We start from the raw sequence: 55,444 nt of genomic DNA, 5'->3' as shown, positions 1-55,444 counted from the left end.
CGCCGCCATCGCGGCCCTCGTCGCCAGCACCCTGCTCCTCGCCGGCTGCGGCACGGTGACCCCCGAGGGCGGAGCCGACGCCGAGACCATCACCGTCGTCGACGATCAGGACCGCGAGGTCACGATCAACGGACCCGTCGAACGGGCCGTGGTGCTCAACAGCTACGGCAACGAGTTCGTGCGGGCGATCGGCGCCGGCGACACGGTCGTGGGCGTCGACCGCGCATCCATCAACCGCCTCCCGTACCTGCCGGTCGACGAGAGCGACGTCATCGCCGAGGGCCTCGACCAGATCAACTACGAGGCGGTCGCGGAGCTCGACCCCGACGTCGTCATCATGCCCCGCAACGCCGTCTGGCAGGAGGCCGCCGAGCAGCTCGAGTCGTTCGGCATCCCCGTCGTCGTCGCGACCGCCTGGGACTACGCGGTGTTCGACGAGACCGTCACCCTCCTCGGCCAGGTCTTCCAGAAGGAAGAGGGCGCAAGCGCCGTCACCGACTTCTCGAACGAGATCCTCGACGTCGTCGCCGAGCGCACCGAGGGCGTCGAGCCCGTGCCCGTCTACTGGGAGACGGTCGACCCGTACCTGACGGTGCTGCCCGGATCCGGCTTCCACGCCATCATCGAGGCGGCAGGCGGCACGAACGTCTTCGAGAACGCCGCAGGCGGCGGCGACGAGCAGGAGGAGATCACGGTCGACCCCGCCGAGGTCGTCACCCGCAACCCGGCCGTCATCGTCCACGAGTTCGAGCCGAGCGCGACGCCGACCGGCCAGGAGCGCTTCGACACGCTCGGCGCAGAGATCACGTCCCGACCGGGCTGGTCGAACATCACCGCCATCCAGGACGGCGAGGTCTACCTCGCCAACGGCTGGGCGACCAGCGCCGTCGCGAAGTCCATCGGCGCCCTCTACCTCGCCAAGTGGCTGCACCCGGAGGAGTTCGCCGACGTGAACCCAGATGAGTTCCTCGAGCGCTGGGTCGTCGACTTCCAGCAGACCGACTTCCCCGGCGCGAGCGAGTACATCCAGCAGTACCAGGCGGCCGCGTAGTGGCCATCACGACGCCGAAGACCGGCACGGATACCCCGGGCGAGCAGAACGCGGTCGCCTCGAGCGAGCGCAAGCGCGCGAACGTCAAGCGGCTCGCCATCATCGGCGGCGTGGTCGTGAGCACCCTCGCCGTCGTCGCCGCCGTCACCATCGGCACGGCCGGAGTGACCTTCGGCGACGTCTGGAAGGCCGTCACCCTGTCGATCTTCGGCGGGACGCTCGAGAACGAGTTCGCGCAGAAGTTCTCCATCGTCACCGAGCTGCGCCTCCCACGCGTGCTGCTGGCCTTCGCCGCCGGCGCAGGACTCTCGCTGTCGGGTGTCCTCATGCAGGGGCTGCTCAGGAACCCGCTCGTGAGCCCCTTCACGCTCGGCGTCTCGCCGGCGGCCGCGTTCGGCGCTGCCCTCGCGATCACCATCGCGGGTGGCACGACGCTGCCCTCGTGGGCGATCATCGCGAGCGCGCTGGTCGTCTCGCTCGCCGTCTCGGCGCTCGTACTCGGGCTCGCCTCCGCCAAGGGCATGGCCATCGCCACGCTCCTGCTCCTCGGCATCGCCATCACGCAGCTCTTCGAGGCGCTCACCGCGGCGCTCCAGTTCACGGCCAACGAGAACACGCTGCAGGCCATCGTGCGCTGGACGTTCGGCTCCGTGAACGACGCGACGTGGGGTGACGTGCAGACGGTCGGCATCCTCGTCCTCGCGACGATCCCGTTCGTGCTGTGGTTCGCCAAGGACCTCAATGCCGTCGCCTTCGCGGGCGACGACGCGGCCAAGAGCCTCGGCGTCAACGTGCAGGCGCTCCGCGTCGGGCTCATCGTCGTCGCGGTTGTGCTCGCCGCCGTCATCGTCAGCTTCTGCGGCGTGATCGGCTTCGTGGGACTCGTCGGCCCGCACATCGCGCGCCTCATCATCGGCGCGGACCACCGCTACCTCATCCCGTTCTCGGTGCTCACGGGAGGGCTGCTGCTGCTCGTCGCCGACACCGTCGGGCGCACGATCCTGGCACCCGCCGTCATCCCCGTCGGCATCGTGGTCGCCTTCATCGGCGCGCCCATCTTCATCCAGCTCATCCTCACGAGGAAGACGGCCCTCAAATGAGCCTGACGATCGACGGCATCGAGTTCGCCTACGGCAAGCACAAGGTGCTGAAGGGCGTGAGCCTCGAAGTGCAGGACGGCACCTTCTGCGCGCTGCTCGGACCGAACGGCTCCGGCAAGTCGACGCTCACGAAGATCATCGCCCGCGTTCACAAGCCGAGCGTGGGGACCGTCACGTTCGACGGCACCGACGTGCTCGGCCTCGGCAGGCGCGAGCACGCGCGAACGGTGGCCTACGTGCCGCAGTCCGGAGAGGCGCCCTTCGACCTCACGGTGCGCGAGGCGGTGCTGCTCGGTCGCACGCCCCACTATGGGATGGCGCCAGGCGCCGAGGACTGGCGGCACGTCCAAGACGCGATCACGCTCCTGAACCTCGACTCTCTCGTGGACAGGAACATGTCCGAGCTCTCCGGGGGCCAGGCGCAGCGTGTGCTCGTGGCCAGGGCCCTCGCGCAGGACCCGAAGGTGCTCCTGCTCGACGAGCCGACGAGCGCGCTCGACCTGCGCTACCAGATCGAGACGCTGCAGATCGTGCGCCGCATCACCCGCACGAAGGGCATCACGGCCCTCATCGCGATCCACGACCTCAACCACGCCGGCCGCTTCTGCGACCAGATCGTCATGCTCGACCAGGGTACGATCATCAAGAGCGGGACACCGGCTGAGGCGCTGCAGGAGGACACCCTCAAGCAGGTCTACGGGCTGCGCGTGACCGTCGAGGAGCGCGAAGGCTTCGTCGAGGTTCGGCCAGTCGTCGAGGACGACCTGGAGTACCGCATCTGATGTTCGACGCCGTCATCGTCGGGGGCGGTCCGCGCGCCGTCGCCACGGTCCTCAGGGTGGTGGCGCGCCGACCAGACGCGTGCATCCGCGTAGCCATCGTCGACGCGATCGACGTGGGGGCCGGAGCGACCTGGCGCATCGACCAGCCAGCCGAGTTCCTCAACAACACGACCTCCGGCTCGACGACCATCCACGCCGACGAGTCGACCAGGATGACCGGGCCGATCGTGCCGGGCCCGGACCTCGTCGACTGGGCGGCCGCGATCGTCGATCGTGGCGAGCACCCCATGCCGTGGGTGCTCGAGGAGGCGCGCGCGGTGCGCCCCGGCAGCTTCCCCTCTCGGCGGCTGCAGGGGGTCTACTTCCGCGAGCAGCTCGCAGCGGCCGAGGCGAGCGGGCACGTGGAGCTCGCCCGAATCCGGGGAACCGCGGTGGACGTGCGCGACGACGGCCCCGCCGCCCGCACCGTCGTGCTCGCCGACGGCACCGAGCTGCGCGCGCCGATCGTCGTGCTCGCGCAGGGCATGGTGCAGACGCTGCCGAGCGACGAGACACAGCGCTTCGAGCGGGCAGCGCGAGAGCTCGGCCTCGTCTACATCGCCCCTGGAATGCCGGCCGAGCAGGACTGGGGCAAGGTGCCAGCGGGCGAGGACGTCATCGTCCGCGGCCTCGGCGCGAACTTCTTCGACGTCGTCGCCGTGCTCACGGCGGGGCGCGGCGGACGGTTCGAGCCCGTCGCCGGCGATGCACGAGGGCGACTTCGCTACCTGCCGTCCGGGAACGAGCCCATCCTCCACGCCGGTTCGCGCCGGGGCGTGCCGTACCGCGCGAAGGCGGACGGCTGGGCGGAGGCGTCGCCGTTCGTGGCACGCACCGCGAACCCGGAGTGGTTCAGGGCGCTCGCCGCGGCAGAGCCGGAGTCGCTGGACTTCCGAGGCGACGTCTGGCCGTCCATCGCGCGCGAGTTCGCTGCTGCGTACCTCGCCGCCCTCTCGGCTTGGGCACCCCACGCCCTCACCGTCTCGATCCCGGAGGCCCTCGCCGCCCTCGACGATGCCGAGAGCGTCAGCACCATCGACGACGTCCTCACGGCGTCCATCGACCAGCGTGCCGACGACGGTGCCCACGCGTTCACGATCGACTCGCTGCGACGCCCGACGCGGGGTCAGCAGGTGAGCCCCGAGCGGTGGCGGCGTCAGGTCGAGCAGCTCGTCGAGAGCGAGCTCGGGTCGATGTCCTCGCCAGACGAGCATCCTCGCGCCGCGGTCAACCGCGCGATGGGGGCTCTGCGGGGCCAGGCGGCACGACTCGCCGTGAGCGGCGTGCTCGAGGGCCGCTCGGCTGTCACCGACTTCGAAGGCTGGTTCAACGCGGACGGGCTGTTCCTCGCATCCGGCCCACCGTCCGGGCGGACTCGTGAGGTGCTCGCGCTCATCGACGCCGGCTTGCTCCGCCTGACCGGCCCCGAGACCTCGGTATCGCTCGATGTCGAGGCCGGCGAGTTCGTCGCCCGCTCCGCGATCACGGGCATCGAGGTGCGCGCCCGCGCGCTCATCGAACCCCGCATGTCGAAGGGAAAGGTGCCGGCGACCGACGACCCGCTGCTGCGCGCGCTGCTGGACTCCGGACGCGCTCGAGTGCACGCGCGACGAGCGCGAGACGGAGCGGCCGTCGAGACGGACAGCATGGAGGCGACGGGCGCGAGCCTGGAGGAGGGGGAGCCCGGCCTCAATCTCGTGCGGCGCGACGGCTCCGTCGACGATCGAGTCGTTGTGCTCGGCATCCCGGCCCTCAGCACGCAGCCGGGCAGCGCGATCGGGGCGACGCCACGCAAGCCCTCACCGCTGCTCGCCGGTGCCGACGTCGCCGCGAGGCAGATCGTCCGGCTCGCGAGCCAGCAGCGTCAGAGCTGAACGCGGTGCGGGGCTGGCTCGCGAGCGCCCCGAGGCACCCACGTCAGCCCGGCCACGAGGACGGCGAGGAGGGCCACGACGCCGAGGATCAGGCCCGCCGGCGCGAGACCGAGCTGCGCGCCCGCGAGGCCAGCGATCGGGTAGCAGAGCATGAAGCAGGCATGTGAGAGCGAGAACTGGGCCGCGAAGACCGCGGGTCGCTGCTCGCCAGATGCCGCCCTCCGGAGGAGCCGCGAGGAAGGCGTCAGGATCAGCGAGGTCGCGGCGCCGAGCAGCCCCCACACGGGGAGGGCGAGTGGCCAGGCCCACGCTGCATCGGTCGAGAGCACGCCCGCCATCGCGAGGAGGCCGATCGGGATGAGGGCAGCGCCGGCCAGCATGACTCGGCGGTCGGAGACGCGATCGAGCACCCGCGGCAGCGCGAGCGCCACGAGCAGGGAGCCGGCTCCGTAGGAGGCGAGCAGGATCGCGAGGTCCGACTGCGCCCGCCCGAGCTGCGCCTGCACGAAGACGACCGAGTTCACGATCACCATGGCCGTGCCGGCCGCGACCGCCAGGTTCAGCGCCAGGAGGGCCCGGAGGTCGCGGGTGCGCAAGAAGACCCGCAGCCCGGAGGTCAGCCGGGAGATGAAGGGGCTCGGGGCTGCGAGCGTGCGGGTGGGGAACGTCGTCGTGCCGACGAGCGTCGCCGAGATGACGAAGCCGAGGACGGTCCCGACGAACAGCGAGTTGGAGCTGACGACGGTGAGCAGCAGGGCTGCGAGCAGCGGGCTCACGAGTGCCTCGAGGTCGTAGGCGAGGCGCGAGAGCGAGAGCGCCCGCGTGTAGAGGCGCTCATCCGGGAGCACGTCGGGGATGACGGCCTGGAAGGTGGGCGTGAAGGTCGCGGACGCTGCCTGCAGGACGAAGACGAGCACGTAGACCTGCCAGACCTCGCCGACGAAGGGGAGGCCGAGTGCGATGAGGGCGCGGATGAGGTCAGCAGAGATGAGGACACGGCGTCGCGACCACCGGCTCGTGACCGCCGCCATGACGGGCGACACCACGACATAGGCGATCATCTTGATCGTCAGCGCGGTGCCGAGCACGATGCCCGCGTCGCCGCCCGCGAGGTCGAACGCGAGGAGGCCGAGCGCGACCGTGAGCAGCCCCGTGCCGACGAGCGCGATGACCTGGGCGGAGAAGAGCCGCCGGAACGCCCGGTTGGCGAGGACCTCACGCATCGACGTCTCCGCGCAGCTCGCGACTCGGCTGCGGGTCTCGCCGGTGGTGGGGTGGGATGGCCTCGGCGCCTCCGACTCCGGCGACGGAGTGCTCGGCCTGGAACAGCGCGTCGGCGACGAGCCGCTTCGCGTGCCCGTTGATGAGCCGGTAGTAGACGCGCGTGCCTTCCTGCCTGGTCGCGACGATGCGGGCGAGGCGCAGCTTGGCGAGGTGCTGCGAGACGCTCGCCGGCGTCTTGCCGACGGCCTCGGCGATGTCGTTCACGGAGTGCTCCCCGTCGTCGAGGACGAGCACGATGCGCACGCGCGTCGCGTCGGCGAGCATGCCGAAGACCTCGGCGGCGAGTTCGACGGTCGGGCTGTCGAGCTCGATGTGTCCGAGTGAACCCGTGTCGTCTTCCTGCGTATCTGCATGCATACGCAGATAATGGCATAGTTGGGGGTGTCGCGTCGAGGACGCGCCCAGCGCGGCGCTGTCCTGGCCCCTACCCTGGATGCATGACTGCAGCCGACGACTTCGCGCGCCATCCCATCGACCCGACCTCCGCGGCGAAGCTCGCCGAGTCCGGCCTGCGCTACGAGACGCTCGATACCGATGACGCGGCCACCTTCAACGCATGGGCGCGAGCAGACCTCCGTGGATTCCTCGCCGCCGAGCCGAGCGAGAAGCAGCTCGAGGGGATGCGCGCATCCCTGGGCTACCGCCGCACGACGGGCGTCTGGGACGACTCGGCGCCGCTCGTCGAGGAGCCCATCGCCACGGTGAGCTCGTGGCCCGCCGATCTCACGCTGCCGGGCGGCAGCCAGCTGACCAGCTGGGCGATCAGCTCGGTGACCGTCTCCCAGGCTCGCCGCCGCCGCGGGATCGCCAGGAACCTGCTCGAGGGGGAGCTGCGCACGGCCGCGGCCCTCGGCCTCCCGCTCGCGGCCCTCACGGTGTCGGAGTCGACGATCTACGGCCGGTTCGGCTTTGGGCCCGCGACCTTCGCCGCGAGCTTCAGCATCGACACGCGCCGCGTCCGCTGGGCCGGCCCGACCCCGGGCGGTCGCGTCGACTACGTGGGGCGGGAGCAGTGGGCCGAGCAGATCGGCGGCCTCTTCGACCGCGTCAGGGTGGCGCGGGTCGGGGAGATCGAGGGCTGGGACGGAATGTGGCCCCGCCTCGCGGGAACGGTGCACGACGAGGACGGCGATGGCAAGAAGCTCCGCGCCATCACCTACACCTCGGAGGCCGGTGACCTCGAGGGGGCAGCGCTGTTCAAGCTCGAGGGCGGCGACCACGACTACGCGAGCCACACGCTGAACGTCGAGTTCCTCCGCGCCGTCAGCGACGACGCCTACGCCGCGCTGTGGCGCTTCTTCCTCGAGGCCGATCTCGTCGCGACCGTCAAGGCGGAGCAGCTCGCCATCGACGAGCCCATCAGGTGGATGCTCGGCGACCAGCGGGCCGCGACCGTCACGACCTCCGACCACCAGTGGCTGCGCATCCTGGACACGAAGGCCGTGCTGGACGCGCGACGGTATTCGTCGCCCGGCGTGCTCGGACTCGAGATCGAGGATGCGCTCGGCTTCGCGGGCGGCTCGTTCGTGCTCACGGTCGGCGCGGATGGCGTCGGGACGGCGGAGCCGGTCGATGCCCTGCCCGAGGGGTCGGCAGCCGTGCGCCTGGGCGTGGACGCGCTCGGGTCGCTCCTCCTCGGCGGCGTATCGCCCGCCGCGCTCCGCGCAGCAGGCTCCCTGCATGAGCTGGGCGACGGGGCGGCGGAGCTCGCGGGACGTGTGCTGCGGGTCTCGCCGGAGCCCTCGCCGGGCATCTGGTATTGAGCTCCGCGGTGCGCCGCTCCGCCGACGGTGAACATCGCCAGCTTGGCGGGGCGGCGCGCAACTAGAATCTGCGACATGGCATCTGGATTCTGGGGGCGCGCTCGCCGCGCGAAGCAAGCGCAGCAGGCCGAGATCGACGCCCACGACAAGGACCTGGCGATGAAGGCGGGTGTTGCGCTCGTCGACGCCGATGAGCGCATCCGGCTCATGAACGACGAGCTCTCGTTCGCGGAGGCCGAACTGGGTTCCGGCGCGACACAGGACCTGAAGGACACGCTCGTCAACGTGCGCAAGTACATGGGCGAGGCGTTCCACTTGAACCAGCTGAACGTCGATGACATCCCGGACACGCCAGACGAGCTGCGCACCAGGAACGCGCGGATCGTGCAGATCTGCGAGTGGGCGATGGGGCTGCTCGAAGAGAAGTCCTCGGTGCTCGAGGAGGCCGTCGCGGTGGTGAGGCAGACGCCCGCCGTGCTCGAGGGCGTCAAGCGGGACTCGGAGCGGCTGCGCGCGCGCATCCCGGACGCGCAGGCCAGCATCGATCGTCTCGCGCTGCGCTACTCGGACGCCGCGCTGCACCAGGTGGGCGACAACCCCGCCGAGGCGGCCCAGCTCCTGACCTTCGCGGAGCACAGCGCCGACGTGTCGCTGCGCCGCCGTGAGGCCGGGCAGAACGAGCAGTCGCGGCTTGCCCTCGAGGCGTCCACGGAGGCCGTGCGCCGCGTGCATACGCTGCTCGACGCCGTCGAGAACTACGAGATCGAGGCCCTCCGCGCCGAGTCGACGCTCGCTGCCGTGATCGCGGACTCGAGGGGCGATCTCGTCGCGGCGAGAGACGTGCCACGCAGCCAGGAGGTCGAGGAAGCCGCGAAGCGGCTCACCGATGCGCTCGCCGCGCTCCCTCCCGCGGGCGAGCGAACCGACCCGTTCGCGTCGCTCTCGAGGCTCCGTGCCGCGAACACGGGACTCGACGAGGCGATCGCCAAGGCCAGGGACAGGGCCGCGCGGCCCATCCCGTCGCAGACTCAGGTCGTGACCGCCATCGACGACGCGGATCGGCAGATCGCCGTCGCCAACGACGTCATCTCCGGCCACCGTGGCTGGATCGGCTCGGCGCCGCGCACCCGGCTTGCCGAGGCGGAGCGCATCCGCAACGAGCTGGTCAGCTTCCGGGGCGGTGAAGACGAACGCGAGCAGGCGCTTGCGCTGGCACGCCGGGCGGGTTCGCTCGCGAGCGAGGCGCTGCAGCTCGCGCAGCGCGACATCGACCAGTCGCGTCCGCAGCAGCAGCAGGGATACGACGAGTGGGGCCAGCCGCGTGGCGGCGGCTACCAGGGCGGCTACGGCGGTCGCGGCGGCCGACGTGGCGGAGACATGGGCGACGTCGTTGGCGGCGTGCTCGGCGGCCTCATGATCGGCGGGTTGCTCGACGGGATGTTCGACTAGCGGCTCCGGCACCCCGGTCGGGCCCTCGCTGCCGCGGCTCCCGCCGGCCGTCGTCGTTCGCCGCGTCGCTCGCTACTTCGCGGAGCGCACGGAAAGCAGCTCGTAGCCCTCAGGGACCATCGCCTCGATCTTCGCCTTCGCCGCCTCGTAGGAGTCGGCTTCCGCCTCGATCGTCTCGCTGGCTACTGGGCGGATGACTGCAATGACCTTGACCATCCGCTGATCATAGAGCGGACGCGCGGCCCAGGGCGGCACGACGCGGCCCGTCGGGCGCCTGCGGGCCTCGGCCGGCGGTGCGTGCCCGAGGTGGGTCAGTCCCGCTCGGGAGAGGACCGCGCCTCGCGCAGGATGCGTTTGGTCGCCCTGGCCTCCCACGCCTCCTGGAGCAGTTCGCCGAGCCTCGGCGGGGGGACGTTCGCGAGCCGCACCAGCACGCTCGGGTGGCCGTCGTAGTGGCGTGTCGTGAAGAACGCCGACGGCTCGCCCTGGAGCAGAGCCTCGCGCTCGCCGAGGTCGGCGCGCCAGCACACGAGCACCCCGGGCTCGTCGTGGATGCGCGCGAACATCTTCGTCCCGACGTAGAACGCCGGGGTGCCGTAGGCGGTGCGCTCCGAGGTCTCCGGCAGGCGGAGCGCCAGCCGTCGCACATCGTCGTCGCTGCTCATGACGCCATCGTGCCACCGTCCGGCCGTCCCGTGCCCGGTTGTTGTCGGAACGAGACGGCGTCTTCGTCCGGGCGAGCGGACCGTGCTGTGAGCGGTGGCCCAGGATGCCGCCATCGCCGTGGACGCGCCACGGAGGGAATAGCGCGGGGCGCCGGCTCGCTGAACCCGGGTATGAAGGCAATCGTCTACTCAGCCACCGGTCCGTCCAGCGTCCTCTCCCAGGTCGAGCGCGAGGTCGCGCAGCCTGGCCCGGGCGAAGTCCGCGTGAAGGTCGTCGCCTCTGGCGTGAACCCCACCGATTGGAAGGCGCGCGACGGCGGTGGCGCGGGCAGTCTGCTCGGCTTCCCGGAGGTGGTCCCGAACCAGGATGGTGCGGGCGTCGTCGATGCTCTCGGCGACGGCGTGGACACGCTCGCCGTCGGCGACCGTGTCTGGGTGTACCTCGCGGCGCACAACCGGCCGACGGGCACGGCGCAGGAGTTCACGGTGCTGCCCGCCGACCGTGTCGTCGCGTTGCCGGACGGCATCGACTTCGACGTCGCCGCGAGCCTCGGCGTGCCCGCCATGACGGCGCACCGGGCACTCACGGTGCACGAGCACGGCCCCGCCCGTCTCTCGCCCGAGGCGCTCGCGGGCCGCACGGTGCTGGTGCACGGCGGTGCAGGAGCGGTCGGTCACGCGGCCATCCAGCTCTCGGTGTGGGCAGGTGCGACGGTGATCACGTCGGTGAGCAGCGACGAGAAGGAAGCCCTGGCCCTCGCAGCCGGGGCGCACCACGTGGTCCGCTACCCGGACGCCTCGCTCGCCGAGCGCATCCGGGAACTGGCTCCGGACGGCGTCGACCACATCGTCGAGGTCTCGCCCACGCAGAACGCGGCGCTCGACGTCGAGGTCATCGCCAACCACGGCAGCATCGCCTACTACGCGAACAACAACGGCGACGACTTCACCGTGCCCATCATCGCGAGCTTCGCGAAGAACGTCCGCTGGCAGGGGCTGCTGCTCTACACGGTGGGTCCGGATGCGCTGCACGCGGCGGCCGAGGACGTGACGGCGGCGCTCGTCGACGGCGCGCTTCCCGTGGGGGAGCCGGCTGGCCTGCCCATCACGTGGTTCCCGCTCGAGGAGACGGCCCAGGCGCACGACGCGGTCGAGGGTGGAGCCGTGGGGAAGGTGCTCATCCGCGTCGCGGACGAGAAGGCCTGATCTCAGCGGTTGCAGTGACGTCGGCCGCAGCTCCTCTGCGGGGCTGCGGCCGGCGTGTGTCCTTCGTCCTGGCTCTGGCGGCTAGACCCGAACCCGAGCCGTCTCCTCGATCGCGATCCGCTTGCGGCGCTCGCCCGCCTCGATCTCCTCGGCGCGGGTGATGACCTCGTCGGCCTCTTCGCTGCGAACAACGACAACCCCGTCGTCGTCGGCCACGATGAGGTCCCCAGCTTCGACGACCACACCGCTGATCGCGACCGGGATGCCGATGCGACCCGGGCCGAACTTGTAGGGGCCGGCTGGCGTCACCGCGCGGGCGAAGACGGGGAGCCCGATCTCGCCGAGGCCCACGGCATCGCGGATCGCCCCGTCGATGACGAACCCGGCGACACCGAGGCGCAGGGCTCGGAGCCCGATGAGGTCGCCGATGAGCGCTCGGCTCACGTCGCCGCCGCCGTTGACGACCAGCACGTCACCCGGCTGCGCGACGTCGAGGGCCTTGTGGATGATGAGGTTGTCGCCCGGGCGGGTCCAGACGGGAAGCGCGCGGCCCGCGAGCTTCGCGCCATCCCAGACCGGCCGTATCCCTGAGGCCGTGCCGAGCCGGTCCTGCGCATCCCCGATGTTGGCGCTCGGGATGCCCCGAGCGCGGTCGATGAGGCGGTCGCTGGTCGTCGCGGTGCTGCTTGCGTGCTCGCTGTTCATGCGTCGATCTCCTGCTGGTCGAGCGGCTGATGGGGCGGTTGGTCGAGTGGAGGCGGTGCTACTCACCGGCGATCAGCTCCGCGATGATCGGCTTCGTCGTCGCTTCTCGCTCCTCCCAGAGCGTGGCCACGTCTGCGGCTGGCATCCAGTTGGGTACCGTTCCCGCATTCTCGAGCGCGGCGACGACGTCGGGATCCTCGGTTGCGGCTTGGAGGGCTGCCTCAAGCGCGGCGACCGTTGCGGCTGGCGTTCCGGCCGGGACCGAGACGGCGAAGTTGTTCGACATCGGCGCCACTTCGAAGCCCTGCTCGTTCAACGTCGTGACGTCGGGGAAGAAGGGGCTCGGGACGTCGCTGAGGACCGAGAGCACGTTGATCTCACCTGACTTGGCCTGCCCGATGAACGAGGAGACGCCCCCGAGGGCGAAATCGACCTCGCCGGAGACGAGAGCTGCGATCTTGTCGGCCCCGCTGTTGTAATGCACGATGTTGAATTCGAGGCCGAGCTCCTTCTCGAGGGTGCGGAGGTTGACGTGGTCGTCTCCCGCACGCGAGTCGGTGCCGACGGTGATGGTGCCGGGGCTCGCCTTGACGGCATCGAAGAGCTCCTGCGTGCTCGTGTACGGGCTGTCCTTGTTGACGCCGATGACGATGTCGTTGAGCGCGAACGAGCCGACGGGTGCGAAGCTCTCCCGGTCGAAACCGGCCTGCTTGCTCGGGTCGAGGTAGCGGCCGAAGATCGAGGGGATGTTCGTGAAGCCCAGCGTGAGCCCGTCCGGCTTGGCGGAGGCCAGGGCGTTGAGGCCGATGACCTGGTTGCCGCCCTCCTTGTTGACGACCTTGATGTTGACGCCGAGGTCTTCGCCCATGGCGGGGGCCATGATGCGGGCGAGGATGTCGTTGCCGGCTCCGGCCGCAGAAGGCACGATCCACTCGATCGTGGATCCGGCTTCCGGGAACTCGGCACCGTCGTCGGCGGCCCCAGCGGTTCCCGTCGCGCAGGCGCTCAACAGGGACGCGATGGCGGCGGCTGCGACGACCGCCGTCAGGCGCGTGCTCCTGCTCGCCCAGCCGCGGCGCTTCGGCGACGCGGGGGTGTTCTCGATTCTGGGTGTGGTGAACATTGACTGACTCCTTCGTCGGTCCAGGGGTGCTAGCGGTTGGTGGATGAGGTGGTCTGCATCTCGGGGGTCTGCTCCTCGAGCTCCAGGGCGAGCCGCTTCGCGTTCATCCGCGTGACGCGCTTCGCGAGCAGCGAGCTGAGGAGCGGGCGGGCGGCACCGAACAGCACGGCGACGACGATCACGATGAGCAGCGTCACGCTGATGCCGCTGCTGAGGAACACGGAGTAGTCGCCGCGTGAGAGGGCGAGGGAGCGCTGGAAGTTCTCCTCGAGCATCGGCCCGAGGATCACGGCGAGCACCAGCGGGGTGAGGGGCACGGCGAACAGGTGGAAGAGGTAGCCGACGATGCCTGCCCCGAGCATCACGAAGATGTCGAATGCTGAGCCGTTGATGCTGTAGGTGCCGAGGAACATGAACGCGATGATGACGGCCATCAGGTAGTGGAACGGCACCTTGAGCACCGCGATCCACACTCGCGCGAGCGGCACGTTGAGGATGAGGAGGATCACGTTGCCGACGAGCAGGCTCGCGATGATCGCCCAGGCGACCTCAGGGTTGTCGCGGAACAGGAGCGGGCCGGGGATGAGGCCGTTGATCGTGAAGGCGCCGGCCATGATGGCCACGGTGGCGCTCGTCGGGATGCCGAGCGTGAAGAGCGGGATCATGGAGGAGACGGCGAGTGCGTTGTTCGCCGCCTCCGGCCCCGCGACGCCCTCGACGGCGCCCTTTCCGAACTCCCCGCCCCGGCGCGAGATGCGCTTCTCGAGGGCGTAGGAGGCGAGCGAGGTCGCGGCGCCGGGCGAGCCGGGCAGGAGGCCCATGACGAACCCGATGAAGGATCCGCGCATGAAGGGTCCGGCGGAGCGCCGCAGGTCGGTACCCGTCGGGAGGAGCTTGCCGACCTTGATGGGCTTGCGGATGCCGTCCTTGCCGCCGCGCGCCTGGGCGAGCACCTCGCTCATGCCGAACACGCCCATGACGATCGCGACGAGGCCGAGGCCGTCGAAGAGCTCGGGCATCTCGAAGGTGAAGCGCTGCACTCCCTGGCCCTGGTCGATGCCGACGCTCGCGATGGCGAGTCCGACGCCGACGCTGAGGAGCGCCTTGGCCGGGTCGCGGCCGGCGAAGCTCGCGACGAGCGCCATGCCCAGCACCGAGACGAGGAAGAGCTCGGGGGCGCCGAATTCGAGGGCGAGTCTGCTGAAGGGGGCGACGAGCACGAATCCGATGACCCCGATGAGGCCGCCGACGAACGAGGCGAGGGCTGCGATCACGAGCGCGGGCCCTCCTCGCCCCCTCTTGGCCATCTCGTACCCGTCGAGCGTCGTCGCGATGGACGAGGCCTCGCCGGGTATGCGAAGGAGGACGGCCGTGATCGTCCCGCCGTAGGCCGCTCCGTAGAGGATGGCGGCGAGCATGATGATGGCTGTTGTCGCGTCCAGGCCGAAGGTGACCGGGATCAGCAGCGAGACGGCGGCGGCTGGGCCGAAGCCGGGGAGCACACCCACGAGCATGCCGATGACGCAGCCGAGGAGGGCGAAGAGCAGGTGCTCGGGGGTGAGGACGGTGATGAGGCCGCCGATGAGGTTCTCGAAGCCCATGTCAGAGTCCAATCCAGCTGAGGGGAGCGATGCTCGCGTGCGGCAGCGCGGTGTTGAGCCACACCTCGAAGACGAGGCGCGAGAGGCCCGTCACGACGAGCGCGACGAGGAGGGAGATCCACCAGCGGCGCCCACCGACGAAGATGAGGACGGTCGTGAGCATGAGCACCATGACGACCGAGTAGCCGAGGAGGGGGAGGAGTGCGGCGCCGAGGGCGACGCTTCCGACGATGGTGCCGATCCGGAGCCACGCCGCCTTGTCCGGCAGCGACTCGTCGTCCATCTCGTCGCTCTCTTCTCCTTCGAGGAGCGCCTCGAAGGGTGCGTCAGTCCCGATCGAGCCGGTCGCAGTCGGGAGATCCGGGAGGTGCGCTGGGGGCGCGCCGCGGACTCGCTCTGCGGCGAGGCGAAGGGCCCAGAGGAGGCCGGCACCGCCGACGAAGACCGCGGCGACGAGCGGCATGAGGCCGGCTCCGACCCCGGTATCCGCGGTGAGGCCGTAGCTCACCGCGGCGCCGCCGAAGGCGATTGCCGCCACGACGCAGGCGGCTGCGATGCCCCATTCGGCTCTGATCCTGTTCGATGACATCGTTGTCCTCCGCCTCTCTGCGGTTCGAATCCTGGTGCGTTTCGGGAAAGCCCTGCTCCCGGAGCGTTCGCCCCTTCGAGGGAACTTGCAACCTTGCACATGCTTGCAGGATTGTGGGAGAGTGTCAAGCAGAGCAAGAAAAGCTGGCACTGTGTTGCTGTGAGCAGCGGCAGTTGCACGGGCAACAGCATCCACTCAATGAGGAGTCCAGGTGAGTTTCAGATCGGTCATCGCCAGCAGCACCAAGCAGCTGAGCAGCTCAGAGCGCAAGGTCATGGCCGTGCTGCTGTCAGGCGAGCGCGTCTCGGAGGCGCCGGCGGCCGAGATCGCGCAGCGCGCGGGCACCCACGAGTCGACTGTCGTCCGTCTGGCGCAGAAGCTCGGCTACCGCGGCTACCCCGACCTGCGAGCCGATCTGCAGCGGGATGAGGGCTCTGAGGCTGCCGAGCAGGAGAGCTACATGCGGGCAGAGTCGGGCCACGACCTCTACTCGTTCGCGAGCGATGAAGCGGAGGCGCTCGAACGGCTCGCGAAGTACGTGCCGCAGGACGTCATGGAGGCCGCGGCTCGAGCGATCGACGCGTCGACGACGATCTACGTCTTCTCGGACGCCGACGACGAACGACCCCTCCGTGATCTCGCGGCGAGGCGCATGCGTCGGCTCGGGTTCACGGTCGTCACGCTCGAGAACAGCGCGAAGGACCTCGCCGAGAACATGGTCGGATTCGATGGCGATTCGACGCTCATCGCGTACGCCCTCAGGGAGGCGTCGATCCGTCTCGCCCCGCTCATGTCGGAGTGCCAGCGCCGAGGCGGGAAGGTCGTGCTCATCAGCGACGTGCCCGGGTTCCATTTCCGGCCGAACCCGGACCACCTCATCGCGGCTCCTCGCGGCGACGACAGCAGCTACCGCACGCCGCTGGTGCCCATCGCTCTCACCTATTCGCTCCAGCTCGCCGTGTTCCACCTCGACCGCAGTCGCTACGCCGCAGTGCGCAGCCAGATCGAGGACCTGACCAGGCACTTCGGTGGCTCCGAGGAAGCTCCCCGGCGTCCATGACGGGGCGGCGACGCCGACCCCCAGCAGGCGGTGAGCAGCCGTGGCGCTTCGCGCTGAGCGTCCAAGCGGCGCTGCTGCAGTCAGCGTGGGTGGGCGCGCGTCTCATGATCGGATACAAGGCGGTCGAGCTCGGTGCGACGGGGTTCGCGCTCGGGCTCGTCGCGGCCTCGTTCGCGGCGCCTGCACTGGTGGCGGCGCTTCCGGTCGGACGGCTGTCTGACCTGATCGGGGGAGCGAGGGTCGCGCTGCTCGGCGTCGCCGTCTTCGTGAGCGGCCCAGTCCTGCTCTGCTGGGCCAACGAGCTCTGGATCCTCGTGGTCGCGGCGGCGACGACGGGGATCGGCAGCCTCTTCGTCATGATCGGGCAGCAGACATTCACGGCCCATCGCGGACGCGACGGCACCAGCGACGGCACGTTCGCGGTGCTCACCACCGCCGCATCCCTCGGGCAGCTCGTCGGTCCGCCCATCGTCACCCTGACCGCCTCGGTCGGGGCCGTCGAGGCGAGTGCCCCTGACACCGTGCTCGGGGCGATCGCCTGCATCGTGCTGGTGGTGCTCGGACTTCTCGGCACGCCGGCGCTGCTGCGCGCCGACCGGCAGTCCGCAGCGGCGAAGCGTCCCGAGGCCGAATCCGCGACGGATGCGAGCGGCGGGGTGGCGAAGCGGCGCCCCCGTCTCGTCGATCTCGGCAGGGGCAACGGCCTGTGGCGGTCGGTCGCCGTGAGCGCCGCCGTCCTCGTGACGGTCGATCTCCTGTACACGTTCGTTCCCCTGTGGGCTTCGGAGAAGGGTGTGTCGAGCGTCGCCGTGGGTGCGCTGCTCGCCGTCAGGGCCCTCGTGTCCGTCGTCTCGAGGGTCGGGCTCAGCCGGCTCGTGTCCCGCTTCGGGCGCAAGGCGCTGCTGCTCGTCTCCATCGGCTGCGGCGTGGGTGCGCTCGTCGCGTTGCCGTTCGTCGCCGCGCTCGGCGCGATTCCCGTCATGGTCGCGCTGGGCGTCGCCCTCGGCATCCCGCAGCCGCTCACGATGTCGTGGGTGGTGCGCATCACGCCGAAGGAGGTGCACGGGCAGGCGCTCGGCCTGCGCATGACGGCGAACCGCTTCGCGCAGATCGTGCTGCCGCTCGGCATCGGTGCGGTCGCCGGGCCGCTCGGCGTGAGCGTCATCCTGTGGGCGAACGCGGCGGTGCTCGCGGCCGCGCTGCTCATCGTGACCGGGGCGAGCGTCGATGACGAGGAGGCCCCGCGCTGAGGTCGGGCGCGAGGGCCGTGTGCGCAGCGCATCGGCCTCACCCCAGCTATCGCTGCGGTGGGGCCGAATCTCACTGGGGGAAGCGAGGGTCCTGGCTGTAGTCGTCGAGGCGGGCGGTCAGGGCGGCGTGCACCTGGGGTGGTGCGTCGTCGCCGATGAGCACACGCAGTCGAGTGTCGCCGGGGTCGCCGACGTGCGAGAGGATCGCCTCCGCCGCAGACGCGGGGGAGGTGCCGCTCGGTTCCACACCGGCCGGCGGCGCAGGCCAGGGGACGCTCGGCGTTCCGAAGAGCTGCGTTCGCAGGTCGTCGTACGCGCTGATAGGCGCGCTGAACTGCATGCTGCCTCCGGCCCAGTCCGTGCAGAGCTCGCCCGGCTGCACGATCGTCACGCGGATGCCGAAGGCGGCGACCTCGGCGGCCAGTGCTTCGCTGAAGCCCTCGAGCCCCCACTTGGCCGCGTTGTAGAGGCCGAGCGTCGGCACAGTGCCGACCGCGCCGACCGTCGAGATCTGCACGATGTGGCCGGCGCCGCGTGCCCGCATCCCGGGCAGCACCGCCTGGCTGAGCCAGAGCGGTCCGAGGAGATCGGTGTCGATGATGCTGCGAGCTTCCGGCTCAGTGACTTCCTCCGCCGCGGCGATAAGGCCGTACCCGGCGTTGTTGACGAGAACGTCGACCGCCCCGAAATGCGAGGAGGCCCGCTCGACGACGTCGAAGGCCGCCGCTCGGTCACGGACATCGAGCGGGAGGACCAGCAGTCTGTCGTGCTCCGGGAGTGAGTGCTCGCCGCGCACCGTCGCGACGACGTTGTGCGACGCGCCCAGTGCGGCGAGGGTCAGGGCGCGTCCGAGTCCGCGGTTCGCGCCAGTGATCAGCCAGGTCTGCGCTGTGCTCATAGCTCGACGCTAGGCGATGATCCTCCCCGCACGGTGTATCGACGCAGCCGAGCCGAGCCCCGGCGCTGGACCCCTTACTCGCCGACGCTCCCGTCGATCGCCTCGCGCAGCAGGTCGGCGTGGCCGTTGTGCCTGGAGTACTCCTCGACCATGTGGATGAGGATCCACCGCAGGCGAGGAATCCGGCCGTCCGAGAACCCCTTCGCGGCGGGGTAGGCGAGGCCCCCGGCGCGGAACGCGCGCTCCGCGGCGGCCCGCGCGCGTGCAACCGACGCCTCCCACTCGGCGAGCAGCTCGGCTGGCTGCTGCGCGCTCGCGGCGTCCCACTCCCAGTCGGGCGTCTTCGTCCAGTCGACGGACGCCCACGGCTCGCGTTGCTCCTCGCCGAAGAGGACAACCCCGAACCAGTCGTCCTCCACGTACGTGAGGTGCTTGACGAGGCCCCCGAGCGTCATGCTGCTCGGCGGCAGCGTCCTCGACAGCTCGGCGGAGCCGAGGCCCGAGAGCTTCCAGGCGAGCGTCGCCCGGTGGAAATCGAGAAAGCCGTTGAGCGTCGACCACTCGTCCTCACCGAGGGGCGGCTCTGGGCGGTCCTGCGCGTCGAAGATCGTCGTCATCGTGCGAGTCTAGGCACCGCCATCTGGCGAGCCGTGAGTCTGGCACATGCGCAGACTGCCGCACGGAATGAACAGTGCCCCTGGAGGGACTCGAACCCCCAACCGTTTGCTTAGGACGCAACTGCTCTTCCATTGAGCTACAGAGGCTGGCGCGACAATGCTACCGGTGCTGGCGGCCTCCCGTGTGCAGCGGCGCCTGATTCGGGGACGAAAAGTTGGTCGAGGTGCGGGCGACGCACGCGCGCCTCCACCCGCCGACGGGCCCAGACACCTACAGTGTCACGCGTGTGGGGTCTGTTTCGTAAACGAGGTTCAGAGCCGGGCGACGCGAAGAGCGACGGTCACGGCTCCGGCAAGGGTGCGCCCACAAACAATGAGACGGAGCCGATACCCGACCTCAGTCCAGTGCGCGAGCGCCTCGAACGTGAGCGTGAGGCGCGCGACAGCGAGGCCCGCGAGGCGGACGACGATCTCGATCTCGGACGCGACCACGAGGACGGCGTCAGGGCACGAGGTGGCGACGGCCCGAGCCTCACGCGAGGCCGTTCCTGGGTCGCGGATGCGGTTGCGCACGAGCGCAGGACCCACCCGGTTCCCTCCGCCGACGAGGAGGCGCTCACTGCGCTCGACCTCGAACGCGCCGAACAGGCGAGGGCGCTCGAGGCCGCAGTCGACGCGGCGCAGGATTCGTGGCTGCACGAGCTCGCGCAACTCGGCGGACCATCCCCTCTTCTCGACTTCGCCGATGAACCCGGCACGTTCGTCGAGCTGACGAGCGCGCACCCGGGCGGCATCGCCCCCTTCGCGGCGGGCAAGACAGTGCTGCTGTCTGCCCTCGTCCGCGAGCACTCCTCGTTCCGCGGGGCGCGCGACGCGGCCGACCTCATCGCGCAGAAGGGCACCGAGCTGCTTGCTGGCCGCGGCATGAGCACGATCCAGCTGGCCACGGGCTTCGCCGAGTGGACGCAGGACGGCACCCACTTCCGCGCCCCCATCCTGACCCGCACGGTCGACCTGCGCCGCGCGGGCCGCGACTACGAGTTCACCCTCAAGGGCCCCAGCCGAGTGAACGCGTCCCTTGCGAGGCACCTTGCGCAGCACTTCGGAGTGCGACTCCCGGTTGCCGAGCTGCTCGAGCTGGCGAAGTCGAACGACGCCTTCCTCCCGCAGCACGTCTTCGACCGCATGCGCGCACTCGGCGCATCCATCCCGCAGTTCACGGTCTCGGCGCGCGCCGTCATCTCGAGCTTCGGGGAGGTCGCAAGCGCCATGCTCCGCGACACGAACGAGCTCACGCACCCCGTCCTGCGGGCGCTCGCCGGAGACGAGGAGGCGCGCCAGAAGGTGGCCGCCGTGCAGCCGGCTGAGCAGCGACCGAGCCCGGACCGCCGCGACCCCGTGGGGGACCGGTTCCTCCTCGACGCTGACACCGAGCAGGAGCGCGTCGTCGACGCCATCGCTGCCGGCAACTCGGCCGTCATCAACACCATGCCGGGCACAGGCCTCACGCAGACCGTCATCAACGCGCTCGGTCTGCTCGTCGCCGACGGCAAGCGCGTACTCGTCGTCACGCCCCGTTCCGCGAGCATCCGCGCCATCCGGGCGCGCCTCAAGAGCGTCGGGCTCGAGGGGCTCGCCGTCACGCCGCGCACCCTGCGCCGCGACGCGATCGCCTCGATCTCGCGCAACGAGAAGGCCCGCAAGCCCGCGATGCACGAGCTCGACGACGCCCTCGTCCGCCTCCGCCACGTGCTCGCCGACTACCGCGACGCGCTGGTGCACCCCGACCCCGCCCTCGGCGTCTCGGCCCTCGACGCGCTCGAGGAGCTCTCCCGCCTCGAGCTGCGCGAGCAGCCCCCGACGACGACCGCTCGACTCGACCGCGACGCCATCGAGGCGATCGCGACTGGCCGCGACGCCATCGCCCGCCAGCTGCGCGCCGCCGGCGAGCTCGGCCAGTTCAAGTACGGCCCGGACGACTCGCCCTGGTACGGCGTGTCCTTCGAGTCGACCGACGAGGCGAACCGCGCGCAGGAAGCCGCCATCGAGCTCGACGCCGGCACCCTCGTCGAGGTCATCGACCGTGCCCAGGAACTCGTCGGACGCACCAGGATGCGCCCGGCAGAGACCTACGGCGAGCTCGGCATCTACCTGCGCCTCCTGCTCGACCTGCGCGAGACCCTCGACCGGTTCCGCCCCGCGGTCTTCGACCACTCGCTGACGGACGTCATCCACGCCACGAACCCGAAGCGCGACGGCAGCGACCTGACATCGGCCCGCCGCCGCCAGCTGCGCCAGCTCGCGAAGGACTACGTGCGGCCCGGCGTCGTCGTGGACGACCTCCACGAGTCGCTCAAGCTCGCCCAGCGCCAGCGCATCCTCTGGCACCGCTACGTCACGGACGGCTCCACGCCGACCGTCCCGACGGGCATCTCCGACGTGCGCAAGTTCCACCGCGAGGTCGCGGAGAAGCTGCGCCTCCTCGACGAGCCGCTCGTCGACGCCGGAGCCGTCTCGCTCAGCGAGCTGCCGCTGGCCGAGCTCCCGGCCCGCATCACGGAGCTCGCGGCCGACAGCGAGGTGCTGCACAATCTCGTCGAGCGCCTCACCATCATCGAGCGCCTCGAGAACCTCGGCCTCACGCCGCTGCTCGAGGACCTCTCCGAACGCCACGTCGAGGCTGAGGCGCTCGGCGACGAGCTCGAGCTCGCCTGGTGGCAGTCGGTGCTCGAAGACCTCCTCGACCGCGACAAGGCGCTCCTGAACGCCAACACGCGAGTCGTGACTCGCCTCGAGAGCGACTTCCGAGTCGTCGACCAGGCCCACACTGACCACTCGGCCGCCCAGCTCGCCTGGCAGCTCGCCGAAGCGTGGAAGGTCGCCATCGTCGACTACAGCGAGCAGGCGGATGCGCTCCGCCAGCTCCTGCGCCGTCCCGGCGTCCCCTCCACGAAGCTGGCCGTCGAGGCCGGCGACGTCTCCAAGAGCATCGCGCAGCTGTGGCTGACCACCCCGTACGACGTGCCGCTCGTGAGCGAGCGCATCCACTTCGACACGGTTGTGCTCGTGGATGCTGGAACCATGTCGATCGCCGAGAGCATCGGCGCGATCCGCAGAGGCGACCAGGTCGTCGCATTCGGCGACCCCGTCACCCAGTACCCGACGCCGTTCACGGTCGCCGTGACCCGCCCGGCGGCGGACAGCACCGACGCGTGGGGACTGCGCCACGAGGACGCCGTCGGCGAGTCCGTGTATTCGCGGCTCGCGGAGTTCCTGCCGGAGCACGCGCTCACGCGCAGCTATCGGGCCGGCGGCGAAGACCTCGCGGAGCTCATCAACAGGCGCTTCTACAAGGGGCGCATCCGCTCCATGCCGTGGGCGGGGACCCTGCTCGGGCACTCGAGCCTCAGCTTCTCCTTCGTCGAGAACGGCACGGGCCTGCCTGACCCGATCACGGGAGGGGTGGAATCCACCGACGGCGAGGTCAGCCGCGTCGTGGAGCTCGTCGTCGACCACGCCGTGCACCGGCCCCGCGAATCGCTCATGGTCGTCACGGCTTCCGCGCTGCACGCCCGCCGGGTCGAGCAGGCGGTCTACTCGGCCGCCTCGCGCCGGAGCGACATCGCCGACTTCTTCACGGCAGCACGTGGGGAACCGTTCACGGTCACCACGATCGAGCTGGCCACAGCGCAGTCGCGCGACCGCGTGATCTTCTCCATCGGCTTCGGCCGTACTCCCCACGGCCGTGTCCTCGCGAACTTCGGAGTGCTCGGCACCGAGCTCGGGGAGCGCGCGCTTGCCGTCGCGATGACGAGGGCGCGTCGCTCACTCGTCATCGTCTCGTGCATCCGCCCCGGCGAGCTCGACCCTTCGCGCATGTCCCGGGGAGTGCTCGGACTCGCGCAGATCCTCGGAGAGGCAGAGACCAAGGGCGATGCGCCGAGCACGGGCCCAGGCCTCGAACAGGGCGCAGGCGAGGAGGCGCCAGCCTCCGACGACGACGGCACCGAGGGCGACGACCGCGAGGTGGAGGCGCCGCCCATGCTGCTCGATCTCGCGAACCGTCTCGAGTCGTTCGGCATGACGGTCGAGCTGTTCCACCGTGGCCGCGTCCCCCTCGCCGCGGCGTACAAGGGGCGCGCCATCGCGATCGACACCGACGGCCTCGACCTGAGGATCGCGGGCTCGGCCGACGCGACGCTGCGGGAGACGTTGCGTCTGCGCCCTGAGCTCCTCAAGCGCCTCGGCTGGTACTACCTGCGAGTGCACTCCTTCGAGCTCTTCGCGCACCCGGAAGCAGTGGCCCGACGCATCGCGAAGGCCCTCAAGGTGCCGCTGCCTGCGGAGACCGCGGTTGTCACGGCCGGTTCCCTGCAGGGCGAGCTCGGTCAGCTCACCTCCGGTGCCGCAGCCCCGAGCGGCGCGGCATCCAGGGCCAACCTCGAGTCGGTCACCCTGCCGGACGGGAACCAGCAGATCGCTATCGGCCGCTCTGGCGAGCCGGGCGGTGCGAGCTGAGCGTGAACCCCGGCACGCCTGCACCACGGAAGCCGCGACGCCGAGTCACCACGGAACCACCTCCCGGCAGCGATCCGAACCCCCAATCGCCTGACGGCTCGAACGGGCCCGCCGTGCTCGCCGGCGAGGATTCGCCCGCAGCCTGGGGCGACGCACCCGTCCGCTACGCCGACGACCGGGTGGAGAGCCCCCGCGGGCCCAACGACGACCGGCTGCGCGCCGACAAGCCACCGCACTATGGCTGAGCGGGCGATAGAGCCGAACGACCCGACGGTCCCCGGCTCCGACCCCGAGCATCCGACGACCGGCCAGGTCCCCATCGTCTCGAACGCCGACGACGCGCGGCCGCCCATCCCCGCCGAGATCTGGGTCCTGCTCGTCGCGACCTTCTTCATCGCGATCGGCTTCGCGCTCATCGTTCCCGTCCTCCCGCAGTACGCGTTGAGCTTCGGCGTCGGCGCGACGCTCGTATCGGTGGTCGTGAGTGCATTCGCGTTCATGCGACTCGTCTTCGCGCCCGGGGCGGGAGCTCTCATCAACCGGTTGGGGGAGCGGCGCATCTACGTCGCCGGACTGCTGATCGTCGCCGCCTCCACCGCTGCCGTCGCGTTCGCGCAGGACTACTGGCAGCTGCTCGTGTTCCGTGGACTCGGCGGAGTCGGATCGGTCATGTTCACGATCTCGGCGGCCGGCATGATCGCCCGCTACTCGCCGCCGCAGATCCGCGGCCGCATCTCCGCCCTCTGGGGTGGCATCTTCCTCGTCGGGAACATCGCGGGCCCGGCGGTCGGCGGGGCGCTTGCCCAGTTCGGCATCGGGGTGCCGTTCCTCGTCTACTCGGGAACCCTCGTGATCGCGGCGGCCATCGTCGGCATCATGATGGGCCGCGCCCACCGCATCACGGCGAAGAAGACCGCCGAGGAGGCCGGCCTGCACGACGCCGGCGACGACCGTGCGCCCGCGGCCAAGAAGCTCGAGCCGAAGTCGCTCCGCGAGGCGCTCCAGGACTCCGCGTATCGCGCGTCCCTCGTGTTCGGCTTCGCCAACGGATGGGCGAACTTCGGGGTCCGCACCGCGATCCTCCCGCTGTTCGTCGCGACGAGCATCAGCCAGGAACCGTGGGTCATCGGCGTCGTCATCGCGGTTGGTGCCGTCGGGAACGTCGTCTCGCTCCAGTACGCCGGCCGGAAGACCGACCGCATCGGGCGAAGGCCCTTCATCCTCGTCGGACTCGGCGTCTCCGCGGTCGCGATGTTCGCCACCGCGTTCGCCGGCGACATCGTCACGATGCTCGCCCTCAGCTTCGTGCTCGGGCTCGGCTCTGGACTGGCCGCGCCCGCCGAGCAGGCGGTCATCTCGGACATCATCGGCTACGGCCGCAGCGGTGGACAGGTGCTCTCCACCTACCAGATGACGCAGGACGCCGGCAGCATCCTCGGCCCCATCGTCGCCGGCGTCATCGCCGACCTGTTCGGCTTCACCTGGGCGATCATCATCTCCTCGATGATGCTCGCCATCGCCTGTCTCTCCTGGGTGTGGGGCCGCGAGACGTTCCGCTCGTCCTGAGCCGACCCACCGTCAGCGCTGGGAGCGCTGGAAGCGCTGGAAGCCGTGGAAGCGCAGGAGGCGACGTGGCGCGCGCTTCGGTGGCGGCATCACGGCCGGATGCGACGTGCAGCGTCTGCATGCAAGACAGGAACGCCGCCGGGGTGACCGGCGGCGTTCCTGTCTCTTCGCAGTGCTCCGAGCTGGTAGCGCTGCTGCGATGAGCGCGGCGTCCTAGGAGCGGGTCTCGGGGCCCTCGCCCTGGAGCTTCGCGGGTGCCTCCTGCTGTGCCTTGAGAAGGTCGCGGATCTCCTCGAGCACGTCCTTCTCGGTGACCGCGGCCTCGACGGCAGGCTTCGGCTTGCCGTGGATGAGGCGGTAGCTCATGTCGTTGAGCTTGTTGATCGGCAGGATGATCGCGAAGTACACGACCGCTGCGATCAGGACGAACTGGATGATCGCGGCGATGACCGCGCCGAAGCCGATGGGCACCGTGCCGATCGTGACCGTGGCGGCCGCGATGTCGTCCGCGTTGAACAGGGCGGCGATGACCGGGTTGAAGATGCCGTCGACGATGGCGTTGACGATGCTCGTGAACGCTGCGCCGATGATGACGGCGACGGCAAGCTCGATGACATTGCCCCGCATGATGAATTCGCGGAATCCCTTCATGGGGTCCCCTTTCGTTCGGTGCTGGAGTGCTGAGTCGTGTCAGTTCAGGACGCGGCGGGGGAGCTGCTGCCGCTCGAGGCGGCGGCGGGTGCCGGTTCCTTCTTGGTCGCGGCGGGCTTCGCCTCCGCGGAAGTCGAGGCGGAGGAAGAGCTCGAGCTCTTCTTCGCACTGGCTGCGGAATCGGTCCGGTAGAAGCCGGATCCCTTGAAGGAGACGCCGACGGCACCGAAGACCTTGCGCAGCTTGCCTCCGCACTTGTCGCAGACGGTGAGGCTCGCGTCAGCGAACCCCTGCTGGATATCGAAGGCGTTGTCACATTCGGTGCAACGGTATGAGTAGGTAGGCATATTCTCGCTTTCGGGACCAGAACAGCATAATCGCGCGAGAGAGCCGGCGGGGAAATGCTTCAGAAACGTCGGATTCCCGATGGGGTGACGACCCCATCCACTCGCTCGTCGTGCGCTTCGCGGGGAACGACCTCGAGGAGCTCGTCGTCGTAGACGACCGCGTAGACGGGCGGGCGGCCGGCCATGGAGCCGAGCGTGCGGTCGAAGTAGCCGCGACCCCAGCCCATCCGGTAGCCGTCCAGGTCGACGGATGCGGCGGGGATGATGAGCAGGTCGGCGTCGCCCAGGGCGATGGGGCCGAGGAGATCGCCCGTCGCCTCGGGGAATCCGAGCTCGTGCGGACGCTCAGACTGCCCGTCGGAGACGACCCAGTCGAGGAGCCCGTCCTCCCGCGTGACGGGCAGCAGGACGGTGATGTCAGCTGCGCCGGCCCAGGCGAGGAAGGGCCGCGTGCTCGGTTCGAATTCGCCCGACAGGTAGCAGGAGATGCGCGTCGCGCCGTGCTCGGCGACGAGCTGCTGCAGGCGGAGGGAGATCTGCTCCCCGCGCTCTGCCAGGAGCAGTTCCCCGTGGCTGCGGCGGCGCTGTCTGGTGTCGGCGCGGAGTGCTCGTTTCTCGGTCTTCGCATCGGTCGACATGGGAACGAGCCTAGCGAAGCGACCCCTCGCGGGTTGGGGAGGGCTTGGCCGAGAACCCGGAGCCCGTGCCGCAATGACGCGCCACGTGCACCTGCGTTTCGCGATGGCATTCGGTGGCCATACGATACGGCCTATGTCCTCGCGCATCACTAAGGCCGTTATTCCAGCTGCGGGCCTCGGGACGAGGTTCCTACCCGCGACGAAAGCCATTCCCAAGGAGATGCTCCCGGTCGTCGACCGTCCCGCCATCCAGTACGTGGTCGAGGAAGCCGTCGAGGCGGGCCTGTCGGACGTGCTCATGATCACGGGGCGCAACAAGACGACGCTCGAGAACCACTTCGATCGTGTCGCCGAGATCGAAGCGCTGCTCGAGGCGCGCGGGGAAACGGAGAAGCTCGATCGCGTCCGCGCGGCCACGAATCTCGCCGATGTCCACTATCTGCGCCAGGGGGATCCGCTCGGTCTGGGGCACGCGGTCCTGCGTGCCTACCAGCACGTCGGCCACGAGCCCTTCGCCGTGCTGCTCGGCGACGACATCATGGCGGGCGGCTCGCTGCTCTCGCGCATGATCGAGGTGCACGAGGCGACCGGCGCGAGCGTCGTCGCGCTCCAGGAAGTCGACCCGGCCATGATCTCCTCGTACGGCGTCGCCGCCTACGACGCGTCGTCGAGTGTCGAAGACGGCGTCCCGGGGGCCGGGCCGGACACGATCCAGATCACCGGGCTCGTCGAGAAGCCCGCGCTCGAGGATGCTCCGTCGAACTACGCCGTCATCGGCCGCTACCTGCTGCGACCTGAGGTCTTCGGGGTGCTCGAGCAGACCAAGCCGGGCGCTGGGGGAGAGATCCAGCTGACCGACGCCCTGCAGGTGCTCGCCGCGAACCGCGAGGAGCTGGGTGGCGTGGTCGGTGTCGTCTACCGTGGTCGGCGCTTCGACACGGGCAACAAGCTCGACTACATCAAGGCGATCGTCGAGCTCGCCGTCGACGACCCGAAGCTCGGACCCGCGCTCAGCCCGTGGCTGAAGCAGTTCGCCGCCTCGATCGGCGAGTAGACTCCGCTTTCTATGAGCGCATCCGTCCCCACGCTGACGCACGGCCCCGTGTCGCTGCGTCCCATCAGGGTCCGGGATGCGCGGGAGCTGGAGTCCGTGCTGCTCGCGAACCGCGAGTGGCTGCAGCCGTGGGAGGCGACGAGCCCGGGCGGCGGTGGCCGCTGGGATGTTCGGGGTGGTATCCGCTCGCTCCTCTCCCAGGCCTCAGCGCACACGGCTCTGCCGTTCGTGATCACCTACGAGGGTCGATTCGCCGGACAGCTGACGGTCTCCGGCATCAGCTACGGGGCCCTGTCATCCGCGACTCTCGGCTACTGGGTCGCACGTGAGTTCGCCGGCAAGGGGCTCGCGACGATCGCCACCGCGATGGCCACCGACCACTGCCTGCAGGGCCTCGGCCTGCACCGCATGGAGGTGTGCATCCGGCCGGAGAACGCAAAGTCCCTGCGGGTCGTCGAGAAGCTGGGCTTCAGGTACGAAGGCCTGCGTCGCCGCTACATCCATATCGACGGCGACTGGCGCGACCATTTCTGCTTCGGCGTCGTCCGCGAGGAGGTCCCTCAGGGCGTGCTGCGGCGCTGGCGCGAGGGTGTCGCAGACGAGCGCGAGGCGCAGGTGCCTCAGGCTGACTGGGAACGGACGGCGCAGCCCCTCGTCTGAATCGCCGCGACGCTGCGAGCGTTGATATCCGCCTGCTTCGCCGGTTGTCGCAAGAACTTCGACAATCTCGAATCAGACACTCCGCACCAATCGGGGTCGGCGGCTCGGTCCGCGCTTAATGTTGACGCCATGCAGTTCGGCAGCAGTCTCGTCCTCGCCCTGGCGGTGACGCTCTGGCTCGCCTATTTCGTGCCGACGTGGGTGCGCCGTCGCAACTACCTCGCAACCGAGGAGAACGCGATCCGGATGCAGCAGGCGCTCCACTCGCTCGCGAACACGAGCGAGCTCGGTCAGGCGCGTGTGCGCGCCGACGGTCGCAGCGTCGTCGAGCAGGAGCGACGAATCAAGCGCGCGAAGGCTGAGGCAGAGCGCGCAGAACGCGAACGCGACGAAGCCGCGCGGCGTGCTCTTCCGACGGTCGCCGTCCCACGCTCCATCGAGGACCGCCAGCGGGCCGCCCGCGCAACGCGTCGCGGCCGGCTCGTCACGTCCCTGCTCACGCTCGCCGGTCTCATCGCTGTCGGCGTGGGAATCGCACTCGGCTCGAGCATCGGCGTCTGGTGGGTGCTCGTCGCCGGCGTCGTGACCGTGCTCGCCGGAGTCGCGGGCCTCCAGCGCCTGGCACGCATCGCGAACGCGCAGCGCCTCGCGGTGCGCGCGGCGGGCGGCACGCAACGGGTGCCGCGCGCTGAGCGTCGCCCCGACTCGACGATCGACTTCTCCGTGAGCGACGCGCCCACCGTCGAGATTCAGCCGATTGCGGCTGCGGATGACGCTGAGCCGCTCGCGAGCTGGGTTCCGGTTCCCGTGCCGAAGCCGCTCTACCTCGAGCGCCAGCCAGTCGAGGAGCTGACAGCTGTCGAGAACACGGGGGACGCCTCCGGTCGTCCGGGGCCGGATGGTCCCGGTGGCGGCGTCGAGGTCGAGAAGGTCAACCACCTCGAGCTGCTTCGCGAGGCTGCTCGTCGCTCCGAGCAGAAGATCCGGGATGCACACGCGCAGCCGGGCATCGCGACGTTCTCGACGCGCGCATCCGCTGCGACGGAGGGCATGCCGCTTGCGCAGACCGCTGCCACCCGGGCGGGGCTCGCGCAGTCGTCGCCCGCGCTGAGCGAGGTCGTCCTGAACCCGATCGTCGTCGCCCCCGTCGAGAAGCGGCCGAGCCGCTGGGCGAGCATGGGAGTCATCGAGGAGATCGAGCCCGGGATGGGCGACCTCGACGCAGCACTGCGCCGCCGCCGCGTCGGCTAGTTGCCGCCGGGCTTCGCGCCCCATCCACTAGGGTGGTCGGATCATGGCTTCACCAGTAGACGGCGATCCTTTCGCGCTGACCGACAACGCATCGATCGATGTGCCGAACGGCATCTTCGCGGCGGGCGACGAGACGCTTGACCGCACTGGCGCGACGAATGCGCGCCTGGTGCTCGGCGGCCCCTTCGCACGGTTCCGGGCGGCGCCGTCCGCTGCTCGCGTGAGCTGGTTCGTCGCGGCGGTCGCGCTCCTCGTCGTGGTCGTCGTCATCCCCGTTGCGATCGGCTCCTTCGCGACGGTCCGCAAGGAATCCCTCGCGGCCTCCACCGCTGCTCCCGACCAGCCAGCCGTTGTGGTGCTGAGCGCCGAGACTCTCGCGGTCAGCGCGCAGGTCGATGCCATCGAGCCCGCCTATGTCATGTCGAACGGCCTCGTCACGGATGAGTCGAAGACGAAGATGGGCGACATGCTGACCGAAGCTCGTGAGCAGATCAACGTGAATGATGCCGCCGGTGCTGCCACGACGATGGAGGCGGCCGTGCCGTACTTCGTATCGGAATACTCGCAGCGCGTCGCGACGGCCGCCGAGACGCAGGTCGAGGAATACGTCCAGTCCGAGTACGAGACCGACGAGCGCCTGGCTGAGCTGATCGCGATCGTTCGGGAGAATGCGGACGGGCAGGATCTCACGGCGCTCGTGTCTGCCGTCATCGAGATCCCCCAGGTTGTCGGTGACGCGCGCGCCGAGCACTTCGGGAACCGGAGGACGTACGTTCCACCGGCGCCCACGACGGCCGCCCCAGCTCCGACGAGTTCCGCAGCGACCCAGCCGCCCGCAACGGAGGCGCCTCAGCTGACTCAGGCGCCAGCACCCTCGCAGACGTCCGCTCCTGAGCCCTCCAAGGATCCGAAGCCCGAGCCGAAGCCAACCGGTGGGCCCAACTTCACGTCTGCCCCGAACGGCGACTAGCCGCCGCTGCGGTTCCGCTGCTTCGCGCGTCCGGAAGGCGCTCAGACGGTGAGGGCCCGCGCGCGGTAGTGGCCCGGCGTGACATCGAGGACTCGTCGGAAGGCATCGATGAAGGTGCTCGTCTGCGCGTAGCCGAGCGAGCGTGCCACGAGGGCGACGCTCGACCCGTTCGAGAGCTGCTCGAGCGCGGACTGCACTCGGACCATCTGGCGCCAGCTGTGGAAGGAGACGCCCGTCTCGTTCTGGAAGATGCGCGCCAGCGTCTTGCTGCTGACCTCGAGGGAGAGGGCCCACTCCTCGAGCGACGTGCGGTCACCCGGTTGTGCCCTGAGCGCATCCGCGATGGGGACGATGCGCCGGTCACGAGGCATGCGGACCTGGAGATCGTGGCTGGCCGGGTCGAGGTTGTCGAACAGGACTCGTTCGATGTTGCGACGCTGCACCTGCGAGATGCCCTCGGCCGCGAGTCGTGTGAGGAGCTCGTGGAGCAGGGGTGTGACGGTGACCCCGTACGCTTCGCGCGGGCGGAGGTACGATTCACGCTCCGAGAAGAATGTTGCCTGGAATTCGCACTGCGCCGATGCGCGGCTCGTGTGGGGTGTGCCCGCCGGGACCCAGACGGCGAAGTGCGGCGGCACGACCCAGGCGCTTCGTTCGACGATGAGCTTCAGGACTCCACGTTGCACGGAGAGGAGCTGGCTGACGGGGTGGGAGTGAGGTCCCCACTCGAGTGGCTGGCCGGATTCCTGCCGGGGCGCCGCTGTCGCCGCGGGAAGCAGCGACGCAGGAGGCGAGATATCTGGTTTGAGCACGAGGGTGCGAGGGTCAGGTTGCCATGTGGGCAGCGGTCCGGCGGTGTGCATAATCTGACATGCTACACATGCTCGGACCGTTCCAACGCTCTTACATGCGAAGTCAAGAAGCGTACAGGAATTCTGCGCTTGCGAGCTCATCTTTTGGCGATGCCGAGGAGTGATGGCTGGTCGGCGCTGCGCTCATGGTCGACTGTGTGGCTCCCGCGAGATTGGCGGTGTCGGGCGCCTGGTGGTAGAGTTTCCGTTCGTCAGGGCCTATGGCGCAGTTGGTAGCGCGCCTCGTTCGCATCGAGGAGGTCAGGAGTTCGAATCTCCTTAGGTCCACCAGACACAAGAAGCCCGCCGGTCTCCGGCGGGCTTCTTTGTTTGCTGGTGTCCGGTCTCCGCGGACGTGGTTCTGGGTGGGCATGAGTTCCGATCTTTGAGCTGCCGCGTTGGCGTGCCTTGCGCTCCCACCTCCGCGGTGACCCGCGCGGCCGGCACGAGCCGTCGGGGTTCTTGGATCGTCCTCTCTGCCGACGGCGCGCTTGCCGGGAATGCCGCCCGAATACGACCAGAGCATTGCGAATTGGTGCATTTTCGACGCGAATACCGCCGGTCTGATGGAGCGCGGCTGCGTCCCGGCTGCGCTTCGCTAGTCTCTGATCGTTCGAGGGGGAAGATATGTATCAGCGCTGCGGTTTTCGGCGAGTCCTTGCGCCGCTGTCCCTGCTCGACGTTCGTCACCAGGGAGGCATTCGGACGTTGGTTCTTGGCGCGGGGACGCGGCGCGCATGGAAGCGCGCAGCGCGTGCCACCCGTGAGGGACTCGTCGGGCGTCGAGTCGACGCGCCGACGGTGCGGGCAGTGGCGGCAGCCCTGAGAGAAGGCGGCTCGCTGCTGGAGACCCATGCGGTGCGTCGTTCGACGCGCCGCCTCCTGCGCGCGTTGGGGGACGGGCGCATTCCGGCGCTGATGCCGACTCGGGTGCTCGCCGGGGTGACGGTGCTCGTCGAGTCCTGCAACCTGGACGGCAGCGCGGAGATCACGCGGCTCAGCTACGCGGCACCACGCCAGGTCGGCGCCCAGGCCCGAGGCGGAGCAGAGGCAGCTCCGCCACGCGCGATGCGCGAGCCGGGCTGAGTGCACGAGTCAGGACGTTCAGCGCCGGTCGGATGCGCTCAGGCGGTCTCGCGATACCGCTTGGCGGCCGCGACCAGGTCCCGCAGCTCTGCCTCGGACGCCTTCGCTCCGTAACCCGGGGTGTCGCGCTGGATGCGCCAGCCCTCCGAGAGCGGGGTGAGCGCGACGGCGTCGAACCCGAACTGGTCGTAGAGACCGCGCGCGAACTCCAGCGCCTCGTCGCTGTCGCTCGCCGCGACGAGCGCGCGACGCGAATCGGAACCCGCTGGGCGAGCGTCGGCCGTGATGTCGGCCGCGGCGATGTGGTTGAAGGCCTTGACGACGCGGGATCCGGGCAGGTGCGCCTGGAGGAGCTCGGCAGTTGTGGTCGACTCATCGTCGAGCTCGGTGATGCTGCCGTCGCGCTGCGGGTAGTAGTTGTTGGTGTCGAGCACGATCTTGCCGGCGAGGGCGTCGACGGGGATGCTCTGGTACGCGTGCAGCGGCACCGTCACGACCGCGACGTCGGCGGCCTCCGCAACGTCGAGCGCGGTCGCTGCGCGGGCATTCGGTCCGAGCTCCGCCACCAGCGCGGCGAGCGTCTCCGGTCCGCGCGAGTTGCCGATGACCACGTCGTAGCCCGCCTCGATCGCCTTGCGCGCGACCTGGCTGCCGATGTTCCCTGCTCCGATGATTCCAAGAGTTGTCATGCTCGAGACAACTCGCGGAGGGTGGCGGCTCTTCCGAGATGACACCGGGTGACGGCATGTGACGCCGGTAGGATCGCGACGACACGGAGGAGCTGACATGGCCGGGCATCGCATCTACGGAACCGCGTTCGCGGACGTCTACCCCCACTACGTGGCGAAGGCGGAGCGCAAAGGACGCACCAAGGCCGAGGTCGACGAGATCATCCGCTGGCTCACCGGCTACAGCGAAGAGCAGCTCGGCGGCACGATCGAGACGCGCGTCGACTTCGAGGCGTTCTTCCGCGATGCGCCGCTCATGCAGCCGAAGCGCTCGCTCATCACCGGGGTCGTCTGCGGCATCCGCGTCGAGGAGATCGAGGAGCCCCTCATGCAGGAGATCCGCTACCTCGACAAGCTCGTCGACGAGCTGGCCAAGGGCAAGGCGATGGAGAAGATCCTCCGCGCCTGAGGCCCGGGCCCGTCGGCGGAGTGCGGCGCGGTGCCCTCTGCCGGTAGCGTGAGGGTGTGAGCGCCCCGAACCCCGCAGGCAACCCGGCCACCTCCTCTCTCGGTCGCCGGCGGATCGGGGGCGGCGCGGGCTCTCGGCGCGGCGGACGCATCTCCGGCCTGGACCTTGCGAGGTTCCTCGCGCTCATCGGCATGATGGCGACCCACGTCTGGGTCACGAACGCCGACGGTTCGACGCCGGCGCTGGCCGCGTTCCTCGGCGGCAAGGCCGCAGCCCTGTTCGCCGTGCTCGCAGGCATCGGGGTCGTGCTGACGACGCAGCGACAGCGCGAGCGCCGAGCGTTCGGCGCCGCGGCCCTCAACGTCTTCGGGCGCGGCCTCGCCCTCATGCTGATCGGCATGACGCTCGGTCTCGTCCCCACACCGATCGCCGTGATCCTCGTCTACTACGGGCTCGTCTTCTGGCTCCTCGTCCCACTGCTGCGGCTCTCGAACCTCTCCCTGCTCATGGTCGCGACCGCGTGGGCCGGCCTGTGGCCCTTCCTCTCCATGCTGCTGCGGGCGCCGCTCAACGTGGGCTCTGAGCTCGGAACGCCGAACTGGTTCGACCTGGCACATCCGCTCGAGCTGCTCCGCGGACTCTTCGTGACGGGCACCTACCCCGTGCTCACCTGGGTGGTCTACGCGATCGTCGGCATGGTGGTCGGGCGGATGCTGCTGGCGGCCCGAGAACGAGGCACGATCCTGCAGCTGAGCTTCGGACTCACGGCAGTCGGCGCGCTCCTCGCGCTGGTCGGAGTCGGCATCAGCATGCTGCTGGCGGGCCCCTTCGGCGGCCTCAACTCGATCGGTGCCTCGACAGGCACGGGGGCGCAGGCCTCCGAGCTCTTCTACTCGGCGGCGTTCGGCACCACGCCGACGGAGAGCAGCTGGTTCCTCGCCTCACCCGCGCCGCACTCGGGAACGACGTTCGATCTCGCCATCACAGCCGGCACCTCGCTCATCGCGATCGGCCTGTGCCTGGCTGTCTGCCTCCGACTCGGCGACACGGCCATCCGCGTGCTCGGACCCGCGCTGGGCGCTGGGGCAACACCGCTCACCATCTACGCGCTGCATGTGGTCGTCGCGGGTGTGACCTACACGACCCTCGTCAGCGGAGGGTGGCTCGCGGAGGCCCCCGAGCTGTTCTGGCTCGTCTCGAGCGCCCCGATCTGGCTGATCCACGTGGCGGGGGCCCTGGCTGTCGGTGCGGTCTTCTTCTGGTGGCAGCGGCGCGGCCCGCTGGAGGCGGCCGTGACCTGGACCGGCCAGCGGTTCGCGGCCCTCGCGGCGCCTCGCCCCTCGCAGACGGTGGAATGAGCCAGCGCCGCGAGTACTGCTCGCGCTGTGCTTGGATTGCTGCATGCTCAGCAAGAACCATGACATCGCGGTCGGGGAGTGACCTCCCGGGTCGACCGGCGCGCGCGCATCGCAGTCGCGGCCATGTTCCTCACCAACGGGGCGCTCTTCGCGAATCTGCTGCCACGCTATCCGGGGGTGAAGGCCGAGCTCGCTCTGAGCAACGTCGAGTTCGGGCTCGTCGTCGCCGCCTACCCGAGCGGGGCCCTTCTCGCGGGGCTGGCGGCCGCAGCGCTCATCCGTCGCTTCTGGTCGTCGCGTCTCGCCGTGGCCGGCACGGCCATCACGAGCGTCGCACTGTTCGCCGCGAGCTTCGCCCCCAACGGACTGCTGCTGGCGGCCGCCTTCGCGTTCGGTGGGGCGGCGGATGCACTCACTGACGTGGCGCAGAACTCGCACGGGCTGCGGGTCCAGCGTCGCTTCGGGCGCTCCATCATCAACGGCTTCCATGCGATCTGGTCGATCGGGGCCGTGCTCGGCGGCCTCATGGGAGCCGCCGCGGTGGCGCTCCAGGTGCCGCTCCCGCTGCACCTCGGCGTCAGCGGCGCCCTGTTCACGCTCGTCGCGGTCCTCGCCTACCGGTGGATGATCCCCGGCCCGGAGCACGACGACGTCGAGGTCACGACGGCGGGGATCAGGGTCGTCAAGGCCGGGGCATCCGCTCGCGGCGGTTCGGCGAAGTACCTGGTGCTGCTCGCGCTCGTGCTGCTCACCGTGGCGGGCTCGGTCGTCGAGGATTCCGGCAGCACCTGGGCGGCGCTCTACCTGTCCGGTTCGCTCGAGGCCCCGCAGGCGCTCGCGGCCTTCGGCTTCATCGCGCTCGTCGGGGCGCAGTTCGTGGGGCGGATGCTCGGGGACCGGCTCGTCGATCGCTTCGGCGAGCGGCGGGTCGCGCAGGCGGGTGGCCTCGTGACAGCGCTCGGAATGGGCGTCGCGCTGCTGTTCCCGAGCGTCGGGGGGACGATCGCGGGCTTCGCGGCCGCTGGTCTCGGAATTGCCACGCTGGTGCCCGCGGCCCTGCATGCGGCCGATGAGCTGCCAGGGTTCAAGCCGGGCACGGCCATCACGTTGGTGTCGTGGCTCATGCGCCTCGGCTTCCTCGCCGCACCGCCCCTCGTCGGCCTGCTCGCCGACGCGACGTCGCTCCGCGTCGGGCTTATCGTGGTTCCGATCGCCGGAGTCGTGGCGTTCCTATGCGCAGGCGTTCTCGCGGGGCGCACTCGCCGATCAGATCCGACCTCCTAGGAGCAGGCATGCAGCAATCCATGGACCAGGTGTTCGAGATCGTCGCGGTCGTCGTCGAGGCGCTCGGCGCGTCGGCCATCGTCATCGGCATCGTCATCGCGGTGGTGCTCGCCGTGCTGGCCCTCGTGCGAGGGAAGGGCGGCAAGGTCGCCCTCGCGACGCTCCGCACCTCGCTCGGAGCTGGCATCCTGCTCGGACTGGAGGTGCTCGTTGCCGCCGACCTCGTCCGCACGATCACGTCGAAGCCCTCGCTTGAGGACGCTCTCATCCTGGGACTCATCGTCGTGATCCGAACGGTGCTGAGCATGTCCATCCAGATCGAGATCGAGGGTGTGCTGCCGTGGCGCCGTGCTCTCACCACGAGCGGCGCACAGCTGCTGGCGGACCAGGTCAGAGCGGCAGGCCGTCCCGAGTCTGCAGGTGCGACCGGGGCCGGTGAGGGGCGCACCGTCGTCTGAGGTGCCGGGTCGAGAGACGAATGTGGCCCGCACCCTGGACGGGGCGGGCCACGGCTCGTCGTGTGCTCGAACGTCAGACGTCGAGGACCGCGCGGAGCATGTGGGCGACGCGCGTTCGGTTGCTCGGCGTGTCCTGCCAGGCGAGCACTCGCCCGAGCGAGTCCACGACGTGGAATCCGGCGTGCGCGACGCAGCGCGCTTCCGAGGCGGAGAACTGCGGCTTCACGGCGCGCAGGAGTCCTGCCCACTCCTCGACGTGGTCGCGCTGGAGGGCGATGAGACGCTCCCGCTCGTCGTCGCCGAGGTTCGTCGACTCGGCGATGTAGACCTGCAGCAGCCGGTGGTGCGCGAGCTGGGCTTCCACGTAGGCGTCGATCAGGCCATCGAGCGCGGCTTCGTGGCTGTCGACGGCGGCGAAGACCTCGCGGGTCACCTGGCCGAGGTACTCGGCGGCACGTGAGCACGCAGCGGCGAGGATGCCGCTCTTGCTCTCGAAGTGCCGGTACACGCCGGAGGCGGTGATGCCGACGGCACCGCCGATCTCCTCGATGCTCACGAGGTTGTATCCGCGCGCGAAGAAGAGCTCGATGGACCGGGCGACGATCTGCTCGCGCTTCGCCGTGGAAGGGATTCCGGTGGCTGCGGGAGCGACGTACGACTCGATCTCGGGCAGCTCTGCCTCGAAGGCGCGCTGGGCAGCCGCACGGAGGTAGTCGGCGGCGGCCGACGAGATGCTGGTGCGGTGCATCGAGACGCTCGCGAGCACGGCGAAGGCCGCACGACTCTGCAAGGCGGCGTCTTCGGCACGCAGGTTCGGGCGCAGTTCCTTGAGCACCGTCGAGAAGCGACCGTAGACCTTGGCGAGGCGCTGGTCGACGGACGCGCGATCGGCGGGCTCGAGGTAGCGGGACTCCCAGCGGATGATCTCTCCGGTGCCGCGGCGCTTGATGAGGCTGTCCAGCGTCGCGCTGATCAGCGCAGAGGACTGCTCGGCCGGGGGAGCGCCGATGACCGCTGCGCTCTCTGCCGCGTCGTCGGTGGCCGTCTCGACCGCGTCGACGATGCCGAACGCCGTGTGCTTGAAGAGGTCGTACTTGTTCGCGAAGTGACGGTAGAGGGCGGGGGCCGAGATGCCGACCGACGCTGCCACGTCGCTCATGCTCACCTGGTGGTAGCCGCGCAGGGCGAATGCCTGAGTGGCGGCGGACTCGATGCGCTGCTTGCGGTCCTTGGGGCGGACGACTGGGGTATGAGGCCACGTGGGGGGAGTGGTCATGGAGGGAGTGTTGCTCCGTTCGAGGTCTGGTGCTGGTAGTGAACGAGGCATTTCGCGGTCGGGGGTCCGCGCCTCGCCCAAGAAGGATACCTTCCTCCCTGCCAGTCGACCCTGGAACACACCACATCTTCGGCTCACGGGGGAGGACTCCCCGTGAACGACGAATGCCGCCCTCACGCGGATCGTGTCTGGCCTCGGTGGCGGGAGCCAGAAGCGCCACCAGCCGCCAGCGCGAGCAGACGGAACTGCCCATTCCGCGTCGGTGAGGCGAGTGCTCTGCTCTCCCACTTCACCAAGGGGGCACACGGGGTTCGCCGCGATCGTCGTCGTTGACAGATCGGAGGCTGCGGGCGAGGTGAAGTCGGCTTCTGGTTTGCGAACCGTGAGGTCATTCGTGGTGAGTGGTCAACGGGATGCACTCGCCGGGACAGACAAAACGAGTGCGACCCGAAGGTCGCACTCGTTGTGCGTGGTCATCCCGTCAGAGGACGGGGACCGCTGAGAGCCTGTGTTTAGAGCGGGCGGATGCTCTCGGCCTGGAGACCCTTGGGTCCCTGGGTCACATCGAACTCCACGCGCTGGTTCTCTTCAAGCGTGCGGAAACCCTGGACGTCGATTGCGGAGTGGTGCGCGAAGACGTCGGGCGTTCCGTCGTCCGGAGCGATGAAGCCGTAGCCCTTGTCTGCGTTGAACCACTTCACGATGCCAGTTGCCATGTTTTTCTTCCTTCATTGTTATGCAGCCCGTACTTCGGGCGGGTGATCCGCGAACGGATCTGTGCTTATTAGGCACGGTTTATTTCGCGCAGGAATGCGCTGCCGAATCTCTGACGATTCGGGCTGCTCTTCCACGGCGCCGTAGGAGAGCAAAGATAAGGGGTGGATAAGTTCTTGGGCTCGGTGCTGTCTGGGGGCAGTTCCGATTCGGATGGGGCGCGCGCTCGACCCGTGTTAACTGCGGTGCTACTGGACGGCTTCCCGACGCTCAGCGCGTGAAACCAACGCTATCACGCTCCGCGCCCGCAATCGAAGGTGTTTTCTCGCGGAAAAGTCACGCGGGGTCACGCACTCGATTTCCACCGTTCGGTCAGGCCTGCGCGGCTTCGCTGCGGCCGAGTTTCCAGTAGCCGGCGAAGGTCACCTGGGTCTTCGGTACGGCGAGGTCTCTGACCAGGTGTCGGCGGACGCCGGTCGCGAGCTGCGACTCGCCGACGGCGAAGGCGTAGGGCGTCGAGCCCTCGAGTCGGGTGTCTCGTGCTGCCTGCAGCGCCGTCTGGCCAGGGCGGGCCCCGTCCGGGCGTGTCACCCAGTCGAGCGTGAATCCCGAAGGCAGTTCCACGGGCTGCGCGTCCCCTTGAGATGGGATCTCCACGATCGCGTGCCCGCGGGCTGTCCTCGGCAGGTCGCGGAGGATGCCGACGATCGCGGGCATCCCGGTCTCGTCGGCGACCAGCAGCTGCCAGTCGGTGGATGCTGGTGGCGCGAATCCGCAGCCCTGGTCGATGAGCGCGACGGGTGCTCCGATCTGTGCGTCGCGAGCCCACGGGCCGGCGATGCCGGCGTCGCCGTGCACGATCACGTCGATGTCGAGCTGTCGTTGGGCTTGGCGGAACTCGCGCACGGTGTAGTTGCGCAGGGCGGGGCGCGTCGACTGCGAGATGAGCAGGTATTTGAGGTAGCCCTTGAAGTCGATGCGGTCGGGCACGCGATCGAAGACGGTCTCGTCCTGCTGGGGGAGCAGCAGACGGAACCACTGGTCGAAGCCGAGGCCTTGGAAGCGGGCGAGGTCATCGCCCTCCAGCGTCACGCGCACGACGTGCTCGCTCACGCGCTCTCTGGCCGCGAGGCGCGACCTGACGAGACCGCTCGCGGCGTGCGTGGTGGTGATGTTCGACATGGTCGCTCCTTCGTGAGTTAGGTTTACCTTAGTCGCGGGGGTGCGGCTGGGCCAGAGGGCGTATCCGAGAGGTGCGCTGTCCGCGGTGCACACGGTGCCGCGTCTACGCTGGAGCGAGGGTGCGTAGCATTGAGAGCCAGCGAAGGAGTGGATCGCATGACGGGTGACGAGGCAGACGCTCCCGTTCGCGCGCTGCGACCACTCGGCTCCGCCAAGGCGGAACCGCATTCGATCCGGCCAAGAGGGCTCAGTGTCGACCTCACCGGCGGCAGCGTCGGAGTGCTGGTCCGCGTCTCCAGAGAGGGACGCAAGCACGACAATCTCCTGCTGCTCGGGGAGCAGCATGGTGCCACGGCCGAGACGCTCGCCGGGCTCCTCCCGGATGCGCACGTCCTGGCGCCGTCCATCGACGATCTGGGCTGGCCGCAGCGTTCGAGAGCGGCGAGAGACACGACCGCGCACGCGGTCGTCGAGCTGATGGACCACTTCTCCGTCGAGCGAGCGGTGCTCGTCGGCACGGAGAGGGGCGCGGACCTCGCCGTCGCGGTCGCCGCCGCCCACCCGGAACGTGTCGGAGCCCTGGTTCTCGTCAACGGCGGGCTCGGCGACGCTCAGCTGGCCGACGACGATGGCTCCTCCTCACGCGACGCCCTCGCGGGTCTCCGTGTTCCCGTCGCGTTCCTGTTCGGCGGTGCTGTGGCCGAGACGAACGGCTACACACCGTCGTCGGTCAGCGCCACCACGTCGTGGTTGCGCCACGTCGACGCGCAGGAAGTCGCCGAGGGGCAGCACGACCGCTTCGATGAGCAGTCGATCGCCGTCGTCGCCGACATCGTCGAGAGCCAGTTCGCCTCCGTGCGGGCCAGGGCCGCGCATCCGGCGACCGGTTCGCACCGCATCATCGCGCCTGACGACGACGAGCGCTGACTCCAGAGCGGTCCCTTGCCGCCGCGCGTGTGCCTCCGGCGTCGTATGCTGGACAGTTGCACATGCGGGCGCGGCTTGCCCGGAGAAGTATTGGATGGTCTATGAGCGTCGCACCAAGCGTCGATCCCCACACGAACACGAACCCTGGCACCTTCACCGTTCGAGAGGCCCGAGCGGACGAATTCGCCGCCATCGGGGCACTCACGGTTCGATCGTTCGATTCGGGCGGGCACGGCAATGAGCCATGGCGCGAGTCCCGCCGGGCAGCCGAACTCGACGTCGCCGCCCGCAGCGAAGCCGGGACCGTGCTCGTCGCCGTCGCGGACGAACCCGAGCACGGCGCTCCCGAGATCCTTGGAACCTCGACGCTGCTGCGCGCCGGCACCGAACCGGCGCGTCTCGCCCGCGGTGACGAGGCGGAGCTGCGCTTCACCGCCGTCGCCCCCGAAGCTCGCGGCGCGGGGGTCGCAGACGCGCTTGTCCACGCCGCTCTCGACCTCGCCCGGCGGAGCGGTGCCCGCGCGGCAGTGCTCGATGTCGGCGTCTCGAACTCGCAGGCGCGGCGGCTGGCGGAACGAGTCGGTTTCTCGCGGGTCAAGGGGCGCGACACTGACGATGAGACGTTCGGAGCCGAGCTCGCCTACCGCTACGACCTCACGCAGACCGAAGGCGTTCGCCTCCGCCTGGTTCGGCACGACGAGGTCGAGCTGGTCGGGCGCCTCACCGAGCGCGCGTACAGCAACGACTACGTGGTCACGGCGAGCTACGCCGAGGACCTGCGGGACGCCGCGAGCCGAGCCAGTGAAGACGAGGTCTGGGTCGCCGAGGACATCGCGACCGGAACGATCCTCGGATCCGTCTGGACGCCACGACCAGGGCAGCGGATCTCGCAGCTCGCAAGGCAGGGCGAGCTCGACTTCAGGATGCTCGCCGTAGCCCCCGAGGCGCGCGGGCGCGGCATCGGACAGACGCTCGCGGGCCACGTCATCGCCCTCGGGCGGGATCGGGGAGCGTCGCGGGTCGTCATGAACAGTGGCCCGGAGATGCTCGGCGCCCACCGCCTGTACGAGCGGCTCGGCTTCGTGCACCTCACCGACCGGGAGGGGCCCAAGGAGGTCGCCCCCGGCGTCGTCGTACATCTCTACGCGTTCGGCTACGACCTGCAGGCCTCCCCAGCTCTGGAGATCTGACGCTCCTAGACTGCTGAGGCAGGATCTCTCAGCCACAGCCAAGAGGAGCGGACCATGCCGCGGTACGAGCACTTCGATGAAGGCGACGACGCGTGAGCGCCGCAGCTGAGTTCGGGCCCCACGACCTCTCCGGCAGGCGCTACCTGATCACGGGCGCGTCGACGGGGCTCGGCTTCTTCACGGCGAAGAGCCTGGCTGCCCGCGGCGCGAACGTCGTCATCACGGGACGAAGCGCCGCGAGGCTCGAGGCTGCGGCCGCAGCCATGGGACGACCCGAGCTCGTCACGACCCTCGCCTTCGATATCGCGGAGCTCGAGGCGATCCGCGGCGCGGCGTCCACACTCATCGGCGACCCGTCGTCAGCTGCGTCCGGGTTCGACGGTCTTGTCCTCAACGCCGGAGTCGTGCATCCGCCGACCGAGCGGGAAGAGACGAGCGACGTCATCGAACGGGTCTTCGCCACGAACGCGCTCGGCCACTTCGCCCTCCTGAGCCACCTCTCAGTGGGGGCCGCGCTCCGTGAGGGTGCCGCCCTCGTGTGGCTCGGCAGCATCGCGCCCGCGCTCACGAGGGCACACCTCGAGGATGTGCAGCTGCGCGGCGGCTACACGTCCTGGAACGCCTACGCGCAGTCGAAGCTCGCGACGCAGGTGCTCGCGATCGAGGGGGACCGTCGAGCGCGCGCCGCTGGCGGGCACGTGCGCAGCCTCGTCGCGCATCCCGGCTACTCGACGGGCGGTCTCACCCCGACGATCCCGGGCGTCCACGAACCGTCGCTCGGCAAGCGCACCCTGGACAGCCTCCTCGCCTTCGCGGCGCAAGGCAAGCACGAGGGTGCCCTCTGCCAGCTCAGGGCCGTCACCGACCCGCAGCTGGCAGGCGGGGAGACGATCGTCCCCGCCCACCTCACGCGGGGAATGCCCGTTATCGGCACCTCGCACTGGCGCAGCTACGACCCCGAGCTGGGGGAGAAGCTCTGGGCCTACTGCGCCTCGTTGGCGGGCGCAGCGCCCGACTTCTCGGCGATCTCAGCGCGAACCTGATCCATGTCGACGTTCTCGAGGGCCTCGATGAGCTTCTCGACCCCCGCGAGCGGCATGGCCCCGGCCTCGCGGTAGAGCAGCACGCCGTCGCGGAACGCCATCAGCGTCGGGATCGACGTGATCTGCAGGCCGGCGGACAGCTCCTGGTTGTTCTCTGTGTCGACCTTCGCGAACGTGATGTCCTCGTGGCGCTCCGAAGCGGCGGAGTAGATGGGACCGAACTGGCGGCAGGGGCCGCACCATTCGGCCCAGAAGTCGATGAGCACGATGCCCTCGGAGGCAACCGTGTCCTTGAACGTCTCGGTGGTGATGTCGATGGTTGGCATGCGTCTCCTGTCTCTGGGCGTACGGGGAGCACAACGCGCCCCGCCCGCCGGCTATTCCTCACGTGGCGCGCAACGGCCCGACAAGGGGCGTAGCATCCACCCTCGTGGAAACAGTCTCCCGCCCCTGGCCCGCCCTCTGGGCCCTCGTCATCGGCTTCTTCATGATCCTGGTCGACTCGACGATCGTCTCCATCGCGAACCCGGCCATCCTCAGGGATCTCCAGACCGACATCACCGCCGTCATCTGGGTGACCAGCGCGTACCTGCTCAGCTACGCCGTGCCGCTGCTCATCACCGGTCGCCTCGGCGACCGCTTCGGCCCGAAGCGCATCTACCTCATCGGCCTCGTCGTCTTCACCCTCGCATCACTCTGGTGCGGCTTCTCGGGTGACATCGGGATGCTCATCGCGGCGCGTGCCGTGCAGGGCCTCGGCGCCGCTCTCATGACCCCGCAGACCATGTCGGTCATCACTCGGATCTTCGCGCCGGACAAGCGAGGTGCCGCCATGGGGCTCTGGGGTGCGGTCGCCGGAGTCGCCACCCTCGTCGGCCCTATCCTCGGAGGGTTCCTCGTCGACGGCCTCGGCTGGGAGTGGATCTTCTTCGTCAACGTGCCCGTCGGAGTCGTCGCGTTCATCCTGGCCTGGCGTCTCGTGCCCGATCTCGAGACCAAGGCGCACTCGTTCGACTGGCTGGGCGTGGTGCTCAGCGCTGTGGGTCTCTTCCTGCTCGTGTTCGGCATCCAGGAAGGCGAGACGTTCGACTGGGGGCAGATCGTCGGACCCATCTCCGTGTGGGGACTCATCGTCTCCGGAGTGGTCGTGCTCGTCGGCTTCGTCGTCTGGCAGCGCTTCAACCGCAAGGAGCCGCTCCTGCCGCTCGGGCTCTTCCGCGACAGGAACTTCACGGTCGCGAACCTCGGCATCTCGGTGCTGGGCCTCGCGATCGTCTCCATGCCGCTCCCGATCGCGTTCTACTTCCAGACGGCGCGCGCACTCGAGCCGACGCAGGCGGCCCTCATGCTGGTTCCCATGGCCGTCGTGTCCGGGGTCATGGCGCCGTTCGTGGGCCGCCTCACCGACCGCACCGAGCCACGCTGGATCGCGTTCGCGGGATTCCTCATCGTGGCTGCCGCGCTCGGGTGGATGTCGCTGCTCATGACGGCCGACACGCCGCTCTGGCAGCTGCTCATCCCACCCGCCTTCCTCGGCCTCGGGATGTCCGGCCTCTGGGCACCGCTCGCGACGAGCGCTACGCGGAACCTGCCTCCCGCACTCGCTGGAGCGGGATCCGGCGTCTACAACATGACCCGCCAGGTCGGCTCGGTGCTCGGGTCGGCCGCGATCGCCGCCCTCATCAGCTCGCGCCTCGCGGCCGAGCTGCCCGGCATGCCGGCGGATGCCGCAGAGCAGAGCAGCGGCGCGCTGCCGCCCGCGGTCGCCGAGGGGTTCTCCGCGGCCCTGGGGCAGTCGCTGCTGCTGCCGATCGCCGCCTTCCTCGCGGGAGCGGTCGTCGTGCTGTTCTTCGAGAAGCCAAGGGCAGCGGCACCCGGCAGCTCCGCCGAGCCTGCGCAGACCCACGAGCAGGCCTAGCTCGTGACGAAGCCGGCCGCCGCGAGTGCGGCGACCGGCTTCGTCGAGGTGCTGGGGAGTTCGCCAGCTACGGGGTGAACGGTCCGAAGACCTGTGTCCACTCGTAGACGTCGGTCTGGCGGATGACGCCGACTGCGGCGAAGGGGTCGGCGGGGAGGAGCTCCCGCAGGGACGCCTCGTCGTCGCTCTCCCAGAGGAGCAGCGCGCCCGAGTGGGGAGCGGCCCAAGGGCCAGAGGCCTTCAGGAGGCCCGCGTCCTTCTGCTCGCCGAGCCAGGCCCGGTGCGCGGGGCGGTGCTCGTCGCGGGTGTCGGCTGAATCGTCTGCGTAGTGGTAGATCGTGGCGAAGAGAGGCACGGAGGCTCCTAGTTCCGGTCGGGGCTGGTCGGGTCGGTCGGCTCGTCGCTCGGCCGCTGGAAGCTGACTTCCTCCCACTCGGTCACCGTCGGCGCCTCGAACTCGTCGTCGCTCGCCGCGGCTTCCGCAGTCGCGATGAGGCGAGTGTCGTCGTCGTCGGCTGAGAGCAGGGGCGCCGCCGTCTCGTGGGCGTCGATGCTGGCCTCGGTGTCGAAGGCGGAATCGGCGACGGTCTCGGCGAGCAGCGCGTCCTCGGTCCGCGTCGCCTCGTCGGCGTCGCCGAAGTCGTCACCGCTCTGCTCCATGATGACGGGGGCGCTGCCAGGACGGAGCTCGGTTCCATCCTCGACGAGGCTCGTCTCCGTGCCGTTCTCGGGCATGCGCCCCGGAACCTCGTAGTGCACGTACAGCGCGTCCTCCTCGGCAGGGCTGAGGTTCTGGTCGACCTCCGTGCTGGGAGCGCTCGTCACGAGTGACTTCGAGTAGGGCACGAGGATGCGCTTCTCGTCCAGTTCCGCGACATCGAGCGGGATGAAGAACTCCTTGGTGCCGAAGAGGCCCGTCTTCACCGTGACCCAGTTGGGGTCGCGCGTCTGGTCGTCGAGGTACACCTGGCCGACACGGCCGATCCGCTCGTCGCCCGGGCCGAAGACGGTCGCCTGGAAGATGCGGGTGAGCTTCGCCTCGTGGGCCTTGAGCTGGGCGGCTGCGCTGCTCTCGCCGCTCACGTGGCCGGTGCCGGCGGCAAGTGAGTCCGAGGTTTCGTCGGTGTCCTGGGGCGGCTCGATGGGGTCGTCTGCGAGGTCCCCGATCGTGTCGCCCGGAGCCAGGTCCTCGTCGGGGACACCCGCGGCCTCGATGCGCGTGGTGTCCTCGTCGCGCGGCTCGAAATCGGGGTCGAACTTGGTGTTCGTGTCGTCGGCAGCCATGCTGTGCTCCTCGGTCAACGTGGATGTGGCGGGCCATCCGTGCCCACGTGCGCACGAACGACCTGCACAAGACTAGCGATTGCAGCGGTGCGCTGGCCGAATCGGCGCTACGAGGCGGGCTCGGCGGGCACGCGGCCTCCGGCGTCCGGTGCCGCGGAAGCCGGCTGTGCGGCAGCGGCGGCAGCGGCCGACGCCTCCGCCCGGCGGGCCGCTCGGGCAGCCGAGGAGCGCATGCTGAGGCGCACGATGACCCAGGCCGCGGCGCCGAGCAGGGCGAGGAGCGCGAGACCGGGGAGCGCGAAGCCCAGCGCGGTCCAGAATGAGGCGAACCCGCGCAGCAGTGCCGCCATGCCGTCCTGCAGGCCCGCGAGGAAGCCAGCGGGCTCCTCCCCGGGAGACGGGGCATCGCTCGAGATGGAGATGGAGACGGTCGAGTACGCGATGCTCTCCTCGAGTACCTCGAGCTGCGCGCGGAGGCTCTGCAGCTCGCTCGTGCGCTCGGTCAGCGTCGTCTCGATCGCGAGGAGGTCGTCGACCTCCGTGGCCGAGGAGAGCATCCCTCGCAGCGAGGTCACTGACGCTTCGAGGGTCGAGACGCGTGAGGACATGTCCGTCTTCTGCAGTGTGACGTCGACGGCGGAGGTCTCGACGGAGACCACCTCTCCGACCTCGCGCAGCTCGGTGATGAACGCGTCGTAGTCTGCTGCCGGCACCCGCGCGGTCAGCTGCGCTGAGATGGAGTCGCCCCCCGTCTCCGATCGGGCGTCGATGCGCCCGTCGCGTGCTTCCACGAGGGCCTCCACCTGCGTGCGGGCCCCGGGCACGTCGCCCGTCTGGATCCCCACGTAGCCCGTCGTGACCACGTCCCGATTCTCCTGCGTGGCGCCAGCGGCCGCCTCCGGGGCACCCGCGGAGTCCTGCGCGACGCCCTGCGGCGCCGATTCGGACTGCGACTCGGTCGAGGACATGCCGCTCGCGCATCCGGAGAGCAGGAGCGCACTGAGGGCGAGGGCGGTCGCGGCGCCGAGCCGCCGGAATGTGGTGCGCATAGGAGTCATGCAAGCACCTGGCGGCGCTCGGCGTGCTCCGAGTTCCCCCAGAGATCGACTGCGGGCGCGCGATCAGAAGAACAGGTCTGGGTCCTTGCCGGTGCGTTCGCCGGACTCGAGGGCGGCGATGACGGTGAGGTCGTCGGCGTCGAGCGCGAAGTCGAAGACCTCGAGGTTCGAGGCGAGTCGCTCGCGGTGCACCGACTTCGGGATGACGACGTTGCCGAGGTCCAGCTGCCAGCGCAGCACGACCTGGGCGACCGTCTTGCCGTGCTTGTCGGCCAGGGCGAGGAGCGCCGGCTCGTCGAGCAGCGTGCCCCGTGCGAGCGGCGACCACGCCTCCGTGAGGATGCCGTGCGCTCGGTTGTACGCGCGGGTCTCGACCTGCGGCAGGCGAGGATGCAGCTCGATCTGGTTGACGGCCGGCACGGTCTCGGTCTCGGCCGCGAGGCGATCGAGGTGGTGTCCTTTGAAGTTCGAGACGCCGATGGATCGGGCACGCCCCTCGCCATGGAGCCGCTCGAGCGCTCGCCAGGTCTCGACGTACCTGCCCTGCGCCGGGGCAGGCCAGTGGATGAGGTAGAGGTCGACGTAGTCGAGGCCGAGCTTCTCGAGGCTCTCGTCGAAGGAGGTGAGCGTCTCCTCGAAGCCGTGTCGGTCGTGCCAGACCTTCGTCGCCACGAAGAGCTCCTCGCGGGGAGCCCCGCTCTCGCGGATGCCGCGGCCGACGCCCGCCTCGTTGTCGTAGAACGCCGCCGTGTCGAGGTGTCGGTAGCCCAGGTCGATGGCATCCACCACGACCCTGGTCGCCTCGAGGTCCGGGACCTTGTAGACGCCGAGACCGAGTTGGGGGATCTGGATGCCGTCGTTCATGGTCAGGCTGGGGGTGAGCGGCGAGGTCATCTGGGCCTTTCGGTCGGCGTTCTGAGCACCGGGAGCGGCATCAGGAAGGGGCGTTCAGGACGTTCATGGGCTCGGTGTCGGGTCGCGGCGCGATGTCGGCACCACGCAGGTCCGGGATATGCCCGCGCCAGAGGAGGGCGACGACTGCGCCCGCGAGGGCGAACGCGGCGCTCACCAGGAAGCCGCCGAGGGAACCAGCCAGGTCGTTCGCGATGCCGGCGAGCGCGGACCCAGCCGCGGCGCCGATGAGCTGCCCCGTCGCCATCCAGCCGTACGACTCGGCGCTCTCGCTGAAGCGGACGCTCGAGGAGACCGCGGAGAAGCTGCCGGAGAAGACGGGCGCGATGCCGAGGCCGCTCACGAAGAATGCGGCGCCGAGCCAGACCGGGTTCGTCGAGATCAGCGCGAGGCCGATGCCGAGGAACACGATCCCCATGCGGCGCGCGAGGGAGAGGGGCGCAAGCGGCAGGTGCCCGAAGGCGAGGCCGCCGACGAGGGAGCCCACGGCGAAGACGGCGAGCAGGATGCCGGTCTCCGCGCGCTCGTGGCCGAACTCCGCCACGACGGCGGCCTCGATGGCGGCGCAGGCACCGACGAGGAGGGCGCCCGTCACGGACATGAGGACGACGACCGGGTTGCGCAGCACCGCCCCCGCTCTGCGTCGCGACTTCGGGATGCGCACCTTGCCCACCTCGGGGGCTGCCACGAACCAGAGGCCACCGATGAGGGTGATGCCGGCACCGACGAGGATGCCGGCTGCTGGCGAGATCGCGAACGCGACGGCGGTCGTGGCGACGGGCCCGATCACCCAGATGACCTCCTGGAGGGAGGCGTCGAGCGAGAAGAGGCGCGACAGCTGCGATGCGGTGACGACCTTGGGGTAGATCGTCCGGACGGCGGGGGAGACGGGAGGGATGCTGAGCCCAGCCAGCACCGCGAGGATCGCCGCCTGCCAGAGCACCGGTGGCCAGAGCGCGAGCGCCGTGAGCGAGAGCGAGCACGCGATCATCGTGAAGATCAGCACGGGCCTCATGCCCCAGACGGTCATGAGGCGCCCGGCGACCGGGCCCGAGACCGCCTGGCCGATGCTCAGGGCGGCGAGGACCACGCCGGCGGAGGTGAAGTTGTCGTAGGTGTCCTCGACGTGCATGAGGATCGCGAGCGAGAGCATGCCGGCGGGGAACCTGGCGACGAGCTGCGAGAGCAGGAGTCGTGTCAGGCCTGGGGTTCTGAGTACAGTCGCGTAGTTCGTCACAGCGCCGACAATCGTACGCCTCGGACGAGGAATGTCGGTGGTTGGGGACAGACTGTGCACAACCGCCGGAAAACGGTGGAGAAACGCCGGAAACTGGGGCATTTTCTGTGGAGGACTTGTGGAGAACTACACGGTTGTAACACCCTATCTAGTGGTGGTAGCCTCATCGAGCACAAGATGTAGTGGCCGCGGGAAACTGCGACACAACGGGGGTTCATCCACCTGGCACCGCGTGAGACTGCTCCGGCAGGGCCGCGAGAGACCGGGCGAGACGCTTTCAACACACTGCACGAATAGCACTCCCCAAGCACTTAGGAACCAGGAGAAAACCATGGCAATCGCCGTCTACAGCAAGCCGTCATGCGTGCAGTGCACCGCCACCTACCGTGCCCTCGACAAGCAGGGCATCGAGTACGAGATCTTCGACGTCTCCGCAGACGAGAAGGCGCTGCAGACCGTCAAGGAGCTCGGCTACATGCAGGCTCCCGTCGTCATCGCGGGCGACGACCACTGGTCGGGCTTCCGCCCCGACAAGATCAGCCAGCTGGCTGCTCTCGCAACGGCCTAGCCGTCGCACCGGGCGACGCTCACTGCGCTGATCGTCGTTCACCGCTCTGAGCGCTCGCATCTCGAAACGCGACTCATGACGCGCATCAAGGTATGACGCGGATGAAGAAGGGACTGCACCCATGACCGGGCTCATCTACTTCTCGAGCGTCTCCGAGAACACGCGCCGCTTCGTCGAGAAGCTCGACCGGCCAGCGAGCCGCATCCCGCTCTTCCCGAGCGAACCCCAGCTTGTCGCGGACGAGCCCTACGTGCTCATCCTCCCCACCTACGGCGGGGGAGATGGGCGCGGGGCCGTCCCCAAGCAGGTCATCAGATTCCTCAACGAGCCACGCAACCGCGAGCTCCTCCGCGGCGTCATCGCCGGCGGAAACACGAACTTCGGCAAAGGCTACGGCCTCGCCGCCGACATCATCTCCTCGAAGTGCGGCGTACCCACGCTGTATCGCTTCGAACTCTTCGGCACGCCAGACGACGTCGCCGCAGTCAACTCTGGATTGGACAGGTTTTGGCAGCAACAACCGCTCTCGACGACGCAAGTGTCATCACGATGAACGCACCAACCGCGGCGAACACGCTCGACTACCACTCGCTCAACGCGATGCTCAACCTGTACGACGAGAACGGCCAGATCCAGTTCGACAAGGATCGCGAAGCCGCTCACCAGTACTTCATCCAGCACGTCAACCAGAACACGGTGTTCTTCCACGACCTGGAAGAGCGCCTCGAGTACCTCGTCGAGAACGAGTACTACGAGCCCGAGACCCTGGCGATGTACGCGCACTCCTTCATCGAGGGGCTCCGCAACCGCCTCTACGCGAAGAAGTTCCGCTTCCCGACCTTCCTCGGCGCCTTCAAGTTCTACACCTCGTACGCGCTCAAGACGTTCGACGGCAAGCGCTACCTCGAGCGCTTCGAGGACCGCGTGCTCATGGTCGCGCTCGGCCTGGCGCAGGGCGACGAGACCCTCGCCACGTCGCTCGCCGACGAGATGATCGCCGGGCGCTTCCAGCCCGCGACCCCGACGTTCCTCAACACGGGCAAGAAGCAGCGAGGCGAGCTCGTCTCCTGCTTCCTCCTCCGCATCGAGGACAACATGGAGTCGATCGGCCGCTCCATCAACTCCGCCCTGCAGCTCTCGAAGCGCGGAGGCGGCGTCGCCTTCAACCTGTCGAACATCCGCGAGTCGGGTGCGCCGATCAAGCAGATCCAGAACCAGTCCTCGGGAATCATCCCGATCATGAAGCTGCTGGAAGACTCCTTCTCCTACGCGAACCAGCTCGGCGCGCGTCAGGGTGCTGGAGCCGTGTACCTCAACGTGCACCACCCCGACATCATGCGGTTCCTCGACACCAAGCGCGAGAACGCCGACGAGAAGATCCGCATCAAGACGCTGTCGCTCGGCGTCGTCGTCCCGGACATCACGTTCGACCTCGCCAAGCGCGGCGAAGACATGTACCTCTTCTCCCCGTACGACGTCGAGCGCGTCTACGGCAAGCCGTTCGGCGACATCTCCGTCACGGAGAAGTACTACGAGATGGTCGACGACGCACGCATCCAGAAGACGAAGATCAGCGCACGCCAGCTGTTCCAGACCCTTGCCGAGATCCAGTTCGAGTCCGGATACCCGTACATCATGTACGAGGACACGGTGAACCGTGCGAACCCCATTGAGGGCCGCATCAACATGTCGAATCTGTGCTCGGAGATCCTCCAGGTCAACTCGCCGACGACGTACACCGACGACCTCGGCTACGAGACCATCGGCAACGACATCTCCTGCAACCTCGGGTCGATGAACATCGCCGCCGCCATGGACTCGCGCAACCTCGCGACGGCCGTCGAGACCGCGATCCGCGGCCTCACCGCCGTCAGCGACATGAGCCACATCGCGTCGGTACCCTCCATCGCGAAGGGCAACGACGAGTCGCACGCCATCGGCCTCGGCCAGATGAACCTGCACGGCTTCCTCGGCCGCGAGCGCATCTTCTACGGTTCCGAAGAGGCTCTCGACTTCACGAACATCTACTTCTACACGGTCGTGTTCCACGCGATCCGCGCCTCGAACCTCATCGCGACCGAGCGTGGCAAGTCCTTCGCGGGCTTCGAGCGCTCCACCTACGCGACGGGCGAGTTCTTCGACAAGTACGTCGACGTCGAGTGGGCTCCCAAGACGGAGCGCGTCCGCGAGCTCTTCGAGGGTATGCACATCCCGACGCAGGCCGACTGGGCCGAGCTGCGCGAGCTCGTGCAGAAGCACGGCATGTACAACCGCAACCTGCAGGCGGTTCCGCCGACCGGTTCGATCAGCTACATCAACCACTCGACGTCGTCGATCCACCCGATCGCGTCGAAGATCGAGATCCGCAAGGAAGGCAAGCTCGGCCGCGTCTACTACCCGGCGCCCTACCTCTCGAACGACAACCTCGAGTACTTCGAGGACGCCTACGAGATCGGCTACGAGAAGATCATCGACACCTACGCCGAGGCGACGCAGCACGTCGACCAGGGCCTGTCGCTGACGCTTTTCTTCAAGGACACGGCGACGACCCGCGACATCAACCGCGCGCAGATCTACGCGTGGAAGAAGGGCATCAAGACGATCTACTACATTCGTCTTCGCCAGCTCGCGCTCGAGGGCACCGAGGTCGACGGCTGCGTCAGCTGCATGCTGTAGGCCCCTCCCTGCTTTCGAGTCAGCCCTGCTTTCGAGTGAGGCCTGCCTCCGGGTGAGCTGCCCGACCATTCCCGCACGAACGCGACAGAAAAGAACTCCACGCACATGAACCCGCAGGCCGAGACGAGCCACCTTCTCGAGAAGGTCCAGGCGATCAACTGGAACCGCATCCCAGACGAGAAAGATGTCGAGGTCTGGAACCGACTCGTCAACAACTTCTGGCTCCCCGAGAAGGTGCCGCTGTCGAACGACGTGCAGTCGTGGAACACGCTCACGCCTGCAGAGCAGACGCTCACCATGCGCGTCTTCACGGGGCTCACGCTGCTCGACACGATCCAGGGAACCGTGGGCGCGGTCAGCCTCATCCCCGACTCGCTGACGCCGCACGAGGAGGCCGTCTACACGAACATCGCGTTCATGGAGTCGGTGCACGCCAAGAGCTACTCGTCGATCTTCTCGACCCTCTCGAGCACGCCGCAGATCGACGACGCGTTCCGCTGGTCGACGGAGAACGAGAACCTGCAGCGCAAGGCGCAGATCGTCATGAACTACTACCACGGCAACGACCCGCTCAAGCGGAAGATCGCGTCGACGCTGCTGGAGTCGTTCCTGTTCTACTCGGGCTTCTACCTGCCCATGTACTGGTCGAGCCACGCCAAGCTCACCAACACGGCCGACCTCATCCGCCTCATCATCCGCGACGAGGCAGTGCACGGCTACTACATCGGCTACAAGTACCAGAAGGGCCTCGAGCTGGTCGACGAGGCCAAGCGCCAGGAGCTCAAGGACTACACGTTCGAGCTGCTCTTCGAGCTCTACGAGAACGAAGTGCAGTACACGCACGACCTGTACGACGAAGTCGGCCTCGCCGAGGACGTCAAGAAGTTCCTGCACTACAACGCTAACAAGGCGCTCATGAACCTCGGGTACGAGCCCATGTTCCCCTCGAGCGTCACCGACGTGAACCCGGCGATCCTGTCGGCGCTCTCGCCGAACGCCGACGAGAACCACGACTTCTTCTCCGGGTCGGGCTCCTCCTACGTCATCGGCAAGGCCGTCAACACGGAAGACGAGGACTGGGACTTCTAAGCCCAGCTCTCTCCACCACGCGCCACCCCCCCCGAGGCGGTGCCGACCAGGACTCCTGGTGGGCACCGCCTCGAGGCGTCTCCGGCGACACCCCCCGCCGAGCAGCGCTCTGCGCCCGGCGGGCAAACCGCTGCCCGCAAGGTCGGGAGCGGACTTCTGGTCGCTTCCGCTGCGTTGTGACGACCACAACACAGCCCTCGACCTTGGCAGCCCTGCCCGGTGCGGAGTCAGGGGCATTCTCGTCCTGGTGTGTAGGAGCCAATTCCTGCCACGATCCAAGCGCCGAGCGCTACGCTCAGCCTGCGGCACTCCGCCGCGCGGGCTGCGCAACGATGCGCCGAAGACGATCGAGGAGACCCCATGGGACACGACAAGAACGAAGAGCTGCGCGAAGAGCACGAGCATCAGGAAGAGCACCGCCAGGAACGTCGCGACGAGAAGTTCGAGACCGGCGACGGCGCCGTCGACGACGAGGGATCGCAGGACCGCCGACGCCAAGACGGCATCAGCGACCTCGCCTGACCGCTGAGCCCGGCACGCCACGAGTCGCGTGCCGGGCACCCGGCGGGACGAGCGATGGGCGAACGCCTCCCAACACCGCAGGAGAAGCCATGATCGACAGCGACGTCGACACCACGTCCGATGACGGACGAGACGAGACCCCCAACGAACGCTCGGACCGCAACTGGAGCGAGCTCATGCAGGAGTTCCGCGTGCTGCAGACCGGCACGCAGATCATGGCCGGTTTCCTGCTGACGCTGCCGTTCCAGCAGCGCTTCACGGAGCTCGGGCCGTTCGATCACGTGCTCTACCTGTGCCTCGTCATCTTCGCCGTCCTCGTCACGCTCCTCGCGCTCGCGCCCGTCATGCTGCATCGCATCCTGTTCGGCGAAGGGGCGAAAGCGCAGCTCGTCCACGCCGCCAGCGTCATCCTCATCCTCTGCCTCATCGCAGCGTCACTGCTCTTCGTGGGCATCGTGCTCTTCGTGTTCGACTTCGTCGTCTCGCCGACCGCCGGAATCTGGGCAGGCGGAGCCGTGGCCGTGCTCGTGGTGCTCCTCTGGACGGTCGGCCCCAGGCTCCTCAGGAACGCGCGCGACCGAGCGGCTCACGCCTCACCGACGCCGAACGCATCGAAGACCTGAGCCGGCACCTCGGGGGTCCGGGCGTCGTACAGGTAGCTCTCGACGACGGCAGCCGCATCCGCTTTCTCGCCTGCGCCTGCGCCTGCACCTGCACCTGCAGACACGGTCAGCACGCTGAACACGCTCAGCCCCGGCTCCGCGACGTAGGGGAGTGGCTCGCCGGCCGCTCCGAGCCGAGGGGCACGCGTCGGCACGATGGGGTCGAGGCCGCCCGCGTCACCCTGCGCCACTGCATCGTGCGCGTTCCACCGGAACGACGGGCGCGTTCGACGGCGGCCGCTGCTCTGATCGAATGCCCCGTGTGTGCTCCCAGCGTGCGACGTCTCGAGGTACTGCACGC

55 protein-coding genes and 2 tRNA genes (2 of these 57 running past the window's edge) are annotated in these 55,444 nt (G+C 69.1%); 31 read left to right on the top strand and 26 right to left on the bottom strand.

Annotated features, from left to right (window positions below):
* The 4 genes in view from C5B99_RS11120 to C5B99_RS11105 are tightly spaced (each overlapping or abutting the next) and all read left to right on the top strand, a layout consistent with a single transcriptional unit that may run on beyond the window.
* Positions 1-1,051, top strand: partial view of an ABC transporter substrate-binding protein gene (locus C5B99_RS11120; protein WP_104241860.1) — the 3' portion only. 23 nt of this gene lie to the left of the window's left edge; 1,051 of the gene's 1,074 nt are visible here — the last part of the coding sequence; its start codon lies off the left edge, out of view; its stop codon occupies positions 1,049-1,051.
* The gene (locus C5B99_RS11115) at positions 1,051-2,151 is read left to right on the top strand and encodes an iron ABC transporter permease (RefSeq protein WP_104241858.1); all 1,101 of its coding nucleotides are present in this window, start codon (positions 1,051-1,053) and stop codon (positions 2,149-2,151) included. The genes C5B99_RS11120 and C5B99_RS11115 overlap by 1 nt, the downstream gene beginning before the upstream one ends.
* Positions 2,148-2,933, top strand: a complete 786-nt coding sequence (locus C5B99_RS11110) for an ABC transporter ATP-binding protein (RefSeq protein ID WP_104241856.1) — start codon at positions 2,148-2,150, stop codon at positions 2,931-2,933. The genes C5B99_RS11115 and C5B99_RS11110 overlap by 4 nt, the downstream gene beginning before the upstream one ends.
* The gene (locus C5B99_RS11105; RefSeq protein ID WP_104241854.1) at positions 2,933-4,846 is read left to right on the top strand and encodes an FAD/NAD(P)-binding protein; all 1,914 of its coding nucleotides are present in this window, start codon (positions 2,933-2,935) and stop codon (positions 4,844-4,846) included. Before C5B99_RS11110 ends, C5B99_RS11105 begins: the two co-directional genes overlap by 1 nt.
* Here C5B99_RS11105 and C5B99_RS11100 read toward each other — a convergent pair.
* Together C5B99_RS11100 and C5B99_RS11095 are read right to left on the bottom strand one after the other, a co-directional pair.
* A complete protein-coding gene (locus tag C5B99_RS11100; RefSeq protein ID WP_104241852.1) occupies positions 4,837-6,069 on the bottom strand; it encodes an MFS transporter in 1,233 nt (410 codons plus the stop codon). The two genes, C5B99_RS11105 and C5B99_RS11100, sit on opposite strands and share 10 nt — an antisense overlap.
* A complete protein-coding gene (locus tag C5B99_RS11095; protein WP_104241850.1) occupies positions 6,062-6,487 on the bottom strand; it encodes a metalloregulator ArsR/SmtB family transcription factor in 426 nt (141 codons plus the stop codon). The genes C5B99_RS11100 and C5B99_RS11095 overlap by 8 nt, the downstream gene beginning before the upstream one ends.
* Before the next feature lie 80 nt (positions 6,488-6,567).
* Between C5B99_RS11095 and C5B99_RS11090 the strand changes: the two genes are divergently transcribed.
* Complete coding sequence (locus tag C5B99_RS11090) at positions 6,568-7,893, top strand: GNAT family N-acetyltransferase (RefSeq protein ID WP_104241848.1); 1,326 nt, start codon at positions 6,568-6,570, stop codon at positions 7,891-7,893.
* 75 nt (positions 7,894-7,968) lie between these two features.
* Positions 7,969-9,342: a hypothetical protein gene (locus C5B99_RS11085; RefSeq protein ID WP_104241846.1), complete on the top strand. Its 1,374-nt coding sequence runs from the start codon at positions 7,969-7,971 to the stop codon at positions 9,340-9,342.
* Between the two features lie 72 nt (positions 9,343-9,414).
* Here the strand turns inward: C5B99_RS11085 and C5B99_RS19300 are convergent, their stop codons facing one another.
* Positions 9,415-9,558 (bottom strand): hypothetical protein, encoded by a 144-nt coding sequence (locus C5B99_RS19300; protein ID WP_160073511.1) that lies wholly within the window; start codon positions 9,556-9,558, stop codon positions 9,415-9,417.
* A 95-nt stretch (positions 9,559-9,653) separates the two neighbouring features.
* Entirely contained in the window at positions 9,654-10,007 is a 354-nt protein-coding gene (locus tag C5B99_RS11080; protein WP_104241844.1) for an MmcQ/YjbR family DNA-binding protein, read from the bottom strand.
* A 171-nt stretch (positions 10,008-10,178) separates the two neighbouring features.
* Here C5B99_RS11080 and C5B99_RS11075 point away from each other — a divergent pair, with 171 nt between their 5' ends.
* A complete protein-coding gene (locus tag C5B99_RS11075; protein WP_104241842.1) occupies positions 10,179-11,213 on the top strand; it encodes an NADPH:quinone reductase in 1,035 nt (344 codons plus the stop codon).
* 81 nt (positions 11,214-11,294) lie between these two features.
* On the opposite strand, the gene C5B99_RS11070 is transcribed toward C5B99_RS11075, so the two are convergent.
* From C5B99_RS11070 to C5B99_RS11055, 4 genes are read right to left on the bottom strand one after another with little or no spacing between them, the layout of a single operon-like run.
* Positions 11,295-11,918: a methyltransferase gene (locus tag C5B99_RS11070; protein ID WP_104241840.1), complete on the bottom strand. Its 624-nt coding sequence runs from the start codon at positions 11,916-11,918 to the stop codon at positions 11,295-11,297.
* Positions 11,919-11,976: 58 nt separating this feature from the next.
* A complete protein-coding gene (locus C5B99_RS11065) occupies positions 11,977-13,041 on the bottom strand; it encodes a tripartite tricarboxylate transporter substrate binding protein (protein ID WP_104241838.1) in 1,065 nt (354 codons plus the stop codon).
* A 29-nt stretch (positions 13,042-13,070) separates the two neighbouring features.
* The gene (locus C5B99_RS11060) at positions 13,071-14,642 is read right to left on the bottom strand and encodes a tripartite tricarboxylate transporter permease (protein ID WP_104241836.1); all 1,572 of its coding nucleotides are present in this window, start codon (positions 14,640-14,642) and stop codon (positions 13,071-13,073) included.
* A 1-nt stretch (position 14,643) separates the two neighbouring features.
* On the bottom strand, positions 14,644-15,231 hold the full coding sequence (locus C5B99_RS11055; protein ID WP_104241834.1) for a tripartite tricarboxylate transporter TctB family protein: 588 nt from the start codon (positions 15,229-15,231) through the stop codon (positions 14,644-14,646).
* Positions 15,232-15,442: 211 nt separating this feature from the next.
* On the opposite strand from C5B99_RS11055, the gene C5B99_RS11050 reads away from it, so the two are divergent.
* A complete protein-coding gene (locus C5B99_RS11050) occupies positions 15,443-16,291 on the top strand; it encodes a MurR/RpiR family transcriptional regulator (protein WP_104241832.1) in 849 nt (282 codons plus the stop codon).
* Entirely contained in the window at positions 16,288-17,541 is a 1,254-nt protein-coding gene (locus C5B99_RS11045) for an MFS transporter (RefSeq protein ID WP_104241830.1), read from the top strand. The genes C5B99_RS11050 and C5B99_RS11045 overlap by 4 nt, the downstream gene beginning before the upstream one ends.
* A 70-nt stretch (positions 17,542-17,611) precedes the next feature.
* Here C5B99_RS11045 and C5B99_RS11040 read toward each other — a convergent pair whose 3' ends face one another.
* The 3 genes from C5B99_RS11040 to C5B99_RS11030 all read right to left on the bottom strand — a co-directional run bounded on the left by C5B99_RS11040 (position 17,612) and on the right by C5B99_RS11030 (position 19,203).
* Positions 17,612-18,439 carry an SDR family NAD(P)-dependent oxidoreductase gene (locus C5B99_RS11040; RefSeq protein WP_181059378.1) on the bottom strand — a complete coding sequence of 276 codons (828 nt, stop codon included), beginning with the start codon at positions 18,437-18,439 and terminating at the stop codon, positions 17,612-17,614.
* A 74-nt stretch (positions 18,440-18,513) separates the two neighbouring features.
* On the bottom strand, positions 18,514-19,056 hold the full coding sequence (locus tag C5B99_RS11035) for a DinB family protein (protein ID WP_104241828.1): 543 nt from the start codon (positions 19,054-19,056) through the stop codon (positions 18,514-18,516).
* A gap of 75 nt (positions 19,057-19,131) precedes the next feature.
* A tRNA-Arg gene (locus tag C5B99_RS11030) sits at positions 19,132-19,203 on the bottom strand.
* A gap of 258 nt (positions 19,204-19,461) precedes the next feature.
* On the opposite strand from C5B99_RS11030, the gene C5B99_RS11025 reads away from it, so the two are divergent.
* Together C5B99_RS11025 and C5B99_RS11020 are read left to right on the top strand one after the other, a co-directional pair.
* On the top strand, positions 19,462-23,574 hold the full coding sequence (locus C5B99_RS11025; RefSeq protein WP_104241826.1) for an ATP-binding protein: 4,113 nt from the start codon (positions 19,462-19,464) through the stop codon (positions 23,572-23,574).
* A gap of 237 nt (positions 23,575-23,811) precedes the next feature.
* Positions 23,812-25,140, top strand: coding sequence for an MFS transporter (locus C5B99_RS11020; protein ID WP_104241824.1), 1,329 nt, complete (start codon positions 23,812-23,814; stop codon positions 25,138-25,140).
* A 213-nt stretch (positions 25,141-25,353) separates the two neighbouring features.
* Here C5B99_RS11020 and mscL read toward each other — a convergent pair whose 3' ends face one another.
* Genes mscL through C5B99_RS11005 form a run of 3 tightly spaced genes read right to left on the bottom strand, consistent with a single transcriptional unit; the run spans position 25,354 to position 26,776 of the window.
* The gene (mscL, locus tag C5B99_RS11015; RefSeq protein ID WP_104241822.1) at positions 25,354-25,791 is read right to left on the bottom strand and encodes a large conductance mechanosensitive channel protein MscL; all 438 of its coding nucleotides are present in this window, start codon (positions 25,789-25,791) and stop codon (positions 25,354-25,356) included.
* Between the two features lie 44 nt (positions 25,792-25,835).
* Positions 25,836-26,138 (bottom strand): FmdB family zinc ribbon protein, encoded by a 303-nt coding sequence (locus C5B99_RS11010; protein WP_104241820.1) that lies wholly within the window; start codon positions 26,136-26,138, stop codon positions 25,836-25,838.
* 59 nt (positions 26,139-26,197) lie between these two features.
* Entirely contained in the window at positions 26,198-26,776 is a 579-nt protein-coding gene (locus tag C5B99_RS11005) for a 5-formyltetrahydrofolate cyclo-ligase (RefSeq protein ID WP_104241818.1), read from the bottom strand.
* A 133-nt stretch (positions 26,777-26,909) separates the two neighbouring features.
* Between C5B99_RS11005 and C5B99_RS11000 the strand changes: the two genes are divergently transcribed.
* From C5B99_RS11000 to C5B99_RS10985, 4 genes are all read left to right on the top strand, one after another.
* Complete coding sequence (locus C5B99_RS11000; protein ID WP_104241816.1) at positions 26,910-27,830, top strand: UTP--glucose-1-phosphate uridylyltransferase; 921 nt, start codon at positions 26,910-26,912, stop codon at positions 27,828-27,830.
* A gap of 12 nt (positions 27,831-27,842) precedes the next feature.
* On the top strand, positions 27,843-28,490 hold the full coding sequence (locus C5B99_RS10995; protein ID WP_104241814.1) for a GNAT family N-acetyltransferase: 648 nt from the start codon (positions 27,843-27,845) through the stop codon (positions 28,488-28,490).
* Between the two features lie 129 nt (positions 28,491-28,619).
* Entirely contained in the window at positions 28,620-29,741 is a 1,122-nt protein-coding gene (locus tag C5B99_RS10990) for a hypothetical protein (protein ID WP_104241812.1), read from the top strand.
* 43 nt (positions 29,742-29,784) lie between these two features.
* Complete coding sequence (locus C5B99_RS10985) at positions 29,785-30,711, top strand: hypothetical protein (protein WP_104241810.1); 927 nt, start codon at positions 29,785-29,787, stop codon at positions 30,709-30,711.
* Positions 30,712-30,752: 41 nt separating this feature from the next.
* On the opposite strand, the gene C5B99_RS10980 is transcribed toward C5B99_RS10985, so the two are convergent.
* Positions 30,753-31,523, bottom strand: coding sequence for an AraC family transcriptional regulator (locus tag C5B99_RS10980; RefSeq protein WP_181062969.1), 771 nt, complete (start codon positions 31,521-31,523; stop codon positions 30,753-30,755).
* Between the two features lie 254 nt (positions 31,524-31,777).
* Between C5B99_RS10980 and C5B99_RS10975 the strand changes: the two genes are divergently transcribed.
* Together C5B99_RS10975 and C5B99_RS10970 are read left to right on the top strand one after the other, a co-directional pair.
* Positions 31,778-31,853 (top strand) — tRNA-Ala (locus tag C5B99_RS10975).
* 519 nt (positions 31,854-32,372) lie between these two features.
* Positions 32,373-32,648, top strand: coding sequence for a hypothetical protein (locus C5B99_RS10970; RefSeq protein WP_104241806.1), 276 nt, complete (start codon positions 32,373-32,375; stop codon positions 32,646-32,648).
* Between the two features lie 38 nt (positions 32,649-32,686).
* Here C5B99_RS10970 and C5B99_RS10965 read toward each other — a convergent pair whose 3' ends face one another.
* On the bottom strand, positions 32,687-33,337 hold the full coding sequence (locus C5B99_RS10965; protein WP_104241804.1) for an NADPH-dependent F420 reductase: 651 nt from the start codon (positions 33,335-33,337) through the stop codon (positions 32,687-32,689).
* 97 nt (positions 33,338-33,434) lie between these two features.
* Between C5B99_RS10965 and C5B99_RS10960 the strand changes: the two genes are divergently transcribed.
* From C5B99_RS10960 to C5B99_RS10945, 4 genes are all read left to right on the top strand, one after another.
* Positions 33,435-33,785 (top strand): DUF2200 domain-containing protein, encoded by a 351-nt coding sequence (locus tag C5B99_RS10960; RefSeq protein ID WP_104241802.1) that lies wholly within the window; start codon positions 33,435-33,437, stop codon positions 33,783-33,785.
* Between the two features lie 56 nt (positions 33,786-33,841).
* Positions 33,842-35,143: a heparan-alpha-glucosaminide N-acetyltransferase domain-containing protein gene (locus C5B99_RS10955; RefSeq protein WP_104241800.1), complete on the top strand. Its 1,302-nt coding sequence runs from the start codon at positions 33,842-33,844 to the stop codon at positions 35,141-35,143.
* A 78-nt stretch (positions 35,144-35,221) separates the two neighbouring features.
* Positions 35,222-36,427 carry an MFS transporter gene (locus C5B99_RS10950; RefSeq protein ID WP_308471586.1) on the top strand — a complete coding sequence of 402 codons (1,206 nt, stop codon included), beginning with the start codon at positions 35,222-35,224 and terminating at the stop codon, positions 36,425-36,427.
* Positions 36,428-36,435: 8 nt separating this feature from the next.
* Positions 36,436-36,885, top strand: a complete 450-nt coding sequence (locus C5B99_RS10945; RefSeq protein WP_104241798.1) for a DUF1622 domain-containing protein — start codon at positions 36,436-36,438, stop codon at positions 36,883-36,885.
* Between the two features lie 73 nt (positions 36,886-36,958).
* Here the strand turns inward: C5B99_RS10945 and C5B99_RS10940 are convergent, their stop codons facing one another.
* From C5B99_RS10940 to C5B99_RS10930, 3 genes are all read right to left on the bottom strand, one after another.
* Positions 36,959-38,161 carry a TetR/AcrR family transcriptional regulator gene (locus C5B99_RS10940; protein WP_181064990.1) on the bottom strand — a complete coding sequence of 401 codons (1,203 nt, stop codon included), beginning with the start codon at positions 38,159-38,161 and terminating at the stop codon, positions 36,959-36,961.
* A gap of 512 nt (positions 38,162-38,673) precedes the next feature.
* Positions 38,674-38,877 (bottom strand): cold-shock protein, encoded by a 204-nt coding sequence (locus C5B99_RS10935; protein ID WP_068478769.1) that lies wholly within the window; start codon positions 38,875-38,877, stop codon positions 38,674-38,676.
* Between the two features lie 370 nt (positions 38,878-39,247).
* Positions 39,248-40,057, bottom strand: coding sequence for a siderophore-interacting protein (locus C5B99_RS10930; protein WP_104241794.1), 810 nt, complete (start codon positions 40,055-40,057; stop codon positions 39,248-39,250).
* Positions 40,058-40,213: 156 nt separating this feature from the next.
* On the opposite strand from C5B99_RS10930, the gene C5B99_RS10925 reads away from it, so the two are divergent.
* The 3 genes from C5B99_RS10925 to C5B99_RS10915 all read left to right on the top strand — a co-directional run bounded on the left by C5B99_RS10925 (position 40,214) and on the right by C5B99_RS10915 (position 43,217).
* Positions 40,214-40,984 carry an alpha/beta fold hydrolase gene (locus C5B99_RS10925; RefSeq protein ID WP_104241792.1) on the top strand — a complete coding sequence of 257 codons (771 nt, stop codon included), beginning with the start codon at positions 40,214-40,216 and terminating at the stop codon, positions 40,982-40,984.
* 101 nt (positions 40,985-41,085) lie between these two features.
* Positions 41,086-42,174: a GNAT family N-acetyltransferase gene (locus tag C5B99_RS10920; RefSeq protein ID WP_181064989.1), complete on the top strand. Its 1,089-nt coding sequence runs from the start codon at positions 41,086-41,088 to the stop codon at positions 42,172-42,174.
* A 92-nt stretch (positions 42,175-42,266) separates the two neighbouring features.
* Positions 42,267-43,217: an SDR family NAD(P)-dependent oxidoreductase gene (locus tag C5B99_RS10915; protein WP_104241788.1), complete on the top strand. Its 951-nt coding sequence runs from the start codon at positions 42,267-42,269 to the stop codon at positions 43,215-43,217.
* Here C5B99_RS10915 and trxA read toward each other — a convergent pair.
* A complete protein-coding gene (gene trxA, locus C5B99_RS10910) occupies positions 43,157-43,543 on the bottom strand; it encodes a thioredoxin (RefSeq protein ID WP_104241786.1) in 387 nt (128 codons plus the stop codon). The genes C5B99_RS10915 and trxA overlap by 61 nt on opposite strands.
* A gap of 104 nt (positions 43,544-43,647) precedes the next feature.
* On the opposite strand from trxA, the gene C5B99_RS10905 reads away from it, so the two are divergent.
* Positions 43,648-45,135: an MDR family MFS transporter gene (locus C5B99_RS10905; RefSeq protein WP_104241784.1), complete on the top strand. Its 1,488-nt coding sequence runs from the start codon at positions 43,648-43,650 to the stop codon at positions 45,133-45,135.
* Between the two features lie 67 nt (positions 45,136-45,202).
* On the opposite strand, the gene C5B99_RS10900 is transcribed toward C5B99_RS10905, so the two are convergent.
* The 5 genes from C5B99_RS10900 to C5B99_RS10880 form a co-directional block, all read right to left on the bottom strand.
* Positions 45,203-45,490, bottom strand: a complete 288-nt coding sequence (locus C5B99_RS10900) for a YciI family protein (RefSeq protein WP_104241782.1) — start codon at positions 45,488-45,490, stop codon at positions 45,203-45,205.
* Between the two features lie 8 nt (positions 45,491-45,498).
* Entirely contained in the window at positions 45,499-46,419 is a 921-nt protein-coding gene (locus tag C5B99_RS10895) for a PRC-barrel domain-containing protein (protein WP_104241780.1), read from the bottom strand.
* Between the two features lie 107 nt (positions 46,420-46,526).
* The gene (locus tag C5B99_RS10890) at positions 46,527-47,468 is read right to left on the bottom strand and encodes a DUF4349 domain-containing protein (protein ID WP_181064988.1); all 942 of its coding nucleotides are present in this window, start codon (positions 47,466-47,468) and stop codon (positions 46,527-46,529) included.
* A gap of 72 nt (positions 47,469-47,540) precedes the next feature.
* The gene (locus C5B99_RS10885) at positions 47,541-48,371 is read right to left on the bottom strand and encodes an aldo/keto reductase (protein WP_104241775.1); all 831 of its coding nucleotides are present in this window, start codon (positions 48,369-48,371) and stop codon (positions 47,541-47,543) included.
* Positions 48,372-48,411: 40 nt separating this feature from the next.
* Complete coding sequence (locus C5B99_RS10880; protein WP_104241773.1) at positions 48,412-49,626, bottom strand: MFS transporter; 1,215 nt, start codon at positions 49,624-49,626, stop codon at positions 48,412-48,414.
* A 331-nt stretch (positions 49,627-49,957) separates the two neighbouring features.
* On the opposite strand from C5B99_RS10880, the gene nrdH reads away from it, so the two are divergent.
* The 6 genes from nrdH (at position 49,958) to C5B99_RS10855 (ending at position 55,104) form a co-directional block, all read left to right on the top strand.
* Entirely contained in the window at positions 49,958-50,194 is a 237-nt protein-coding gene (nrdH, locus tag C5B99_RS10875) for a glutaredoxin-like protein NrdH (protein WP_068478736.1), read from the top strand.
* Between the two features lie 121 nt (positions 50,195-50,315).
* On the top strand, positions 50,316-50,747 hold the full coding sequence (gene nrdI / locus C5B99_RS10870; protein WP_104241771.1) for a class Ib ribonucleoside-diphosphate reductase assembly flavoprotein NrdI: 432 nt from the start codon (positions 50,316-50,318) through the stop codon (positions 50,745-50,747).
* Entirely contained in the window at positions 50,744-52,870 is a 2,127-nt protein-coding gene (gene nrdE, locus C5B99_RS10865; protein ID WP_104241769.1) for a class 1b ribonucleoside-diphosphate reductase subunit alpha, read from the top strand. The genes nrdI and nrdE overlap by 4 nt, the downstream gene beginning before the upstream one ends.
* A 105-nt stretch (positions 52,871-52,975) precedes the next feature.
* Complete coding sequence (gene nrdF, locus C5B99_RS10860; protein WP_104241767.1) at positions 52,976-53,959, top strand: class 1b ribonucleoside-diphosphate reductase subunit beta; 984 nt, start codon at positions 52,976-52,978, stop codon at positions 53,957-53,959.
* A gap of 360 nt (positions 53,960-54,319) precedes the next feature.
* Complete coding sequence (locus tag C5B99_RS19295) at positions 54,320-54,481, top strand: hypothetical protein (RefSeq protein ID WP_160073323.1); 162 nt, start codon at positions 54,320-54,322, stop codon at positions 54,479-54,481.
* Positions 54,482-54,570: 89 nt separating this feature from the next.
* Entirely contained in the window at positions 54,571-55,104 is a 534-nt protein-coding gene (locus C5B99_RS10855; protein ID WP_104241765.1) for a DUF6328 family protein, read from the top strand.
* Here C5B99_RS10855 and C5B99_RS10850 read toward each other — a convergent pair.
* A protein-coding gene (locus C5B99_RS10850; RefSeq protein WP_104241763.1) for a metallophosphoesterase crosses the window boundary here: on the bottom strand, positions 55,068-55,444 show its end. 1,321 nt of this gene lie beyond the right edge of the window; only the last 377 of its 1,698 coding nucleotides appear in the window; its start codon lies beyond the right edge, outside the window; it ends in the stop codon at positions 55,068-55,070. The genes C5B99_RS10855 and C5B99_RS10850 overlap by 37 nt on opposite strands.

It is taken from the genome of Pseudoclavibacter sp. Z016 (assembly GCF_002931215.1).
Taxonomy (GTDB): Bacteria; Actinomycetota; Actinomycetes; order Actinomycetales; family Microbacteriaceae; genus Pseudoclavibacter.
Note: the sequence above shows the minus strand (reverse complement) of the source record. Positions and strands in the feature narration are given on the sequence as shown.

Bases quoted from the DNA above. Each gene is read 5' to 3' on its own strand.
- C5B99_RS11110 (WP_104241856.1), top strand. From the start codon at position 2,148: ATGAGCCTGACGATCGACGGCATCGAGTTCGCCTACGGCAAGCACAAG.
- C5B99_RS11105 (WP_104241854.1), top strand. From the start codon at position 2,933: ATGTTCGACGCCGTCATCGTCGGGGGCGGTCCGCGCGCCGTCGCCACG.
- C5B99_RS11100 (WP_104241852.1), bottom strand. From the start codon at position 6,069: ATGCGTGAGGTCCTCGCCAACCGGGCGTTCCGGCGGCTCTTCTCCGCC.
- C5B99_RS11095 (WP_104241850.1), bottom strand. From the start codon at position 6,487: ATGCATGCAGATACGCAGGAAGACGACACGGGTTCACTCGGACACATC.
- C5B99_RS11090 (WP_104241848.1), top strand. From the start codon at position 6,568: ATGACTGCAGCCGACGACTTCGCGCGCCATCCCATCGACCCGACCTCC.
- C5B99_RS11085 (WP_104241846.1), top strand. From the start codon at position 7,969: ATGGCATCTGGATTCTGGGGGCGCGCTCGCCGCGCGAAGCAAGCGCAG.
- C5B99_RS19300 (WP_160073511.1), bottom strand. From the start codon at position 9,558: ATGGTCAAGGTCATTGCAGTCATCCGCCCAGTAGCCAGCGAGACGATC.
- C5B99_RS11080 (WP_104241844.1), bottom strand. From the start codon at position 10,007: ATGAGCAGCGACGACGATGTGCGACGGCTGGCGCTCCGCCTGCCGGAG.
- C5B99_RS11075 (WP_104241842.1), top strand. From the start codon at position 10,179: ATGAAGGCAATCGTCTACTCAGCCACCGGTCCGTCCAGCGTCCTCTCC.
- C5B99_RS11070 (WP_104241840.1), bottom strand. From the start codon at position 11,918: ATGAACAGCGAGCACGCAAGCAGCACCGCGACGACCAGCGACCGCCTC.
- C5B99_RS11065 (WP_104241838.1), bottom strand. From the start codon at position 13,041: ATGTTCACCACACCCAGAATCGAGAACACCCCCGCGTCGCCGAAGCGC.
- C5B99_RS11060 (WP_104241836.1), bottom strand. From the start codon at position 14,642: ATGGGCTTCGAGAACCTCATCGGCGGCCTCATCACCGTCCTCACCCCC.
- C5B99_RS11055 (WP_104241834.1), bottom strand. From the start codon at position 15,231: ATGTCATCGAACAGGATCAGAGCCGAATGGGGCATCGCAGCCGCCTGC.
- C5B99_RS11045 (WP_104241830.1), top strand. From the start codon at position 16,288: ATGACGGGGCGGCGACGCCGACCCCCAGCAGGCGGTGAGCAGCCGTGG.
- C5B99_RS11040 (WP_181059378.1), bottom strand. From the start codon at position 18,439: ATGAGCACAGCGCAGACCTGGCTGATCACTGGCGCGAACCGCGGACTC.
- C5B99_RS11035 (WP_104241828.1), bottom strand. From the start codon at position 19,056: ATGACGACGATCTTCGACGCGCAGGACCGCCCAGAGCCGCCCCTCGGT.
- C5B99_RS11020 (WP_104241824.1), top strand. From the start codon at position 23,812: ATGGCTGAGCGGGCGATAGAGCCGAACGACCCGACGGTCCCCGGCTCC.
- mscL (WP_104241822.1), bottom strand. From the start codon at position 25,791: ATGAAGGGATTCCGCGAATTCATCATGCGGGGCAATGTCATCGAGCTT.
- C5B99_RS11010 (WP_104241820.1), bottom strand. From the start codon at position 26,138: ATGCCTACCTACTCATACCGTTGCACCGAATGTGACAACGCCTTCGAT.
- C5B99_RS11005 (WP_104241818.1), bottom strand. From the start codon at position 26,776: ATGTCGACCGATGCGAAGACCGAGAAACGAGCACTCCGCGCCGACACC.
- C5B99_RS11000 (WP_104241816.1), top strand. From the start codon at position 26,910: ATGTCCTCGCGCATCACTAAGGCCGTTATTCCAGCTGCGGGCCTCGGG.
- C5B99_RS10995 (WP_104241814.1), top strand. From the start codon at position 27,843: ATGAGCGCATCCGTCCCCACGCTGACGCACGGCCCCGTGTCGCTGCGT.
- C5B99_RS10990 (WP_104241812.1), top strand. From the start codon at position 28,620: ATGCAGTTCGGCAGCAGTCTCGTCCTCGCCCTGGCGGTGACGCTCTGG.
- C5B99_RS10985 (WP_104241810.1), top strand. From the start codon at position 29,785: ATGGCTTCACCAGTAGACGGCGATCCTTTCGCGCTGACCGACAACGCA.
- C5B99_RS10965 (WP_104241804.1), bottom strand. From the start codon at position 33,337: ATGACAACTCTTGGAATCATCGGAGCAGGGAACATCGGCAGCCAGGTC.
- C5B99_RS10960 (WP_104241802.1), top strand. From the start codon at position 33,435: ATGGCCGGGCATCGCATCTACGGAACCGCGTTCGCGGACGTCTACCCC.
- C5B99_RS10945 (WP_104241798.1), top strand. From the start codon at position 36,436: ATGCAGCAATCCATGGACCAGGTGTTCGAGATCGTCGCGGTCGTCGTC.
- C5B99_RS10940 (WP_181064990.1), bottom strand. From the start codon at position 38,161: ATGACCACTCCCCCCACGTGGCCTCATACCCCAGTCGTCCGCCCCAAG.
- C5B99_RS10935 (WP_068478769.1), bottom strand. From the start codon at position 38,877: ATGGCAACTGGCATCGTGAAGTGGTTCAACGCAGACAAGGGCTACGGC.
- C5B99_RS10930 (WP_104241794.1), bottom strand. From the start codon at position 40,057: ATGTCGAACATCACCACCACGCACGCCGCGAGCGGTCTCGTCAGGTCG.
- C5B99_RS10925 (WP_104241792.1), top strand. From the start codon at position 40,214: ATGACGGGTGACGAGGCAGACGCTCCCGTTCGCGCGCTGCGACCACTC.
- C5B99_RS10920 (WP_181064989.1), top strand. From the start codon at position 41,086: ATGAGCGTCGCACCAAGCGTCGATCCCCACACGAACACGAACCCTGGC.
- trxA (WP_104241786.1), bottom strand. From the start codon at position 43,543: ATGCCAACCATCGACATCACCACCGAGACGTTCAAGGACACGGTTGCC.
- C5B99_RS10895 (WP_104241780.1), bottom strand. From the start codon at position 46,419: ATGGCTGCCGACGACACGAACACCAAGTTCGACCCCGATTTCGAGCCG.
- C5B99_RS10890 (WP_181064988.1), bottom strand. From the start codon at position 47,468: ATGCGCACCACATTCCGGCGGCTCGGCGCCGCGACCGCCCTCGCCCTC.
- C5B99_RS10885 (WP_104241775.1), bottom strand. From the start codon at position 48,371: ATGACCTCGCCGCTCACCCCCAGCCTGACCATGAACGACGGCATCCAG.
- nrdH (WP_068478736.1), top strand. From the start codon at position 49,958: ATGGCAATCGCCGTCTACAGCAAGCCGTCATGCGTGCAGTGCACCGCC.
- nrdI (WP_104241771.1), top strand. From the start codon at position 50,316: ATGACCGGGCTCATCTACTTCTCGAGCGTCTCCGAGAACACGCGCCGC.
- nrdE (WP_104241769.1), top strand. From the start codon at position 50,744: ATGAACGCACCAACCGCGGCGAACACGCTCGACTACCACTCGCTCAAC.
- nrdF (WP_104241767.1), top strand. From the start codon at position 52,976: ATGAACCCGCAGGCCGAGACGAGCCACCTTCTCGAGAAGGTCCAGGCG.
- C5B99_RS19295 (WP_160073323.1), top strand. From the start codon at position 54,320: ATGGGACACGACAAGAACGAAGAGCTGCGCGAAGAGCACGAGCATCAG.
- C5B99_RS10855 (WP_104241765.1), top strand. From the start codon at position 54,571: ATGATCGACAGCGACGTCGACACCACGTCCGATGACGGACGAGACGAG.